This window comes from Micromonospora sp. NPDC048040 (assembly GCF_055587185.1).
Window position 1 is genome coordinate 1 of the sequence record NZ_JBVJGT010000055.1, and the last position, 45,348, is coordinate 45,348.

The window sequence follows — 45,348 nt, forward strand, 5'->3', positions numbered from 1 at the left end:
AAGCCGAGGAAACACCGCACACGGTTCCTGGAGTTCTGCCGCTACCTACGCAGCCTGCACCCACCGCAGACCCGCATCGCGATCGTGCTCGACAACTACTCCCCGCACCTGAGCACGAAGAAGGACACCCGCGTCGGCGACTGGGCCACGGCCAACAACGTCGAACTCGCCTACACCCCGACCAACAGTTCCTGGCTCAACCGGATCGAGGCCCAGTTCACCGCCCTGCGCTACTTCGCCCTCGACGGCACCGACCACACCAGCCACAAAGAGCAGGGCAGCATGATCCGCCGCTACATCATCTGGCGGAACAAGCACGCCGCCGACGAACGCCTACGTCAGGTAGTCATCAAGGCGAACGTTGCCTGATGCGGCACTAGTACCGGTAGCGGCCACGCTCCAGGTCGGGCTGGTTGGACTCGGCACCCTCAGTCATGACGCCACCTCCTCTATGGCAACGACCGGGCGGCACAGCCGGCACCGGCACACGGACGCGTCCAGCGGATCCTGCAAACGCCACCGACCCAACACCGACGGCAACCGCCAGCTCAACTCCGCCCTGCACTTCATCGCCGTCGTCCAAGCCCACTACTCAGACCTCGGACGCGCCTACTACCAGCGCAGATTCGGCGAGGGCGGCGTGGCAGCGATCGGCCCGGTTTCGACGGACGCCGAACGGCTCGCCATCGTTCCGGCAATCCCGCCGCCGGCCTTAGACTCCGCAGGTGGGTGTCGATGTTGAACTGATCCGAGTCGAGCAGCAGGGCACGAGCCCGCGGAGACGTCGCGAGTCGCGGGTAGCAGTGGTCGGCGACGTTCAGTTTCGCCTCGCATCGGCGCTGGAGCGGGTCCAGCATCGCGGGAGGACGCCGATGCTGGACCGGATCGACCCATACGGCCTGCTGGAACTCACCTCGGTCGAGATGCCTCAGTTCCTCAGCGAGTTGGATCTCGTTGTCGAGCAGGCAAAAGGTGCGGGCGAGGAGCAGATCCTGAGTGCCGTACGCCGCATGGCCGCAAAATGTCGGGACAGCGAGGCCCTGTGCCTCCGCTTCCTCGGTGATTAGCCCATCGACATCGACCCAGGTCCGCCGCGCCGGCCGGAGCCGCCGGCAGGCCGAGTGTGGCGACCTGCGCAGCGCAGGTTCTGAAGGAACTGTTTCGGCGACGTCGGGCGCAGGCCCCTGCCGTGATCTACGCATCACGAGTCGATCCCCCGGCGCTGGCCTGGGTCCGCGTTCCCGGCATGGTGTCCCGGCCCCTGTGGTGAACCGTCACGCCAGCTCCGAGTCAGGATTGAACAGCTCACTGGCAGACGTGCTGCTCAGGCACGTTCCGGGGTTCTCAGCCTGCGGCGCGAAGCCTCCTGGGACACTGAGCGTGTGCGACAGGCGTTCGCTCATGAGGCAGTCCTCGTCATGGAGCCGGGGGCAGATCTGCGGGCCCCGGGGGCAGCGATCACGGCGGCGTTGTGCGGAAGCTGGGATCATGAGCCGCCGTGCCCGCTGGCGCCGCACCACAGTCACGCGGACTGGGTCGATGGCGAGTTGCGTTTGCGAATCTTGTTCGCTGTCGAGCCCGACAGGGAACATGTCGTCCGCCAACGCATCGACCTGGCGCTGTCCAGCGGCGTGCTGCGGGGCCCGGACGACACCACCACTCGGTGGCGGCTGCGCAGCAGTCGACACAGCGACGTCTCAACGAAGGAAACTGACCACGCTGAGCGCCTGATCCGAGATTGAACCACTTGAATGCTCGTCGCACGGCTCGCTCCTCACACGACAGGACCGCCCTGAGGGGCGGGTGAAGTGGCCCGACGGCGACTGGGAATCTGTCCCGCTCGACAATCAGGCTGGCTGGCTACATGCTGACGGACGGCCCGCCTGCCAGGGGTCGAGGTGGAGCGGGCGGCGGCAGTGGTAGACCAGGGCCGGCGGCAGGTTGGTCCAGACGGTCCGGCCCACGGTCACCTCGTCGAAGGCCCTGGTCAGCAGCGAGTGGAAGCGGCGCGCCGGGCGGGTCGGCAGCGCGTGCCGGTACGCGAAGGTGGTGAACACTCCGCCAGCGCCGAGCGACCCGACGACGGCGTCGAGGATCGCCCGCTGCCGCCCGGCGGGAAAGGCGGCCCACGGCAGCCCGCTGATCACCACGTCGGCGGACACCAGCTGGCGTTCCGCCAGCAACTCCCCGAGGGTGGCGGCGTCGGCGCGTACCACCTCGATGGTGGGGTGCCGACGGGTCAGGCCGGTGGCGAACGTCGGATTGAGTTCGACCGCCAGGTGGTGGCCGCGGCCGGCCAGCCGTTCCTGGATGGTCCGGGTGAATGCCCCGGTCCCCGGCCCGAGTTCGACCACCAGGGGATGCCCCACCCGCGGTACCGCGGCGGTGATGTCCCGGGCGAGCGTGGGCCCGCTGGGCAACACCGCGCCGGTGGTGAGCGGGTGTCGGATGAACTGGGCGAGGAAGGTCGGCGCGTCGCTGGTCACGCCGGTTGACGCTAGGTGCGGGACGGCGGGGCGGGGCTCGTGCCGACGGTCGACGTATCGGCCACCTGGAGGAGGCATGGCGGCCGATGGGAGGGCCGGCGGGGGCGCCGGCCCTCCGTATGGTTGGCCAGGTGATGGGTGGGCGACGCGGCTGGTGGCGGGAGCTGCTGCTCGGGCTGGTCACGGCTGGCCTCGGGCTGGCCAGCACCTGGCTCGCCCGGCGCGGGGTGGCCCGCGAGGAGTGGGCGGGGGTCGTCGCGGTTCTCGCCGGGTTCGCCCTGGTGGCCGTACGGCGGTGGCCCTGGCCGGTGCTGTTCGCGGAGTCGGCGCTGCTGCTCGTCGCCGACGCGGTGGCGCCGGCCGGGGCGGGCACCGCGCAGCTCGCCGCGGCGGTCGCGCTGGGCTACGTCGCGTACTGGTGCGGCCGGGCCTCGACGGCGGCGGCGTACGTCCTCTTCCTCGGGGTGACGCTGGTTGACGTCCTGCACCAGGGCGACGCCGGGGTCCTCTCCGGCGGTACGGGGGTGATCCGCCTGATCATGCTGGCCGGGGTCGTTGCCGCGCCGGTGGCGTTCGGTCGGTACCTGCGCGGGGTGCGGCACGCCGCGGTGGCGGCCGAGGAGCGTGCCCGGGAGGTGGAGGAGCGCCGGGCGGCGGAGACGCGGGCGGCCCGGCTCGCCGAGCGGGGGGCCATCGCCCGGGACCTACATGACATCGTGGCCCACCACATCGCGGCGATCGCCCTGCGCGCCGGCGCGGCGCGGTACGCCGTGCAGCACACGGGCCGGACCGAGGAGGCGGTCTCCGCCCTCGGCGAGCTGCGCGACACGGCCGGGCTGGTGCTGGACGAGCTGCGGGAGCTGCTGGAGGTGCTCCGGGACCCGGAGGCGGTCGAGCCGGCCGACCCGCAGGTGGAGCCGGCGCAGGTGATCCGGGACGCCGCCCGACGGCTACGGGAGGTGGGCGTCACGGTCCAGGTGGGCGACCCGGCCGCGCTGGACCGGGTGCCTCTGGTGGTGGGGACGACGGCCGCGCGGGTGGTGCGGGAGGCGCTGACCAACACCCTCAAACATGCCGGGCCCGGGGCGATCGCCTCGGTGGACGTCCGGGTGGTCGACGGTGCGCTGCTGCTGGAGGTGCTGGACAGCGGGCCGGTGAGGCGGCGTCCCGTGCTGCCGGCGTCCGGGTACGGGTTGAACGGGATGCGGGAGCGCGTCGGCCTGCTCGGCGGCACGCTCGCCGCGACGGCCACGGACGGCGGTGGCTGGCGGGTGCGGGCCCGGCTACCGATCAGGGAGAACACGTGATCAGGGTGCTCGTGGTGGACGACCAGACGCTCGTCCGGGCCGGGGTCGGTCTGCTGCTGCGGACGGCCGGTGGCTTCGAGGTGGTGGGTGAGGCGGGGGACGGCCACGAGGCGGTCCGCCTCGCCGAACGGCTGCGGCCGGACGTGATCCTCATGGACCTGCGGATGCCCCGGATGGACGGCATCGAGGCGACCCGGCGGATCCTGGACCGGCAGCCGTCCGCCCGGGTGGTGGCGCTGACCACGTTCGCCGACGACGTCAACGTGTACGGCGTGCTCGGCGCGGGCGCGATCGGCTACCTGGTGAAGGACGGCGCCCCGGAGGAACTGGTGGACGCGGTACGCCGGGCGGCGCGGGGGGAGGCGCTGCTGGCGCCGCCGGTGCTGGCCCGGGTCCTGCGCCGGGCGCTCGCCGCCCACGACCGGGAACGCGAGCCCGACCGGTCGGCGGCGGCGCTGCGGCTGCTCAGCGCCCGGGAGCGGGAGGTCCTGGCCCTGGTCGGCGCTGGGCTGTCGAACGCGGAGATCGGCGCGCGGCTGCACCTGGGGGTGACCACCGTCAAGACGCACGTGTCCGCGGCGATGGAAAAGCTGGTGCTGCGCAACCGGGTGCAGGCGGCGGTGCTGGCGCACCGGCTCGGCCTGGTCGACGACGACTTCAACCCCGTGCCGGGTGCGGGGGGACCCTAAGGGAGACGGCCGGCCACCCGGAGGGCCCGCAGCGGGCGCCGGGAGGACCGGCGACGCCGCCCCGGCGCGGCACGCTGGTCGGCGTGGCTCTCCTGGGCTCCCTGCTGGAGCGGCTGGTGTCAGGCCACAGGATGCCGATCACCGGTGGTTGGGGACCGACGGCTTGGGGTGGTCGTCACCGTGGGGCGCTCAGGTTCCGGTATCCGGGGTGCACGTGTGGGACGAGTCCCTGCTGGTCGGCGATCCGCTGCAGCAGGCTGGCGAGTTGGGAGCGCTCGTCGGTGCTGAGGGCGGCGCAGAGGTCGTCTTCGTGGGCGGTGGCGATGGACCGCATCCGCATCAGCACCTGCTCGCCATCGGTGGTGAGGTGCAGCGCGTGGTGGCGGCGGTCGGTCTCGGCGGACCGCCGCTCGACAAGCCCCTTGCGCTCGAGGCTGTCGACGAGTGCGACCACCCGGCTCGGTACGACGCCGAGGTCCGTCGCGAGCGACCGCTGGCTTCGCCCGGGCTGGCTGGCGATCATGCGCAGCAGCCCGACGTCGGCCGGGGTCAACCCGAGTTCCTTCACCCGTTGGGCGAAGCGCTCGGCTGCGTGTGCGCCGAGCTGAGCCAGCAGGAACGCCGCTCCGGTGGGGCCGGCTTGCCGTCGTGAGGTCACCCGGATATGTTACACCCAGTGAGTGGTTCACCCGGCTGAACTGTTCACCCGCGAGAAGGGAGATCTGGAATGCCAGCCACCCGTTATCCCGATCTGGCCGGCAGGGTTGCGCTCGTCACCGGCGGTTCACGCGGCATCGGCGCGGCAACCTGCCGCGCCTTGGCCGCCAACGGCGTGCGGGTCGCCGTCAACGGCCGGGACGAGGCGGCGCTCGCCGGCGTCGTGGCCCGCATCGCCGCCGACGGCGGGCAGGCCATCGCCGTGCCCGGTGACGTCACCGACGCCACCACCGTGCGCCGCATCCGCGAGCAGGTGGAGGCCGCCTTCGGTCCGGTCGACATCCTCGCCACCGTCGCCGGCGGGCAGGGCCGACCCGTACCTACCGTCGCCCTCGACGCCCAGCGGTGGCGCGCGACGGTGGAGTCGGAACTGACCTCGACCTTTCTCGCCGTGCACGAGGTGCTGCCCGGCATGGTCCGCCACCGACGCGGCGCGATCATCACCATGGCCTCCAGCGCTGGACGCCAACCAAGCCCTGCCAACGCCGCGTACGCGGCCGCGAAGGCCGGTGTCGTCATGTTCACCCGACACCTCGCCAACGAGGTCGCCCAGCATGCCGTCCGGGTCAACTGCCTGGCCCCGTCCGCTGTCCGCAACGACCGTATGGAGCAAGCAATGAGCATTCAGCAGCTCGACGAACTGGCCCGACACTTCCCGCTGGGGCGCATCGGCGAGCCCGACGACGTCGCCGAGGCGATGCTGTTCCTGGCATCCGACGCTTCGTCCTGGATCACCGGCGTCACCCTCGACCTGACCGGCGGGCGGGTGATCGCATGACCACCACAAACGCAACCCCGCGCCGCCGCCACCAGAGCGGGCCACCGCTCGGCGTCCTCGCCGTCGTGTCCACGGCCCTGTTCATGGCCAGCCTCGTCCTCGGCACCCTGCTCGCCGGCGGCAAACCCTACCCGTCGCCGTACGGCCCCGCAGCCGACATCCTGGCGTACTTCCGCGATCATCAGCCCGCAGTGCAGGTCGGCGCGGCGCTGCAGTTCGCCGCCGCCATCCCGCTGGCCATCTACGCCGCGACCGCGTCCGCGCGCCTGCACCAACTCGGCGTCCGGGCACCCGGCGCGACCATCGCGCTCGTCGGCGGAACTCTCTCCGCCGGATTCCTCGCCCTCTGCGGCCTGCTCGGCTGGGTCACCTCCCAACCCGAGGTGCTCGACGAACCGGCCCTCGTACGCGGTCTGCACCACCTCACCTTCGCCACCGGCGGCGTCGGGCACGTGGTGCCGCTGGGTCTGCTGATCGCCGGCGTGGCCGTGCCCGGCCTCCTCGCCCGGCTACTGCCACGCTGGCTTGCCTGGTCAGGCCTGATCATCGCCGCCGTCGCCGAAATCGCCACCCTGAGCCTGCTCATCGACGACGCGGCCATCCTCCTACCGATCGCCCGCTTCACCGGCCTCGCCTGGCTGATCACCGCAGGCTTCCGCCTGCCCCGGCAACGACCGTCCAGAGCCGAGAACGTCAGAGGCTGAACCTGCCGGCTGTTGGAAAGGGCCCGGCGGTGGCCAGCCTGGCCGCCGCCGGGTCCGCCCTCGCCCTGGCCTTCGGCAATGATCGCAGGGCGGCATCCTGGCCGCGGCAGGCGGTTCCGACGCGCGGATGGGCGCGTCGTCAGAGCCGGGCCGAGCGGGTCGGCTCGGCGAGGGGCCGACCGACCCGGAACACCGCGAGCGGCTGGCCATTCACCCGTTCCGCGAGCCGGGCGGCGGTCACCGGACAGTCGATGAGCTGGCTGAGCGGATGGACCGCCAGGCCGTGCCTGGCGAGGGCCAGCCACGTGCGCAGGAGACGACGTCCCGCAGCGATGCGATCGTCGCCGTCCGCCAGCATGACCAGGATGCTGCCGTCGTACCGCAGCAGGCTCCGGCCGCTGACGGCCAGTAGCGCCGCGAGGCCCAACCGGCGGGTGACGGGGTACGCGCGCAGCGAGGCGGCCAGGAACCGCGCCTCGAACCGGGACAGGACGAGAGCCCGATCGGTGAGTCCGTCGAGGTGGTAGCGCGGATGGCGTGGGTCGAGGCGCAGCCAGTCGCGTAGCTCGGCCGCGACGGCCGGGGTGCCGAACAGCCAGCGGTCGGCGACCACCAATTCGCGCGCGAGATCCTGGGCGGGAAGGTGGACGAGGCCGGGTTCGAGGTCGGCGAGCACGGCCGGGTCGACGGGCCCGGTCGCGTACCGCCCACGGGCGACCCGGCGGGACTCGATGTCCATGATCGTGAACGGGGTTGCGTACCTGTGCGGTGCGGCGACCAGGCGGGGGCCGGGCGCCGCGGCGACGTTGAGGCCGAGGTCGGCGGCGACGATGAGGCACGTCTCGACGAACGCGCCGATTCCGAGGCCGAGGTCGCGTCCGGTCGGGTCAGACTCCGGCAAGGAGCGGGACTGATCGACGTTGATGACGATCTCGTCGGCGTGGTACTCCGGCAGCCATGGCTGTGTGTTGTGTGCGCTCGGCGCCCTGCGGCAGGTCGCCTCGTACGCCCGCAACTGCTCGACCCACGTCATCCTGACCGCTTTTCGTAGAATGTGTACCCGTGCAGCGGTCGCCCGCCGGCCCGCCGGTACTGGGCTGCCGAGGCGGTGTTCTCCCGCTCGACGAAGGTGCTGCGCAGTGTCCGGTACCCGCCGGCAGCGAGGTTGCGGTGCAACTCCCGAGACAGCAGCGTCAGGTACCCCTTGCCCTGTTCCTCGGGCACGGTCCCCTTGATGATGAGCACTGCGTCGCGCCGGTACCGGGCGCGGGTCGCCAGCAGGCGAAGCTGATTGAGCACGCCGAGCCGGCCACCGACCTTCATGAGGAACTCGGAGATGTCCGGGACGGTCACCACGAACGCGATTGGCCGGCCGGCCTTCTCCAGCCAGAGCAGCAACGCCTCGTCGAGCAGGTAGGCGAGGCCGTGGGTCTGCTCGGCCAGTTGTTCGGAGGAGATCTCGGTGTAGTAGCCGAGCTGCGCGAAGCTGGCGTTGAGCAGCTGCCGCAGGATCGGCAGTTGCTCGCGGAAGTGCCGCCGCGAGCCGTGCCGGATGATGAGCCGCTCCGCGGGGATTCGGGTGTCGTCAAAGGTGAACCCGTGGTCACGGTCGGTGCTGACCGGAGCGCCAGCGGGAGTCGAGCCGGCCCCGGAGTCCCGGCCGTCAAGATCGACCAGCCAGGTGTCGGCCTCGAAGCGGCGCTGGAAGCCGTGCCGCTCATACATCGCCGGGTAGTAGGCGGGGTTCCAGGGTGAGTCCACGAAGCCACGCTCGGCGAAGCCGGAGGTGATCACCCCGCCGGTCTGGTTGGGCAGCAGCGCGACCGGCCCGAACAGCGGCCGGCCGTCGGCCCTGGCCTCGACCGTGTCCATGATGGCGGCGAAGACGGCGTCGTCGTCGACGAACTCGGTGTGCCCGAACAGTTGCCGCGGGCCGACCTTTGCGTCGAAGGCGGTGCTGCGGTGCACGCTGGTCCGCCCGACCACCGCGCCGCGTCCGTCGCGGATCAGGAACAGTTCGGCGGTACGGCGGTGTGCGGCGATCACCGACGACAGCAGGGGAACGTACCGGTTGGTCGGGTGCAGCCGAAGCGGGAGGTCGATGAACGCACGCAGGTCGGCCCGCGTTTTCACGGTGGACACTCTCATGCGCGGTGCACCGGCGGGCCGGCCGTCTCGGTGGACAGCGGGGTGAACGTCTGGATGTGCGCCATGCCGTCGGCCTCGGCACGCCAGACGCCGTTGGTGTAGCCCTCGGGCTCGGCGTTGTACAGCCGGATGTAGCCGCCGGTCGCGTTCTGCGTGCCGTGGTCGGTCACCCAGCACATGAGGTCGCGGTGGTGGCGGCTGCGCGCGAACTTCAGCAGCGCGTCGCGGTCGCTGAAGAACGCGATGGTGCCGAGCGTGAACGGAAACTGGTAGTACACCGTATGCCACCGGTATCCGTTCATCCGTTTCATCTGCTTGACCATCTTGAACCAGGTGCGGGTGAGGGTGAGGATCGAGCGCGGCCCACGGTATCGGGTGGCGCCGACGAACATGGCGGTCGCTTGACCAACCGGCGGCGCGGCGGAAAAGTCGGAGGTCCTCACATCGTCGCACCCTTCACCAGGTACACATTCTTGATCTTGGAGGTTGCGCCGGCGAACGGGCCGGTGCCGTAGTCATGAACCCTCACCCGCAGGTCGGCTGCGGACGGGTCCTCAACGAGGGACTCGGCGAAGTCCCGGCTGACCTCGGCGAGGTAGCGCAGCACCCCGCCGCGGCAGGTTTCGACGAGGGCCAGCCGCTCGTCGGGGCCGAGCGCGAGATCCTCGCGCAGCTGCAGGTTGATGACCGGCCGGCTCTCCAGGTCCGCATGCTCCTCCAGCTCCAGGCAGAAGCTGTGCAGCAGGTGAGCGAGGGGATTGCCGGCGTAGAGCCCGTACTCGACGTCCTGGGGGTAGATGTTGGCACCCATGTAGGAGACCGTGCTGTCCTTGCGGCCGAACAGGAACAGCAGCGGCAGTTGCATCCGGTCGGTCCGTCCGGCGCGTTCGGCGTCCGAACGCGCGGCCGGGTCCCCGATCGCGGCCAGCACATCCGGGTACGCGATCAGCCGGCCCTCGTCGCCGATGTTGTAGCGGACCTTCGGGTTGAGCACCGCCGTCGAGTTGATCGTGCAGAGCACCTCGTGGTCGGCGTTGGTCTCCAGATACGTCTCGAGCGGGTTGTACTGGAAGATCATCGGCAGTCGGTGCTCGTCGGGGCCGAGCAGGGCGGTCCGCAGGGCGACGTCGGTGCGTAGCCGGCGGCGGACCCAGACGGTGAAGTCGGTCTCCCCGGCGATACCGATGGTGAGGTCGCTGGCGCCGTAGCCGGAGCGTACCTTGAGGAAGCGCTCCTCCAGATAGTCACGCAGCGCCTCGGTCATCCCCTCCCCGCCGACCAGACCGCTGATGCGGTACTCCCCCCACGGGAAGCCCTCGGCGTCGAGCTTGTCGCGCAGATGCTTGAGGAACGGCGGGTACGCGGTGACGATGTACTCGAACCCGGGCCCGAAGTACCGCAACGTGTCCGCGATCTTCTGCAGGTCCGGGCCCGTGTTCTTCACCATCGCGATCTTGGACATGGCGATGCCGGTGTTGGTGCCCGTGGCCCAGGCGCCCATGGAGTACGCGTTGATGACGAACCGCCGTTTCGACGGAAACACCATGGTCGCGTAGCCGGCCAGGTTCTTGTGGACCGAGCGCAGTTCGCGGCGGCTGCGGATCCAGTTGAACGGCTGACCGGACGATCCCGAGGACTCGTCGACGACGCTGCCGGCGATCTCGATCTCACCGTGCCAGCAGCGCTGGGCCTCCGGGTATGCCTTCACGTACGACTGCTTGTCTGTCGGCGGGTACGACGACAGGTCGAACCAGCGAAACCGCCATTGGTTGCGGCGCAGGAAGTCGCCGTACGCGGGCACGTCGATCGCGGCGAACTGACAGGTCATCCACGCGTGCAGCCGAGCGAAGCGACCCATGTACGGACGGTAGTTCCGCGCCATGAGCCGCCACACCGCCGGATGAATCTGGTGCAGCGTGTAGAGCCAGGTCAATGCGAAGCTCGTGAACCGCAGCGTCCCCTGGCGCAGGAAGGTCATCACCACGCGTCCACGATAGGAGTCTCCGCAAGTCCCTCACCTGGTCACGGATACTCAACCGCCCTGGGCACCCCAACTCAACGACCTCCTGCCAGGCCCGTCAGCTCGGCCTGCCAGGCCCCACCCACCCGGTCGCGTCTACGTGGCCGTGACAGACATGGTCGGCTCCGCCGGGACGGCCATGACTGGCCCCACCATGAGATCGACCATACTCATGGTGACACCCTCCGTTACGCAGGGAAGTGCAGTGGCTACAGTCCCAGGTTGCGAACGCTCGCTTCGCGTGCCAGATGCGGATATCTGATCAAGGAATCTGCAGGACGGGCCGCACCGGAGTCTCCCCGGTGAGGCCGCCGTCGTAGAGGGCCTCCGCCAGGTCTGGGTCGCGATAGGCGGTGGCGAGGGTGAGCCAGGTCAGAAAGCTGCCGTAGCCACCGCACAGTGCCGCGCCGCCGTCCCCGCCGCACAGGACCGCTGGGTCGGTGGTGAACTCGGCCCGGTACGGGTCGTCTCCGATGACCAGGCCGAACAGGTTCGGTTCTTGGATGAGGGGCACGTCGCCGTAGGGTTCGCCCTCGGGATACTCGTCGCCCCAGCGGAACAGGCCGGTGGCCCCGGCTGCGCAGGCGTACTCCCATTCGTCGGGAGTTGGCGGCCGCAGGCCGCGGCGCTCGAGTCCGGCCATCAGCCAGGCGTGGTCGTACTCCTCGTCGCTGTCGTCGAGGTCGGCCTCGTCGTCGGCCGCCAGCAGCGCGTCGGTTTCCTCGGAGCGAACCGCGACGAGCCGGGCCGGTAGAAACACGTGGCGCGGCGGCGAGGTGGCCTCGGCTACGAAACGGTTGAGCGGCCTGGTGAGGTCGTACTGTGCGGTGGCCGTAGCGAAGTCGGTGAGCTGCCGGGCGCTGGGAACGAAGCGGTCGGCGTCATGGCCGAGCTGTACGGTGCCGCCTGGCACCAAGGCGTAGCGGATGCCGTCGCGATCGAAAAATGCGACCCGCCCGGTCCGGCCGGCGTACGCATGCGGACCTATGCCGGCGAGGCGGACCTCGGCGCTACGCGCGATGGCAGCGGCGGTACGGCCGGCGGCCTCGTCGGACAGGTCCAACCAAGCAGACAACGTGAGATCGGCGTGCGACACGTGGGCATTATGCCGGCAGGCCACCTGCCGATCTCGCGGCCTACGTCCGTATGCGTTGCGATCCGGTCATGATGACGGAACTCGGCGGCCCACAGCCGCGTGAACGCATTCCAGGTCAGCTCCAGCGTGACCTTGAAACGGTTTCCGAGGGCAGTGCCTGGATCAAGATGGTCATTCCCGATGACTCGATGCAGGTGGCGGGAACGGTGACGCTATACGTCCACGACGGCAGCTCCGAGATCGGCTGGATGGTCCTACCGGAGTTCCGGGGCAGAGGCTTGGCGAGTGAAGCCATTCGTGTCGTACTTGGCCTTGCCCGAGCGGACGGCCGTTGGGGACTGATCCACGCGTTTCCGAGCAGGACGAACGCAGCATCTAGCGCAGTCTGCCGCTCGGCCGGCTTCTCGCTTGCCGGCGAGGAGGAAACGACCTTCGCCGGGCGCACGTTCCAAACCAACCATTGGGTGGTCGATTCGTCTGCCCCCGCCTGACCGGCCAGCCCGGCAGTTCCCGCAGAAGTTGGTGCCCAGTCTGTCCAGAACGGCGTGGCGGCTCCGTCTCAGAGATGGATGCGGTCACCGTGGCCGCACAAGGCAAGGGAGACCCTGCCTGACGATCCAGCGGATGGACAATCGCTTCAGGCCGGGATGGGATGTTTCTCGGTGGAGCGGAGAGCGGCGACTGCGATGAGGATCAGGGCTCCGCCCAGAAGGGCGGGCCAGGGCAGGCGCTCGCCGAGAAGAGCGGCGGCGAGCAGGGCCGCGGATACCGGTTCGAGCAGTGTCGCCACGGTTGCCACGGATCCGGAGGTGGTGCGCAGGCCGGCGTAGAGCAGGCCGTAGGCCAAGGCCATGGTGGCGATGCCGAGGTAGGCCAGCAGGCCCAGAGACGCTGCGCTCGTCCCGATCAGGGGGTCGTCACCCATTGCGGCGACCAGCAGGAAAGGAGCGAGCGCGACGGCGCCGACAGTTGTGGTGCAGGTGGTCAACGCCACGGGATCGGTTCGTTGCGCGATGGTGTGTCCCAGAACCGTCGTCGCCGCGTATGTCGCCCCGGCGGTCACGGCAAGAAGGAGACCAAGGTACGGCGAGTCACCCGGCCCTGCTGATCCGTGGCCCGCCGTCGCGCTGATGAGTACCAGCCCGGTCAGCGCGGCGGCCAGCACCCCTGCCTCCCGAGCTGAGGGCCGGGTGCGGGCATGCAGATGTTCCCAGACCGCGGCCAGGATCGGAGCAAGGCCCAAGGAGACCACGGTGGCCACGCTGACCCCGACCATCAGCACCGAGACGAAGTAGAGGCCCTGATAGGCGGCGGTGCCGCAGCCCACCAGCACGGCCATACCCGGGTGATCGCGCACCGTTGCTCGCACCACTGAGGCGCGGCGTGTCACGACGGCGAACCCGATCAGCGCGACCGCCGCGAGCAGCATCCTCCAAGCGCTGACGGTCATCGCACCGAGTCCGTCACGTTCGTGGAGCACGGTGACCGCCAGGCCACCGGTTCCCCACAGCACTCCGGCGGCGCAGACCTGAAGCAGGCCTGTCCGGGATCCTCGTTGCGTCATGGTTGGTCGTCCTCGGACAGGACAGCCTCGGCGGCGGGGTCTTGCCATGAGATGTGAACGCCTTTGAACCGCACTGGCCGATTGACGGCGGACCGAGCCCGTCTGGTGGCGACCCGACGCGCCGGCAGCATGCAGTCGGATACCACCGCCGGCTGGTCCGGCGCGAGCCAGAAGGGCTCTCCGCCATTGTGACGGTCGCCCGTGGGCACCTCGTCCAAAGCCATTCCGCCAGGTTAGGCGAGGCTTCGCCCAGACTGCCGCGAGACCGTACGCCGACACAGGGAACACGTCGAGAAGCTGCTGGCAGGGCACCTCGAACAACTACTACCCAGACGCGCCTGCGGCACGCCCGGACCATCGCAGCGCGCCCCAGCGATGTCTCTGCCTTCGGCTATCGTCGTCAGGTGCCCGCTGCTCGCACCGCCACGGCCGCCCTTGTCGCCCTCACGGTCGTCGACGTCTTCCACACCATCGTCGCCCTCGCAGTGTACGAGCACCGGATCGGCGTAGTGACCCACGACGGGTCCGGCGCGGTGGACATGCTTGACACCGTCGTGCCGCTTCGTGAGCTGTCGTCGGCGATGTTCTGGCTGCTGCTTCTCACGCTGCTTGCCGCCGTCGTCGGCGTCGCCAACTGGTTCGTCCGGACCCGGCGCACCAGGTTACCGGTCGCCCCCACAGCGCCGGTGGCCCGGTGGTGGATGAGCGCCATCGTCGCCGTACCCCTCAACCTGATCGCAGCCGTGCAGTTCCTGTCCGCCACCGCGAACGGGGGTGAGTACATGCGCACCGTCCAGGCAGAGACCACCCTGCTGCTGGTCGCCGCATCCGTGGCACTCGTGATCACCACGGCCGCCGGTATCCAGGTCGTTCGGCGCACCGCAGCACACCAGCAGCACACTGCCGGTGCCGCAGCCACAGCGGCGTAGTCGTCCAGTCGTCCGGGCGGGACCGGTGCTGCCGGTGCGGCGGCACGCCAGACAGCCGCTCATCGCGATGGCCACTTGACCCTGCCCGCATAATGCCGGGATGAGTGGCGATCGCGTGATGTTGGACGGCTCGCGGCCTTTCCAGGAACGCGTCCGGCACCTCCGCGATGCCTGGGTCCGGGACCGACGCGGTCACGCTTTCCTGGTCACCGGCACGGCGTTCTTCGCGGTGTACTGCTGGAGCCTGAACTACAAGATCAGCGACCCGGCGGCTCCGGCGTACGATGCCGAGCTGGCCGAGTTCGTCGCCGCCTCGTACGAACTCAATGGCGGGTCCGTCGGCTGGAACGCCATGCTCTCCCGCCGCGAGATCTGTTCCACCTGCCATGACCGATACCGGCTGGAAAACCTCGGGATCTGCACCGGCTGCATGCGACACACCTGCTACGGCTGCGGCGATCATGAATGCTGCGCCGGCGAGCTGCTTTGATCGCGAGGCTGCCGGTCAAGCGACGCGCTCCCATCGGCTGCTCAGCGTGCACGTCGGCCTTGGTGGGATCGACGGCTGTTCGGCGTACCTCAGTGGACTCCAGCATCCCCCCATGCACCGGCCCTGGCCGATCGCCCTGCTCCGAGCAGGAGACCGTACGGCGGCGCGGCGCCTCGTCCGCTGAATACGCCGTACCGATCGCCGGCCGGCTGCGGCAGAATGCCAGGCAGGCGGCTCCGGCGGCGCAGGCCGGGCGGACAGCTCCGGCCGCCCCCAGCCGCCCGATCCCTCGGGGAGGACGACCATGCCGCACCATCGCCACTCCGCCCGCCGGCAGGTCCCCGGGAGCTCGGGTCCCCCGTGCCGGGCGGCCCGACGGCCGCGCGCCTAGCTCCGGTACGCCAGGCGCTGACGGGTGAGCGTGATCCGGTGACGGGGAACTCGGTCGTGCGGCGTAGGCCGGTACCTGTCCAACAGCGGATCTCCTCCCCCAGGCTCATCGGGCGCGCCCGGGAGCTCGATCTGCTGGTGTCGACCCTGGCGACGCCGCCCGCCGCCGTGGTGTTGGAGGGAGAGGCGGGAGCCGGCAAGACCCGGCTGATCACCGAGGTACGAGCCCGGCCTGAGCTTGCGGGGCTGAGGTTCGTGCTCGGGGCGAGCCGGCGGATCCGCGAGCCGTTCCCGTTGGGCCCCATCATCGACGCGGTCCGCGGGCTCGGCACGGAGCTGGCGGAAACCCGGCTGTCGCCGCTGGCCGGCGCGCTCCGGCCGTTGCTGCCCGAGCTCGCCGAGGCACTGCCACCGGCGCCCGACCCACTGGACGACCCGGCTGCCGAGCGCCATCGGGTGTTCCGTGCGCTGGCGGAGGTGCTGGGGTCGGTGGGGCCGGTGGTGCTGGTCCTGGAGGACCTGCACTGGGCCGACGAGCAGACCCTCGACTTCACGAGCTACCTGCTGGGTGATCTGCCAGCGCAGCTGTCGGTACTCCTGACGTTCCGCAGCGAGGAGGCGGCCCCGGGCGTACGGGCGTTGACGGCACGGTTGCCGGCGTCGACGAGGCACGCGCAGGTCGTGCTGGCCCCGCTGGACGCGGGGCAGACCGGTGCGCTGGCTGCGGCCATCCTCGGGCTGGCCCGGGTCTCCGAGGAGTTCGCCGACTACCTGTGCGAGTGGGCCTCCGGGCTGCCGTTCGCGATCGAGGAGCTGCTGGCGTTGTTGCAGGCGAACGGCCAACTGGTCCGCCGGAACGGCGGCTGGGCACGCCGGGAGCTGGGTGAGCTCACCGTGCCCACCGGAGTCCGTGACCAGGTGCTCGAACGCGTGGCGCACCTGTCCGACGAGGCCAGAGCGGTTGTCGAGGCGGCGGCCGTGTTGCACACGTCCGTACCGATGTCGGTGGTGGTGGCGACCTGCCGGATACCGGCGGCGCGGGCGTTGCCGGGCCTGGAGGAGGCGCTGGAGTCGGGCCTGCTCGTCGAGCATGGCGAGTTGGTGGGGTTCCGGCACGTGCTGGCCGCGCAGGCGGTGGAGGGGGCGTTGCCCGGCCCGCGCCGGCAGCAGTTGCACGGCCGGGCGGCGGCCGCGCTCGGCGCGCTCGATCCGGTACCGCTGGGGCAGCGGGCACACCACCTTCGCCACGCCCGCCTGCTGGACGAGTGGGTGCGCGCGGCCGAGCAGGCGGCGGACCAGGCGGCGGCGCTGCGGCACGACGCGGAGGCGGTCCGGCTGCTCGAAGACGTCGTACGCCATGGGCCGCTGTCCTCGCAGGAGCGTGCGCGGCTGGCGGTGAAGCTGGGCTGGGCCGCTCTTGAAATGGTGCGTACGCACGAGGTCGTCGACCTGCTCTGGGCGGTGCTCAACGAGAACGGGGCGCCGGCGATGCAGGGGGAGCTGCGTTTCCTGCTGGCCTCGGCGCTCAACGTGGCTGGCGAGGATCCATCGGTGCAGCGCACGTTGTTCGCCACCGCCATCGAACAGCTGCCGCGCCGGCCAGACCTGCGGGTGCGAGCGACGGTCGCGGTCGGGTTGCTGACCGCGTCCATCGGCACGGTCACCCGGGGTCGAGGCTGGCTCTACCGTGCGCTGGAGCTGCTCGCGGAGGTCCACGACCCGATGGTCGGGGTGTTCGTGCTGGGCAAGGTCGGGATGGGGCTGGTGACCCTCGGCGACCCCCGCTGGCGACAGGTGCTCGACCGCATCGAAGCGGCCACCGGGAGCTCACCCCAGTCGCTGGCCGAGGTCAACGCGTACTTTTCGGTCGGCACCCAGTGTTGCTACTTCGGGCACCACGAGGTCGGGCAGCGGCTGCTGACGACTGCCCTGACGGGAGCGGTCAGGTGCGGCAGCCGCCGGCTGGAGCTGCTCACCCGGTCGGCGCTGGTCCTGCTGCACTATCTCCGGGGCACCTGGGACGCGCTGACCGACGGCACCGACGCCCTGCTCGACGCCCTGTCCGACTACCCGCTCGGCCGGATCGAAGCCGAGCTGGCGCTGGGTGGCCTGGCCCTCGGTCACGGCCACCTCGACGACGCCCGACACCGGCTCGCCAGTGCCCGGCAACTGGCCGAGGATCTGGGCCTGGTGGAGTCGCTGGCATTCCCGGCGAGTGGTTTGGCCCGCATCGCGCTCGCCCGGGGGGACGTCGACGCCGCGTTGACCGCGACGCAACGATGTCTCACGGTGTTGACCGGCAAGGAGGCGTGGGCGGCCGCGGCGCCGGTGCTACCGGCCGCCACGGAGGCACTGGTCGCCGCGGGCCAGCTGACCGACGCCGACGTCCTGCTGACCGACTACGAACACCGGCTGGGTGACCTGGACGTCTCCATCGCCCCGGCCGCTCTCCAACACGCCCGGGGCCTGCTGGAGACGGCTGCCGGCAACCCGCCACGGGCGGCCCGCCACCTCGTCGAGGCGGCTCACCACTACGACCGGCTGCCCTACCCCTACCAGGCGGCCCAGGCACGGGAGCAGGCGGCGTTGGCGCTGCTCGGTGCGGGTGACCAGGAGGCCGGTGCCGCCGAGCTGTCGGCGGCCCTGGCCACGTATCAGCGCCTGGGCGCCACCTGGGACCACGCCCGCGCGATCGGCGCGGCTCGGCAACGGGGCCTGTCGCTGCCGGGTCGCCGCCGGACCGGGCGGCCCAGCTACGGCAACGAGCTGTCACCGCGGGAGCGGGAGGTGGCCGAGTTGGCCGCCGCGGGTCGCACGAACAAGGAGATCGCCGCAGAGCTGTTCCTCTCCGTATACACCGTCGAGCAGCACATCACGTCCGTCCTGCGGAAGCTGCACATCCGTTCCCGAGCGGCCATCGCGAGCCGGTTGAGCTGAGTGGCAAGCCGTTAGTTGCCGGGTTTCCGGGATTGTTCCCCGTGCTGCCTCGCGGCCAGGCTGCTGCCATGCATCATCCTGAGCCCGACGAGACCCCTGGACCGTCCGGATCTCCCAACGAACCAGCGTCACCTGCCGGTGCGGTACGGCCGGCTGCGGGCGCACCGCCGAGCCCGGCCGAGGACGAGAACGCACCGGCGGGCGAGACGGCGGAGGGGACCCGGCACGAGGGCGGATGGCGGTCGGTATGAGCCCTTCCGCCGCTACGGACTCAGGCCCGACAAGGGACAGCGGGCGAGACCGCACCGCGCGAGGACAGAGGAGAGTTCCTTGAAAGGATTGGCGACGGGTTCCCCGACGCTCGTGAGCGCCCCTCGGCGGCGAAGGCTCCGACTGGGTGCCGTCCTGGTCACGGCCATGCTGCTCGTCCTGGGGATGCCAGGAACGGCGGTAGCCGCACCCACCCGGACGGCATCGGTCGAGCCGGCGCTGCACACCACACTTGCCGCGGACGGTACCGCCACCTTCTGGGTGTATCTGCGGGACCGGGCCGACCTCTCCGGAGCGGCCAGGATCACTGATCGGGCCGCGCAGGGCCGGTTCGTGTACGACAGGCTGACCGGCACCGCCAGGGCCAGCCAGGCTGGTCTGGTGGCGATGCTGAAGGCCGCGGGAGCGAGCCACCAGCCGTACTGGATCGCCAACACGGTCCGGGTGACCGGCGACGCGGCGCTGCTGAAGCGGATCGCCGCCCGCCCAGAGGTCACCCAGATCACCGCCGACCAGACCTACCAGATCCCCACGCCGGAAGCAGCCGGCGAGGAATCGCAGATCATGGCCGTCGAGTGGAACATCAGCCGGGTCAACGCCCCCCAGGTGTGGCAGCAGTACGCGGTGACCGGTGAGGACATCGTGATCGGCAGCATCGACACCGGGGTGCGGTACAACCACCCGGCGCTGGTCAAGCAGTACCGGGGCAACCTGGGCAACGGCACGTTCGACCACAACTACAACTGGTGGGACCCGTCGAGCGTGTGCGGCGCCCCGTCGTTGGTGCCGTGCGACAACAACAACCACGGCACCCACACCGTGGGCACCATGGTCGGCAACGACGGCGGGGCCAACCAGATCGGGGTGGCGCCCGGGGCGAAGTGGATGGCCGCGAAGGGCTGCGAGTCCAACTCCTGCACGTCCTCCGCGCTGCTGTCCAGCGGGCAGTTCATGCTCGCCCCCACCGACCTGCGTGGAAAGAACCCGAACCCCGCGCTCCGCCCGCACATCATCAACAACTCCTGGGGTGGCGGCGCCACCACCTCCCCCTGGTACCAGCCCACCGTCCAGGCCTGGGTGGCGGCCGGGATCTTCCCCCAGTTCTCCAGCGGCAACCCGGGGTCGACGTGTGGACAGGCGGGCAACCCCGGCAACCTGCCCGAGGCGTACGCGGCCGGTGCGTTCGACGTCAACGGCGCCCTGTACGTCAACTCCGGCCGCGGCCCCTCGGCTTGGGGCGCTGACCAGGTGAAACCGAACATCGCCGCCCCGGGTGTCGCGGTGCGCTCGTCATTCGCAAATGGCGGTTACGGCGCGCTCACCGGCACGTCGATGGCTTCCCCGCACGTGGCGGGGGTGGTCGCGCTGCTCTGGTCCGCCGCGCCCGCGTTGGAGCGCGACATCGCGGCCACCCGGGCCATCCTGGACGGCTCCGCCGTGGACACCGCGGATCTCACCTGTGGCGGTACCAGCGGCAACAACAACGTGTGGGGCCAGGGCAAGCTGGACGCCCTCGCCGCCGTCACCCAGGCGCCGCGTCCGGCGAAGGGGCAGCTGACCGGCACGGTGCTCGCCGCCCCCACCAACACGCCGATCGCCGGTGCCACCATCACCATCGCCGGCTCGGTGAACCGGACCCGTACCACGGGGCCGGACGGCCGGTACGCGATCACCCTGCCCGCCGGCAGCTACACCGTGACCGCCTCGGCGTTCGGGTACCAGGCGGCGAGCGGCCCGGCGACCGTCGTCGAGGGCGGCACCGCCGCGGACTTCGCCCTGGTACCCCTGGACGGACGACGACTGAGCGTGGCGCCCCGCTCGCTGGACTTCGGCGTGACGAAGATCGGCGACACGGCCGGGCCGTTGACGGCGACGCTGACCGGCACCGGCACCGAACCGGTGACGGTCAGCGCGATCACCGGGCCGGGCGGCGGGTTCGCGCAGTCCGGCGGCACGTGTGGCGCGCTACCGGTCACGCTCTCGCACCTGCAGAGCTGCACCGTGGCGTACACGTTCACGCCCACCGTCGAAGAGCCGGCGACGGCGCCGGTGACCGTGACCAGCGACGCGGTCGACGGTCCGCACGCGATCACGCTGGAGGGCGTCGCCATCCGGGTCCCGCTGCGGGTCGACGCCGCGACACTGGCGGCCGGTGAGAACGTCCTGTTCTCCGGGTTGGTCGATCCCGCCGGCCGGTACGCGTACTTCGGTACGCAGACGTCCCCGGGTCGGGTGGTGAAGGTCGACCTGGGCACCTTCCAGCGGGTGGGTGCGATCACGCTGGCCGAGGGCGAGAACTACCTCAACTCGGCGGTGATCGACCCGGCCGGCAGGTACGCCTACCTCGGCACCGGCACCGCACCCGGCCGCATCGTGAAGATCGACCTGGCCACCTTCCAGCGGGTCGGCACGATCACGCTCGACAGCGGCGAGAACTACCTGCGGTCGGCGGTGATCGATCCGGCGGGGGCATACGCCTACTTCGGCACCGGCACCGCGCCGGGACGGGTGGTCAAGATCGACCTGAACACCTTCCAGCGGGTGGACGCGGCCACGCTGAGCAGCGGCGTGGACAACCTGCGCTCCGCCGTGATCGATCCGGCGGGTGGGTACGCCTACTTCGGCACCGGCACCGCGCCCGGGCTCGTGGTGAAGGTCGACCTGACGACGATGGCTGAGGTCGGGGTGATCGCGATGGTGAGCGAGAGTCTCTTCTACTCGGCGGTGATCGACCCGGCGGGCAGGTACGCCTACTTCGGCACCGGCACGTCACCGGGACGCATCGTGAAGATCGACCTGGCCGGCTTCCAGCGGGTCGAGGCGATCGAACTCGCGACCGGCGAGAACTCGCTGCTGACGGCGGCGATCGACCCGGCCGGTCGGTACGCCTACTTCGGCACCGGCACCGCACCCGGCGGGGTCGTGAAGATCGAGCTCGGCGGCTTCCAGCGGGTCGGTGCGGCCACGCTGGCCGACGGCGAGAACTCGCTGCTGTCCGCGGTGATCGACCCGCAGGGGGGCTTCGTCTATCTCGGCACGTTGAGCTCGCCGGGTCGGGTGGTGAAGGTGAAGGTCGACTCGGCTATCCAGCTCAGCGCCGCAACACATCGGGTGCGGGGGAACGCCTTCGTGAATCTGGCCTGGGACGGCGCCACCTCGACCAACGTCGACGTCTTCCGCGACGGCACGCTGGTCGCCACGGTGCCCAACAACGGCACGTACGCCGACGCCGTCGACGGCTCAGGCGCCGTCACGTACACCTACCGGGTGTGCCACGCCGGCACCCTGAAGTGCTCGAACAAGAGCACCGTGCGGTTCGCAGGCCAGCAGGGATGACCGGTCACATCGGCGCCCACCCCCAACGAAGGAGACAACGAGTCATGAGTACGAGTCGACTGCGACGTGCTCTGGGTGCCCTGCTGGCGCTCGGCCTCACCGGCGGCACGGTGCTGGCAGCCAGCACGGCCGCCGCCGATACGGCAGCCAGCGACAACCAGTGGACGGACAGCTCGGGTCTGACCGCGGACGCGCACGGACACCACCCGGACGGCGTTGCCGTGACGCCCACGGCGGGCGAGACCGCTTCCGCGGTGACGTCCACGGCGGCGGCCTGGTCGCTGCTCGGGCCGCCCGGTGGCGACATCTACGACACCGCCGTGTCCACTGCCGATCCGAAAATCGTGCTGGCCGGCTACGCACCGGGCGGGGGATTCAACGGAGGTCTTTACCGCTCCGGCGATGGCGGCGCCACCTGGTCCGAGGTGCCGGCGCTGCGCGGCAGGAGCGTCTTCGCCATCGAGTTCACCGCTGGCGGAACGGCCTACGTCGGCACCCAGGACGGCGTGTGGCGCAGCAACGACGGTGGCCTGACCTGGGTCGCCGGCAACCTCAACATCGGCCTCAACGACCAGGTCCTGAGCGTCGCGGTCGACCCCGTCAACCCGTCGGTGCTGTGGGCCGGGATCGCCAGTGGCCTGGGGGCCCAGAAGGTCAACCTGATGCGGTCGGCCGACGGCGGCGTGACCTGGACCAACCGGACCCCGGCGATGGGTGCCGCGCTGTCCGGCAGGGCGATCGCGATCGACCCGAACGACCCGAACACGGTGATCGTCGCGTTCGACGCCGGCCAGGTGTGGGTCACCCGGGACAGCGGGGTCACCTGGACGAAACGCTCCGCCGGCCTTCCCAACAGCCCGTTGTTCGACATCGGGTACGACGGAACGCGACTGCTGGTCGGTGGCGGCCAGCTCTTCTCGAACCAGTACCTCGGCCTCTACCAGTCGACCGACCTCGGTGTGACCTGGACCCCACTGCACAACAGCAGCTGGCCGACTCCGGTGGTCCACGGCATCGCCGTGGATCCGCACGACCAGGACACGATCCTGGTGACCACGGCCGGTACCGGTGTCCACCGCACCACCAACGGCGGCGCGACCTGGGAGATCAGCGTCGGCGGTACCGACACCCTGACCGGGCGGTCGATCCGCTTCGCGCCCGGCAACTCGCGGCAGGTCATCCTCGGCACCGACGCGCAGGCCGTCTTCCGCTCCACCGACGGCGGCACGTCGTTCGCCCAGTCGTCGAACGGCATCGCCGAGATCGACCTCCGCTCCATCCACGTCAACCCGCGTGACCCGAACGAGATGGCGATCGCCTTCCAGGGACAGAACACCGGCGGTGTCTACTCCACCGCCGACGGCGGCGCCACCTGGAAGCGGGAGCCGGTGCCGCCGACCCGGTACGGCGCCGTCCGATTCGCCCCGGACGGCACGCTCCACGCCCTCTCCAACGGCCCCACGACAGTGGCCCAGGAGGGGCTCTACCGGCGCGGAGGTGACGGGAGCTGGACCGTACTCGGCCCCGACCAGGGGGCCTACTACGAGTCTGACCTCACGACGATCCGGTTCAGCCGCACCAACCCGGACCTGATCGTCCTCGCCGGCGCCGACTTCGGGTACGCCGGCACCGAAGCCACGATCTGGCGCACGCTGGACCGCGGCCAGACCTGGGCCAAGGTCCACGAGGGACCGTCCGGCCAGGCGGCACTCGACGTCGAGATCGTGGACAACGGCACCGACCAGGAAATGATCGCGTCGATCAACGACCGGAGCGGCGCCTACGCCAGCAGTATTCTGCGCTCGGAGGACGGCGGCACGTCGTGGTTCACGTCGATGATCGGCCTGTCCGGAAGGTACATGAACCCATACCTGTGCGCGTCGTCCCACAACCCGCATGTCGTCTACCTGGCGGCCTGGACGACCTCCAGTTCCACTGGCGTGTACCGCAGCCTGGACGGCGGCGTCACGTGGGAATCCACCGGCTGGACGAGCAACGCCGCTGTTGCCGACCTGGCCTGTGACCCGGCCGACGGACGGACGCTGTACGTGTCGCTGAACACCGACCCCCGGGTCGTCCGCTCCACGGACGCCGGCACCACGTTCTCCCCGTTCGACAGCGGCATCCAAGGGGTGCGGCAACCTCGGACGCTGACCTTCGCCGGCGCGTCCCGCCTGCTGCTGGCGACCGCGAAGGGAAGCTACGCGACCAACCTCGACCGCGACACCATCACCGTCGGCACCTCGGTACGCCGGGACAGGGGCCAACTCGCGGTGGATCTGACCTGGCAGGGGGCAACCTCCGTCGACGTCGACATCTACCGCGACGGCACACTGGTCGGCACGGTGCCGAACGATGGCGCCCACACCGATCCCATCGACGTCCAAGGCCGCGGCACCGCTACGTACCAGGTGTGCCGGGCGGACAGTTCGATCTGCTCAGCCAAGACGACGGTGGCGTACGGCGGGCCACCGGCCTGAGCCGGCCGGGCCGCGAACAACCGCGTGGTGATGGCCCCCACGGGCCATCACCACGCGGGGCGGCCATCACGTACCGGGGAGCGTTTCGACCTGCGGCCCAATCATGAACAGGGAAGGCAGCGAGGGGAACGCCTGACAGCCGAGGCGACCGACGTTGAAGGTCAGGGCTTGCGGGCGACGCCGGCCCAATAGTAGGCCGCGTGCGGGTCGTCCGAGCCGGCGTCATCGGGCCGCCACGCCATGACGGGCACGATGCCCGGCTCGATCAACTCCCACCCGTCGAAGAACCGCTCCACCTCGGCGCGGGTGCGCGGCACCAGCGTCATGTGGCCCTGATTGGCGGCGGCCACCGCCGCGCCCATCTCCGAGGGGTTGAAGTCCTGGGTCGGGTGGGTGATGGCCAGGTAGCTGCCGGAGGGCAAGGCCCGCATGATGGTACGCAGCTTCTCCCCCGGCTCGTCCTCGTCGCGCAACAGCATGAGCACCGCGATGAGCGTGAGTGCCACGGGCCGGCTCAGGTCCAGCGTGTCGGTGAGGCGGTCGGCGAGGATCGTCTCCGGCCGGCGCAGGTCGGCGTGGATGTACTCACTGCGCCCCTCCTCGCTGCTAATCATCAGCGCCCGGGCGTGCGCCAGCACAATCGGATCGTTGTCTACGTACACCACCCGGGTCTCGGGCGCCAGCGCCTGGGCGACCTCGTGCAGGTTCGGCCGGGTGGGGATGCCGGTGCCGATGTCGAGAAACTGGCGGATTCCGGCCTCGGTCACCAGGTAGCGGGCCACCCGGTGGACGAACCGCCGGTTCTCGGCGGCCATCATCCGCAGGTTGGGGATCGCCTCGATCAACGCGCCGCCCACCGCCCGGTCGACGGCGAAATTGTCCTTTCCCCCGAGCCACCAATCGTAGACCCGGGCCGAGTGCGGTACGGAGACGTCCACACCGGTGGGCGGAATCTCCTCAGTACGGCTTCCGGCGTGACGCGTCACGGTCGACTCCCTCGAAGAGGCCGGGATGGACGTGCGTAGCCTAGAGGACGCCCATCCGCCCCGCGATCCGGTCCTGTTCGGAGGGTGAGCGCGCTTCCGCCGGTCAGGCCGCGAGAGTTAGGAGATGACAGCGATTGGTGCGCTGAGCGCCTGCGGCCCCATCCGGAAATCGGGATCGATCTGCGTGGTCAGGTCGACACCAGCGCGGTTGTTGGCCCAGGCCGCGGCGTTGCGCCGGTGGAACTCGTGGGCCCAACGGGTGAAAGCCGCCCAGTCCTGGAGCGTGCCGTCAACAGTGTCGCTCACGTGTCCGAGCACGGCCCGGTTGGCTGCCTCCAGCTCGTCCAGCGGCCTGACCGTGCCGCGTTCGGCGCGGCGGACGTACGCGGAGCGGCTCACCCAGGTCAGCAGGTCGGCACCGACGTGTTCGCGTAGGAACTCCACATCCGTGGTGTCCTCCACCTTGTTGCCGATCACGGACAGGGCGACGCCGTAGTCGCGGGCGTAGCCGGCGTACTGGCGGTAGACGCTGACGCTGCGCACGGTCGGTTCGCAGATCAGGAAGGTGCGGTCGAAGCGGGTGAACAGCCCCGAGGCGAAGGAGTCGGCGCCGGCGGTCATGTCCACCACCACGTACTCGCCGGGCCCGTCGAGCATGTGGTTGAGCAACAGCTCGACGGCGCCGACCTTCGAGTGGTAGCAGGCCACGCCGAGGTCGTCGGCGGTGAACTCGCCGGTCACCGCCATGCGCACCCCACCGACGGTGCGGACGCAGGCATGGTAGATCGGGTTGTCCTCCACCACTCGCAGCAGCCGAGAGCCGGAGCCTGGAGGAGTCGTCTTCACCATCTCGGCGGCGGAGGCGATGCGGGGATTGTCGCCGCGAAGGTATTCCTTGATCGCGGGTAGGTGCTCGCCCAGCGGGGTCATCGTCATGGCGACGTGGGCGGGTTCGCCGAGGGCCACCGCGAGGTGCTGGTTGATGTCGGCGTCGATGGCCAGCACGGGCCGGCCCTCCGCCCCGAGGTGGCGGGCGTACAGCGCGGCGAGCGTGGTCTTTCCGCTGCCGCCCTTGCCGACGAACGCAACCTTCATCGCTCCTGCCCCTCGCAGGCGCTAACGATAATCGTTGTCATGAGCGACACTGTAGTCGCTCGCGCCGGCGTCCGGAGGTCCACTCGCCGAGCCCGGGCACTATCACGATGAAGCGGGAGATATCGGCGCCGCGCGCGCGTCACGCCCCCTCGGCGGGCTGCGCTCCTCGGGCAGATGTCCGGGCGGGCAGGTCGAGGACATCAGCGGCCAGACGGGCGATCGTCTTCAGAGTGTGGTCACGCCCTCCCGCCGCCTCCACCATGAACAGCAGGTGCCGCACGCCGGGTAGGGCGGCGGCCAGGGTGAGCGCCTCCCGGCATCGGCGGGGGGAGCCCACCGGATGGATGTCGATCAGGCGCTCCACGTAGGCGTTCAGGTCCCGTTGCCCCGCGGGGGCGCCGTCCAGACGGACGTACTCCCGGGTTCCGGCCAGCAATGCGGGAAGGCCGGCGCGCACGGCCCGCGCTGCCTGTTCGTCGCCGTCCTCGACGTGGGCCAGGTGGGCGCTGGCGTGGGCGACGGCGTCGGGGTCGTGGCCGTGGGCGGCGGCCTCCCGCGCGTAGCGGTCGAACAGATTCCGCTTCTCGGTCAGGTCGGCGTGCAGGCCGAGCAGGAGCGGCAGGCCGTGCCGTGCGGCCAACTCAACGGTGGTGGGCGAGGTCGCGGCGATCCAGACGGTCATCCGACGGCGGGGGCGGGGCACCACCGGCACCGGCCGGAACGGGAACCGCAGGTTGCCGCCCACCGTCGGCTCCCCCGACAGCCACCGCGTCAGGATCTCCAACGAATCGCCGAAACCGTTGTCGAACCGGTCCGGACCGATGCCGAAGACCTCGAGGTCCACCCAGGGGCCTCCCCTACCGACGCCCAACCGGAACCGGCCGCCGGACAGTTCGTCGAGCAGCACCGCTTCCTCGCCGAGGGCGACCGGGTGGCGGTTCGACAGGATGCAGGCCGCGGTGCCGACGTCGATGGTGCGGGTGGCGCCCAGCAGGTGCGCGGCGAAGGTGATCGCCGAGGGGCACACGCCGTAGGAGATGAAGTGGTGCTCGGCGATCCAGACGCCGTCGTATCCGGCGGCCTCCGCCGCGCGACCGTAGTGATGGGCGTCGGTGAGGGCTTGGGCGTGGGTGCCGCCGAGTCGGTGCCCGGCGAGCAGAAACAGGTGCGTGCGTACGCCCCGTCCTGCCCGCCGGGTCACGATCGGGTCAGCAGTCACGCAGCTCGGGTGACTGGTTGAGCAGTTGGCCGCGGGTGGAGATGAAGCGGCGGTAGGTGTCGGAGTCGACGGCGGACGGGCGGAACGCCGCCACGCGGTGGCAGTTCTGGAAGGCGAGCTTGACGCCGAAGTGGCGTTCCAGGCTGGATCTGATGGCATCGCTGGCCAGGGCGCGCAGCAGTTGGCCCCGCTCCGCCTCACTCGGCGGAGGAATGACGTTGTCGGCGAACTCGGCTTCGGACGACTTCAGATCCGCCGCCACCTGGCTGACGGTTTGCCAGGCGTAGGGCAGCGAGTCGCGTACGCAGGCCACGAACGCCTCGTCGTCCACGGGTCCTGACTCGGCGGCCTGCAGCAGGCTCGGCGGCACGGTGAGAGACATGCTCCTCCTCAGACACGTTAACGGTCATGATTGTCGTTACCGTTGCAGAGTGAGCACATCATGTGACCGTCCGCGACGTCAACCACCCGGCGGCAGGGCCAGGGCAGCGAGTCGCGGCGGCTCCCCGGTTCCTCGGGTAGGCCGCGTGACCGAGCGGGAGGCTGGCGAGTTGAGCCACGGATGACCCCTGGTCGACCCACGGACGGTGAGGTGCATGGACGACGGAGAACGCGAGCAGGCGCTGCTCACCGCCCTGACCACCGAGCATTTCGTGCTTCAGACCTCGCGCAGCGCGACCGTCACCGAGTCGGTGGGCCGGGCGACCGTCTTCCTGTCGATGCTCTCCGCCGCGCTGATCGGGCTCGGTTTCGTCGCCAACAACGCCGCGCTCGTCCGGCCGTACCTCGGGGCGGTGCTGCCGACGCTGGTGATCACCGGGCTGCTCACATTTCTGCGGCTGGTGCAGAACATGGTGGAGAACGAGCTGGATCTCGCGCGGATCCAGCGAATCCGGGCGTACTACCATCGCCGGCTGGCCGGCGAGCACGACTTCTTCGCCGACGCGGTGCAGGGCGAGGACATCATGCGGGCGACCTGGGCGGCGGTCGGTAACGCGCCCCGCCGGGCGCAGCTGCTGCTGACTACGGCGGCGATGGTGGGCGCGGTGAACGCGTTGCTGGTGGGGCTCGCGGTCACGCTGCTGGCCGGGCTCGCGGGGCTGTCGACCGGGCTCGCGATCGGCGTCGGCACCGCGTTGGCTCTGCTGGCCTTCGCCGCCCAGGTCGCCTACATCAACCGTGAGTCGATCTCACAGCCCGGGTAGGGGTTACCCGGGCTGTGGCACCCACCTGCGGTGGCCTCGAACCGCATGACCGGAGGAGTCGATGCTGGGATGACGGCAGGGCGACCGATGCCCACACAGGACGACGTGCTCGGATACTTCAACACGCTGTCGAACTGGGGACGGTGGGGCGACGAGGACGAGCTCGGAACTCTGAACCACATCACCGACGACGTCCCGGCTGGCGGCGGCACGGGCCGTGCGCCACGGCAGGAGCGTGTCCTGCGCATGGGAGGTTGTCGTACCGGAAGACATGGAGCGGTCGACGACGACGTGCCCGTGCGCCGCCGACATGCCGGGTGCCGAGAACATGCCGGTTCCCGCCTTCCACGCCGATCGGCGCTGGGGCCTTTCGTCCGAGCGGCTCGGCATCACGTTCCACGGCAACACCATCACCCACGTCGACTCGCCGTGCCACATCTTCTGGGACGGCACGATGTACAACGGGCGGTCGCACTCGTTGGTCGACGCCGCAACGGGATCGGCGTGGGCGGCCGTCACGGCGGCGGCCAACGGGATCATCACGCGCGGTGTCCTGCTGGACATTGCGAGGGTCCGCGATGTGCCGTGGTTGGAACCGGGGCAGGGTGTGTTTCCCGACGATCTCGAGGAGGCCGAGCGTCGCCAGGGTGTACGGGTGCGATCCGGCGATGCGGTACTCCTGCGGACCGGCTATGGCCGCGTCCGGCACGAGGCCGGTGAGGCCAGCGGTTTCACGCGGGCCGGCTGGCACGCGTCCTGCCTGCCGTGGCTGCATGAACGCGACGTCGCGCTGATCGGCGCTGACACCCCCCAGGACGTTCAGCCGTCGGGGTACGAAGACGTGTTGATGCCGGTTCACGCCGTGAGTCTCGTCGCGATGGGTCTGTGGCTGCTCGACAACTGCGACCTGGAGGTGTGCGCGACAACGGCTGCCGAGCTCGGCCAGTGGGACTTCCACCTCGCAGTCGCGCCGGTCCGCTTCGCCGGTACGTCCGGCAGCCCGGTCAACCCGATCGCCACATTCTGACCGCGGTTCACGAGGCGGTGCGATGCCATGAACGGCCCGACCCGCACCTGAAACGCGGTCGTGGTCGGTGAGGACACGCCGTGCCGGTCGGGAACCAGGCGGCACGAACGTCTCAAGGCGTACGCGGCGCGAGGTTGAGTCGGGAGCGGTGGACAGCACGTACTGCTCGGCGAGCCAGGCCAGCAGTTGCCGGTCGCGCCGGGTCAGCCGGCGCAGGTAGGACAGGACAGTCGGTGAGCCTTGGTGGAACGCCGATGAGCCGCAATAGCTCGACGGCGTAGCCGTGGCCCGTCCCGGCGGGATCGGCCGTCCACGCAAACGGCTGGACTCCCTCTCGGCGGACAAGGCTTACCGCTCGGCCAGCAACCGCCGGGCGCTACGCGCCCGACGCCCCCACGACAGCCCGTGCAGCGGCTCTGCAGGTCGGTGAAGTCCGCCTTGGGCCGCCCTCCACGGCGCCCTCCGCCCGACGACATCGCCTGACAAACCGGCCCCGGGGGCTACCGAGGAAAGAATTCCAGTGCACAGCGATTACCGCCATGATGCGATGACCTCAATGAACGAAGCAAAGCACCCCGACTGCACCGTTCCCGACCTGCTGGCCGAGATGGAACGGAACCTTGCCGAGCACGCATGTCACCTGCACCGTCACATGCCGGGCTCGACCGTCACGGAGACGGACGACCTCCTGATCGCCGACAGCGGACTGGCCGACGACACGTTCAACATCGTCGCGGCGGCGAGGCTGCGTACGGACACCGCCCGCACCCGGGTCAGGGAGACGGTCCAGGCCCTTGCCGCCACGGGCCGGCCCTTCTCCTGGTGGGTGGGCCCTGCCTCCGCACCGGCACAACTGGCCTCATTGCTCGAGGAAGCCGGTCTCGCGGCGTCGGAGACCGAGACGGGCATGTGGACGGAACTGAACGCGGCACCACCCCGACCGCACCTTCAAGGCCTGGACATCCATCCTGTGACGAACCCCAGGCAGCTCGCCGAGTACGCGACCGTCCTCGCCGCCAACTGGGATCCGCCAGCCGCCACTGTGCGCCGCTTCTTCGCCGATGCCGCCGAGTGGGCACTCGCCCCCGGCTGCCCCGCCCGTTACCTGGTCGGCTACGTTGACGGCCACCCGGTCAGCTCGGCCGAGGTCTTCCTGCACGGGAAGGTCGCCGGGATCTACAACATCGCGACCCTGGCGGCTGACCGCCGACGCGGATACGGCGGCGCCATGACCCTGGCGACCCTTCGCACCGCCTACGACGCGGGTTATCGCACGCTGGTCCTGCAGGCGTCCTCGGACGGTGAACCCGTTTACCGCCGCCTCGGTTTCAAGCCGTGCGGCGGATTCACCGAGTACGCCGTCACGCCGTGACGTTTGTTCGGCACGCAGACGCCGAATGCGGCGCCGCTCCCTGGCCACTCCCGGAGCAAGCCCTGATCCCCTGGTTCCAGGTCGACGCTGGCGAGGTGGCCGGCGACCGACCGCTGCCCGTGCAGCCGTTCCTGCTGTGTCCCCAGGAGGCGACAGCCTGGGTCGGCACGCTGGACCTCTCCGCGGTGCAGGTCCTGCTGCCGGTTCAGGGGCTCGGCGCCCCGCCGGACAGCAGGACACCAGGTGCGCGGTGGTGGGGAACACGGGCATGGTCACTCCGATCTCGGCGATGAGTTCTTACGCCGAGCGGCGCCCGACGCCGAGGACCCCATCGAACTTGTTCGGGTGATCGCACTGTCTGTTGTGGGCGGGCAGGGTGTGGCGCTTGTGTCTGTTGATGAGATCGTCGGGTGGTGGGCGGGTCTGGATGATCTGTTGGCGCGGTTCGCGCACCGTTTCGGACGTGCGGAGCCGCGCCGGCAGGCGCTGAGATACCTGGTCGGCTGCTGTCGCCCTAGCGAGCAAGAACGGATGGACGCTGGCCGAGGGGCCGACGGCCCGGACCTTACGGTCCGGGCCGTCGGGGTGTCGCGGGGTGTCGCTGGCGTCGCGCCCGGGACAGCTTCAGCCGGGCCGGCGCCGCAACTGCCGGCGCCGCCGCGCCCTTTCCTCGGGAACGCGGAGCACGCCCGGCGCGACCCAGGTGCCCGCGTCGTCGCGAGCGCCGACGAGGGCGAGCCCGTAGAAGACGCGCGGTGCGCCATCCAGGACGAGCGACACGGTGCGGCCGGTCGCCGGCAGCTCGGTGACCTGCCCGATGGAGTCGACCTGGCGCACTGAATCAGCCTTCGCGACGGCCATGATCTCGGTCTTTGTCGGCCACGGGTCGACCCAGACCTCCGGGGCCGGGAAGTGCCACCCGCTCGGGTCGTGATCGGGGTTGAGCAGGTAGCCGTCGGCGCGGTTCCACAGCACCGCCGCCTCGCCGTCCGGAGTGTCGAAGAGCAGCCCCTTGGTCTCCGGGTCGGCGAACGTGAGCCATCCGATGAAGTCGGCCCGGTCGAGCAGCCGCGCCGCGTTCGCGTAGGCCAGGAGCGACGGCTTTGCGCTGAGGTCACGGTTCGTCAGGCCGAAGTGGTACTCGACGTTGCCCGGGTCGGCCACCTGCGGGTTGCCGAGGACGCTGTCGTGGAACTGGTACCAGCAGACCCCGCGTACCCCTTCCGCCTTGGCGAGCGCGAGGGTGAGGAAGACGTTCTCCGCCGCGTGCCGGTAGGTGTCGTTCCACCAGGCGTTCGGCCGGGTGCACGCGTACGCCTCGGTCAGCCAGATCTCCTTCTCGCCGTACTCGGCCATGAGTGCCTTGAGTTGCCGCAGGCCGCCGAGGAAGTTCCAGTAGGTTCCCGTGCTTCCCGCGTCCCAGTCGTCACCGTCCGGCACGTAGTCGGGGGTGAAGTTGCCCCGCCCCGGGTGGTAGGCGAAGGCGTCGATGAGGTCCCAGCCACCGCCTGCGTAGAAGTTCTCGAGCCACGGCTTGTCCATGCCCGCCAGGCCGTTGTTCATGATTTTGATCGGCGCCCCGATCGCGGCGGCACGATCCGCCACCGGGCGCAGCGCCTTGTCGATGTAGGCCTGTGCCGCCAGCCCGGTGTTGAACGGGCGATTGAGCTCGTTGCCAACCTCGAAGTAGCCTGCCCCCGCATCGAGCGCCGTCGCCAGGCTGGCCGCGGCCCAGGCTGCTGCCTGCTCGTCGGTGACCTCCAGGGATGGCTGGAGTTCGATGTTGTGGCGCATCCCCCGCTCGTCGAAGGCGCTCGGCGGCAGGCCCGGTCCCCCGGCATACGAGATGCGGACGACACTGACCCCGACGGCTTGCCACAGGTCGAGCAGCGCGTCGGCGGACGGCCGCTGCAGCCACGGATAGTTGGCCATGCCGAACATGCTCGATGCACCCGCCTCGTACGTGTGCGGTTCGAGCACAGCGAGATTCGTGCGGGCGAAGGCCTCGTCCCCTCCTGACGACGCCGTGACCTCACAGACGCAGATGCCTGCGGGCGGGGCCGGGAGGCGGAACGTGTGCTCCCGTGCCGCCCGCGCGGGGACGGCGATCTGCGCGACGTCCGCGGCGAGCTGCGCGCCGTTGAAGTCCCGGACCCACCACGTCAGGTTGACGACCCGGTCGCCGGCGCCGCCGTTCGCGACCAGGGCCGTCACCTCCATCGGCTCGCCTCCGGCCTGCCAGATGTTGAAGTCGCGGTTTGTCCACAGCTCGATGCCGAGGTCGCGACCGCGACCGATGGTCGCCGTCGCCGAGGGTCGGGTCGTGCTGAAGAAGAAGTCCGCCTCGCTCCGGAACGTCCCGTCACCCTGGGAAGCTCCTGGCGCGTGGACCCACGTCGAGTTCGTCCAGCCCTGTCGGGAACGCTGCAGGAGGAACATGCCGTGGAGGTTCGCCCACGTCGACACGTGCGCGACGCCCGAGGTCACCTCGTACGGGATGCCGCCCCCGCCGTCTCGCACCCACTCGGTCACCGCGACGTAGTCGTCCGGCTCCGTCGGGCTGAGGATCGCCCGGCTGAAGAGGAACCCCTCAGGCACGAGGGTCTCGGGGCCCGAGATGTGCCACTCGAGGTGTGCGCGGTCGGTCGACACCGACACGAGGGCGTGGACGGCGACCCCGCCCGCCGCCGAGCCGAAGGTGTAGTCCATGCGGATCATCGGCGATCCGTCCGCGCCTTCGACGAGGCTCGGGAGGCCGCCGGTCGACACGTGGATCCCCGTGATCCGGTCCTTGACCTGGAACCGCGACCCCTGCGATCGGACGGTGCCAGCCCCGTCCCGGATCGCGAGGCGCCCACCGGCACTCCCGACGACGCTGATCCCCGCCGCCGACAGCACGATGTCGCCCTCGCTGGCGGCGGCGCTCACCGGGCTCGGCTCGGCCATGAGGAGCACTCCCCCGACGATGGTCGCTCCGAGGAACCCGCGCCGGGTCAGGCCGGGCTGTTGGGGCCGTGGTGACGCCATGGTGGCCTTCCTCTCCCCGGCGAACGCCGGGTGATAATGCGTATTGGCGGATGAGCCGGCGCCATCGTCGACTGCCGGCGGTGGCGCCGTCAAGACTCTTGCGCGACACCGCTGATACGGATTATCTTCACCATCCCCGGATGCAGATACGGATTATCACGGTGGAGACCACATGACGTCCAAGTCCCGCAAGATCACTCAACGCGAGATCGCCCGCATCGCCGGCGTGAGCCAGACAACCGTGTCGACAGTCCTCAACGACCGGGAAGGGTCCACCGCGCGCATCCCTGCGGCGACACGCGCGCGGGTCATGGAGGCGATCGAGCGATCGGCCTACGTCGCCGACCCGGCGGCGCGGCGCCTCGCGGGCCTGGACAACCAGATCATCGGCGTCTTCACGTACGAGCCCGCCCTCTCCCCGGAGAGCATGGACTTCTACGGGCCGCTGCTCAACGGCATCGAGCGCAGCGCCGAAACGCTCGGCTGCGACCTCCTCTTCTTCACCAGCTCCCCGGTCCAAGACGGGAGGCGCAAGCTGTTCCACCGCAGGACTCGCCTGGGGCTCGCGGACGGCTGCATCCTCCTCGGCCAGGAGATGGACGGGGCCGATCTCGATCGACTCGTCGACGAGCGCTTCCCCTTCGTAGCGGTGGGACGCCGGGACGAGACGGACGCTCGGGTCCCGTACGTCGGGATCGACTACGCGGCCCCGACCGTGGACCTCATTGACCGGGCGGTCGGGCTGGGCCACGAACGGGCCGTCTACGTCCACCGCGGTCGCGAGACCGCCACGGCGCGCGACCGGCGGGGGGCCGTGCAGTCCCCCGCCGCCACGCGCCGGATCCGGACGACCCTCGTCACCGACGAGGACCTGACCGCCGTGGCCGGGACCGTGCGCGACGCGGGGGCGACGCTCGTCCTCGCCGAGGACGCCTTCCTCGCCGAGGACGTCGTCCACGTCCTGCAGACCGAGGGCTTCGACGTGCCGAACGCTGTCTCCGTTGCCGCTCTCGCCGAAGTACGAGGGCACCGCATCGGCGAGCGCGCCCTCACCGGTTTCCACGTGCGGCGCAGGCAGGTCGCCGCGGAGGCGCTCGCCCTGCTCCAGCGGCTCATCACAACAGCGCCCGAGGAGTGGGACGCCCTCGACACCCAGCGCCTCCTCAGCGCGGATCTCGAGGCCGGCGAGACCGTCGTCGAACGGCGGCCGGCATGAGGACTCTCACCGCCGACGTCGCGGTCATCGGCGGCGGGCTCGGCGGCGTCGCGGCCGCCCTCGCCGCCCTCCAGCGCGGCATGCGCGTCGTGCTGACCGAGGAGCATGAGTGGCTCGGCGGCCAGTTGACGTCCCAGGCCGTCCCGCCCGACGAGCACGTGTGGGTCGAGCAGTTCGGCGTCACCGCCCGCTACCGCTCGCTTCGGGAGGGGATCCGCTCCTACTACCGGTCCTTCTACCCCCTGTCGGAGGAGGCTCGCACGGACCGCACGCTCAACCCCGGCCGGGGACGCGTCAGCGCGCTGTGCCATGAGCCGAGAGTCGCTGTCGCGGTCATCGACCAGTTGCTCGCGCCCTATCGCTCCAGCGGACGACTCGTGCTGGTGCAGCAGGCACGCCCGGTCGACGCGGTCGTCGTCGACGACACGGTCCGCTCCGTCGTGGTCGCGGACGTTCGGTCCGGAGATCTCACCACCGTATCGGCGCCCTTCGTGCTCGACGCAACGGAGACCGGCGATCTGCTCCCACTGACCAACACCGAGTACGTCGTCGGCGCCGAATCACGGACCGAGACCGGCGAGCCGAGCGCGCCGGAACTGGCCGACGCGAGCAACGTGCAGGCCATTGCCTGGTGCTTCGCGTTCGACCACGCGCCCGGCGACCACACGATCGAGCGCCCGGCCAACTACGACGAGTGGCGTCAGCACGAGCTGCCCTTCTGGGGAGCGCCGATGCTGTCGTTCACCGCCCCGAATCCGCGAACCCTGGAGCCGGAGGCGCGTACGCTCCACGTCAACCCCGAGCAGGACCCGACCGGCGACCCGCGCGTCGACCCGGGCGACCGCGACCTATGGCAGTTCCGCAGGATCGCCTGTCGGCGCAACTTCCGACCCGGCTTCTACGAGAGCGACATCGTTCTGGCCAACTGGCCGCAGCTCGACTACGTCGGCGGCTCGATCATCGACGTCGCCGACCGGGAAAAGCACCTCGCCGCCGCGAAGGCCCAGTCCCAGGCGTACTTCTACTGGCTGCAGACCGAGGCACCGCGACCTGACGGGGGGCGTGGCTGGCCGGGTCTCCGCCTTCGCGGCGACGTCGTGGGCACCGATGACGGCTTCGCCCAGGCCCCGTACATCCGCGAGTCACGACGGATCCGCGCCCACCGGACCATCGTCGAGCAGGACGTCTCCGTCGCCGTCCGCGGTCACGGAGATCCAGCGCGCTTCGAGGCGTCCGTCGGCGTCGGGATGTACCGCATCGACCTTCACCCCTCCACGGGGGGCGACAACTACATCGACGTCGAGTGCGCGCCCTTCGAGATCCCCCTCGGGGCGCTCGTACCCCTGCGCACCACCAACCTCCTGCCCGCAGCGAAGAACATCGGCACGACGCACATCACCAACGGCGCGTACCGGCTGCACCCGGTCGAGTGGAACGTCGGCGAGGCCGCCGGCGAGCTCGCGGCCTTCTGCATCGAGCGATCCGTGCTGCCGGCCGCCGTCCTCGCCGACCAGGCCCTCGTCGCCGAGTTCCAGGCCCGCCTCGTCGAGGCGGGCGTCGAGATCCACTGGCCCCACATCACCGGCTACTAGAGAAGAGAAAGACCATGTTCACCCGAAGGAAGCTTCTCACCGCCCTCACACTCGCGACAGCCGTCGGGCTCGCCGTGTCGGGCTGCTCCGCCGCATCGCCGCAGGCCTCGTCGGCCGCGCCCGGCAGCGTCGACCTCCGCATGACGGTCTGGACGTCGAACAAGGACCAGCTGGCGCTGCTCGACTCGATCGCGCAGTCCTACAAGGCCTCCCGGCCGGCCATCAAGTCGATCACCTTCGACAGCCTCCCCTTCGCCGACTACAACTCGACGCTGACGACACAGATCGCCGGCGGCAACTCCCCGGACCTTGTCTGGATGGGTGACCTGTCGAAGGACCTCATCTCCGCCAAGGCGCTCGTCCCGCTCACCGACCGCCTCAAGGCAACACCGGAGTGGGGCTACGACGACCTCCTCGAAAGCGTCACCGCCGAGTTCTCGGCCGACGGTCAGCTCTTCGCCTACCCGTTCTCGAACTCGCCCTTCGCGCTGTACGTCAACAAGGACCTCCTCGCCCGCGCCGGGCAGAAGCTCGACCCCGCGGGCCTCACGTGGGATCGGGTCTCGGCGACCGGAGCGGCGGTCCATTCGGCGACCGGCAAGGCGGGCTTCGTCGTACGCGACTTCGACTACTCGTCGTGGAACATGTTGGCGACCGTCTGGACGGGCTGGGGCGCCTCGGCATGGTCGGCAGACGGAAAGACGTGCACCTTCAACAGCCCGCAGATGACCGACGCCATGCGCTTCCTCCACGACGCGGCCTTCGTCGACAAGTCGATGCCGGGGCCGGGGACGAAGGTCGACTTCTTCGCCGGCGACGCCGCCTTCACCGTCGCTCAGGTTTCCCGCGCGTCGCTGCTCGACGGTTCCTTCGCCTTCGACGTACTCCCCCTGCCGAAGGGCCCGGCCGGCGCCTACTCGGTGATCGGGCAGGCCGGCGTCGGAGTCCTCGCCTCCAGCCGTCACGTGGACGAGGCGACGAACTTCCTCGCATACCTGACCAACCCCGAGAACGCCCGCCTCCTAGCGCAGTACTTCCCGCCGCCGCGCGCCTCACTGCTCACCGGCGACAAGCTCGCGGAGAACAACAAGAAGCTCTCGGCCGCCCAACTGCAATCCGTCGTCGTCGACCAGCTGCGCGGCGCCGTCACCCTGCCGAACCACACGAACCCGGCCGAGGTCGCCAAGAGGGGCAAGGCTGCTCTCGACGCCCTCTGGACCGAGAACGCCGACGTACCCGCGGTGCTCGGATCAGTCTGCTCCGCCCTCGACCCCGTTCTCGCCAAGTGACGACCGGATCGCTCCGCACGGCCGGGGCGGCGCACGACGCCGCACCGGCCGCGGGGCCACCGCCACGTCGGCGTCCCGGACGCACACGGCGAGGTGAGGGCCTCGTCGGCTACCTCTTCATCGCACCGCAGTTGCTCGGCGTACTCGCCTTCGTCATCGTTCCCGTCGTCCTCGCCGTGTACTACAGCGTCCACGAATGGAACGTCTTCACGGGTCAGCTCACGTTCGTCGGGGGCGACAACTACGCGCAACTGTTCCGGGACCCGCAGCTCCCCAGCGTGCTCGGCGCGACCGCCGTTTTCTCCCTCGGCGTCGTTGTCCTCAACATCGCCCTCGGGCTGCTCCTCGCGGTCCTGCTCAACCGGCGCTTCCGCGGCTCTGTGCTCTTCCGGACCCTGTTCTTCTCCCCAGTCGTCGTCTCGGTCGTCGCCTGGACGCTCGTCTGGGGATTCCTCCTCCAGGACAACGGTGGGGTCAACGGGATGCTCACGCTCGTCGGCATCGACGGCCCGAACTGGCTCCAAAAGGGCGACACCGCCATGGCATCCGTCATCGTCACGCAGGTCATCCGCAGCGTCGGCGTCAACATGGTCCTGTTTCTGTCCGCGCTCCAAGGGGTTCCGTCAGAGCTCTACGAAGCGGCCCGCATCGACGGAGCCTCGAACCGGACGATCTTCCGGCGGATCACCCTGCCCCTCATCTCGCCGACCCTCCTGCTCACCGCGATCATCACGGTCGTCGGCGCCCTCCAGGCGTTCGCTCAGGTCGCGGTGCTCACGGAGGGCGGCCCCGGCCTGTCGACCACCGTGCTCGTCTACTACGTCTTCCAGCAGGCCTTCGAGTTCAACAACATCGGCTACGGGTCGACCCTCGCGCTCATGCTCGTCAGCTTCGTCATGCTCTTCACGCTGCTCCAGTGGCAGCTACGCCGGAAGTGGGTCTTCTATGAGGCCTGACACCGCCACCGCCCGACCCGGCCGCGGCGCCCGCTTGATCCGCCGCGCCGTCCTCGTCGGCTCGCTCGCCCTGCTCGCCACCCCGTTCGTCATCCCCACCTTGTGGATGGTCACGTCGTCGTTCAAGCCATTGAGCGAGATCTTCAAGACACCACCGACGATGTTCACCGCATCGCCGACGACCGCCTCGTACGCGGAGGTCTTCACCTTCCAACCCTTCGCGAGGCAGTACTTCAACAGCCTCTACATCGCGGCCGCGGTCACCCTCATCACGCTTGTGGCCTCGAGTCTCGCGGGCTACGCCTTCGCCAGAATCCGGTTCGCCGGACGCAATGTTCTGTTCATCGTCGTCCTCACCGGCCTCCTCGTCCCGAGCGAGGTCACCATCGTGCCGCTGTTCCAGATGTTCAAGCAGGCCGGCCTCGTCAACACCCACTGGCCGCTAATCCTCGTGACCGCCCTGGCGGCGCCCTGCGTCCTGGCGACCTTCATCATGAGGCAGTTCTTCATCGCCCTGCCGGTCGAACTCGAGGAGGCCGCCCGCCTCGACGGCTTACGGCATGCGGGGATCTGGTGGCGCATCAGCCTGCCCCTCGCGCGGCCGGCCCTGTCCGCCGTCGCCATCCTCACGTTCCTCGCTTCGTGGAACCTCTACCTCGAACCCACGGTCTACCTCACGTCACCGGAGCTGTTCACCCTGCCCCAGGCCCTGCCGCGCTACACGGACGCCTACGGCGGAGAGATGTGGAGCACCCAGCTCGCGGCAGCCACGTTGTCGGTGGTGCCCATGCTCGTCGTCTTCGTCGCAGCGCAGCGGCACTTCGTCGAGGGCATCGCGCACTCCGGGCTGAAGGGCTGACGCGATGGCGGGTATACGAGAAAGCAGGTCGCTCTGTGAGTGATGTCGAAACCCTTGAGTCGAACAAGCCGGCCGCCGGTCCGGCCGGGGTGAGCGCGGCGCGCCCGGTGCCCGCCGAATGGTGGCGTTCCGCCGTCATCTACCAGATCTACCCGCGTAGTTTCGCCGACGGCAACGGTGACGGCATCGGAGATCTGGAGGGCGTCCGCGCACACCTGGGCTACCTGGCCGGCCTCGGCGTCGATGCGATCTGGTTCAACCCCTGGTACGCCTCGCCGCAGGCGGACGCGGGCTACGACGTCGCCGACTACCGATCCATCGACCCGGTCTTCGGCACCCTGGCCGAGGCCGAGGACCTGATCCGCGAGGCGCACGCGCTCGGTATCCGGATCGTCGTCGACGTGGTGCCGAACCACTGCTCGAACGCGCATCCGTGGTTCGTGGAGGCGCTGCACGGCGGGCCGGGTTCGGCCGCGCGCGACCTGTTCTGGTTCCGCGAGGGGCGGGGCGCGGACGGGGAACTGCCGCCCAACGACTGGCAGTCCATCTTCGGCGGTCCGGCCTGGACCCGGACCATCAACCCGGACGGCAGTCCCGGCGAGTGGTATCTGCACCTGTTCGCGCCCGAGCAGCCCGACCTCAACTGGGAGCATCCGAAGGTCCGCGAGGAGTTCGAGGACGTGCTGCGGTTTTGGCTCGACCGCGGGGTGGACGGCATCCGGATCGACTCGGCCGCGCTGCTGATGAAGGACGGCGAGCTCGCCGACTTCGACCCGGACGACCTTCCGGTCCCGCACCCGTACACCGACCGGGACGAGGTGCACGACGTGTACCGGGCGTGGCGCGCGATCGCCGACAGCTACCCGGAGCCGCGCGCGCTGATCGGTGAACTCTGGCTGCCGGACGCCGAACGGCTCGCCGCGTACCTGGGCCCGGACGAACTGCACACCGCGTTCAACTTCGCCTTTCTCGGCTGCCCATGGGACGCGACCGCGCTGCGCCAGGTCATCGACGAGACCCTTGCGCTGCACGCCCCTGTCAACGCCCCGGCAACCTGGGTACTGTCCAATCACGACGTGCCTCGGCACGTGACTCGCTACGGCCGCGCCGACACGTCGTTCACTCTTCAATACCGCCAGCTCGGCGCGCCCACCGATCGGGCGCTCGGTCTGCGTCGGGCCCGCGCTGCCCTGCTGCTCAATCTGGCGCTGCCCGGCTCGGTCTACCTCTATCAGGGTGAGGAACTCGGCCTCGAGGAGGTGGAGGACATTCCCGCCGCGCTGCGCCAGGACCCGATGTTCTTCCGCACCCACGGCGAGAACCTCGGCCGGGACGGGTGCCGGGTACCCCTCCCGTGGTCGGGCCAGGAGCCGCCGTTCGGCTTCAGTCCGGCCGGTACGGCACGCGAGCCGTGGTTGCCGCAGCTGCGCGGGTGGCATGACCGTACCGTCGAGGCACAGACCGGCGACCCCGACTCCATGCTGGAGCTGTACCGTCGCGCGTTGGCCTGCCGGCGCGGGCAGCCGGCGCTCGGCGACGGCCCGTTCGCGTGGCTGCCCGCACCCGATGGGGTCCTCGCCTTCACCCGAGGGGCGCATCGAGCGTTCGCCTGTGTGGTCAACCTGTCGGGCCGCCCGATCGAGTCTCCGGTCGCCGGGACGATCGTGCTCGGCAGCGGCCCGTTGGACGAGGGCTGGCTGCCGCCGGACACCGCCGTCTGGGTGGTGCCCGGATAGCGAGACGGGACCGATCGACGGCGTCGACATTCGATCACTCAGCCATCATGATCGGCAGGACAAGAACTAGTCGGGGGTCTCGTGCTGGCGGATCGCCCGGTCGATGCGGCGGTCGGGTACGACCCACATGATCGCCACGACGACGAAACACGCCAGGGCTAGCCCAACTCCGACATGTCCGCTCCTGTCGATCAGCAGAGCGCTGAGGATCCCCGCGACGTAGAACACGGGCGAGGTCTTACCCTTGATGTCAGTGCCAATGGCCCGCCTCAGCACCGACGCCGGCCCCTGCTGCCGAATGATCACTGTCTGGAGCACGAAATATGCGATGGCCGCGCTGAGCAGGTTCAGACCGTAGATGACGACTGGGATCGGCTCAAACCTTGAGTCGTCGACCCAAGAAGTCGTTAACGGGAACAGCGACAGGCAGAACAGTAGCGCCAGGTTCGCCCACAGTACTCCGCCACTGACCTGCCGCACCAGATGGAACATATGGTGGTGGTTGTTCCAGTAGATGCCGACATAGACGAAGGTGAGGAGATACGTCAGCAGCCCGACGCCGGTCGTGCGGGCAAGGTCAGAGAGGTCGTGACCTGCCGGGACTTTGAGCTCCAGCACCGTGATCGTGATGATGATGGCAAGGACGCCGTCACTGAACGCCTCCAGCCGGTTGGTCGGCACCGCACAACCCTCCTTTTCCTCAGTCACGCGGTCGTGCACCGCGGCCTGGTAGGGGACAAACACAATCACGGCAGGCCCGTGAGGCTAGAGCGACCAGTCGGGGGCGTGCTGCTTGTAGAAGCGGGCTCGCTGCACCTCGATGCGGCCCGCTCCGTCATGGATGACGCACTACCTGGGATGCCCATCGTCGTTGGTGTCGAACGACTGCGTAGTGAACTTCGAGAGGAACAAGCAATACTGCCCGTCCGGTAGGTACACCACCGTGCCGCCGTCCTGCCACGTGCCGTTCTCGGCGTACCACTGGCTACCCAATGGGTCACCCTGGTTCTGGTGAATGTTGTGCATGCCCAGCCCGCTGGTGAACGGCTCGCCAAAGATCGCGATTCGGGCACCGATCGTGAGGATCGACTCCAGCGCCGTGGCCGCCTCCAGATTCGATCCGGCGCGCCAGGCTCGGACACCCGAGAGCCGCCCCAGAGAAATCTGTACGGGACGAGACAGCAAGCCGGAGAAGCAGCCTGCGCGGGGCCTCAGAGCGGGATGGCGCATGTAGTCCAGCGCCCCCGAGGTGGGCGTCGTGGCGACAGGGTGGTAGCCGGCAGAAACATCGAAGAGCGCTGGAAGCTGCGCCCGGTCGAGTGTCAGCACCTGCCACTGCACGCCGGTCGCCGACTGCTTGCTGTCCACGTCTACCGCGCACCGATACCGGCCCGCCGGTGCAGTCACCTCAAGGTTGACGTGAAACCACCGCCCCTGATCGTCCGGGGTGTCCCGGTGATGCGATTCCAGCATCCCTACGAGCACACCGTAGTTACCGAGCGCCATCACAGCAGTATCGGCCACCAGGCGATCCTGTCGGGTGTCAGAAACTGGGAAACCGCCCGTGAAGGTGCTGGTCCAGGGTGTCGGGAATGATCGACATTCATGTCGCTGCGTCTGCTGCATCTCGTGCTGTGCTCCACCAACTGGATGGCGGCGCTGGGTGGCATCCGGCTCAAGGGGCTGCGATGCCACCCAGCATGCGCTTCGTCGTGATCCATTGCCGCTCGCCGGTGCCGGGCTCAATGCGCGCTGGCGAGCTGGTCGGCGTGCGGCTTGAGGAGTTTCAGTCCGGCGATGAACCCGATGATCCCGGCGAGGAACAGCAGTTTGAGCACGCTGATCGACTCGCCGCCTGTGACCATCGCCCAGGCGACGGTGAAGGCGGCCCCGGCCCCGCTCCAGACGGCGTAGGCGACGCTGATCGGAATGTGCTTCACGACGTGCACCAAGGTCCGCAAGATCGCCGCTGAGGCCGGGCTGCCACCCAGCTCACTGCGCTACACCTTCCCCACCCAGGCCAGCGTGCGAATCCGGGCCTACGAGCTGGCCGTCGAGCATGTCCTGACCCGGGTCGCCACCATCCCCCAGGACGACCAATGGGCACGGAACGTCCTGCTGGAGCTCCTGCCATTGGACGAGCAGCGACGCCTGGAAATGGAGGTCTTCCTCACTCTCGGCACTGCGGCGATGACCGACACCACCCTGCGCCGCACCCACCAAGCCGCCCACCACGCAATCCACACCCTGTGCGCGCAAGCAGTGCACACCCTCGCCGTAAACCCCGGCGACGCCATCACCGAGACCGAGCGGCTACACGCCTTGATCGACGGCCTGGCCCTGCACCTCGTCCGGCAAGACCCTGCCGACGACACCACCTGGGCCGTACGCGTTCTCGACACCCACCTGGACCGGCTCGGCTGAGCCCAACCCAACTTCCATCGCGCATCCGCGTCTCAGCACGACCGGGCGCCGGTCGCGCAGACGACTGTGACGCTGCGTAGCGGCTGCTCCGCGGCAGATCCGGGCGTTCGATTAGAACCCGCTATCAAGGAGTGATGCGTTCCCTGCCGGTGGGTCGTCAACGGGTCCCTGCCTCGCTGTGCCAGCATGCCCCCGTGCGCAACGAGCAACGCCTACGAACACGGACGCCCGAGTCACGAGCCTTCGCGGAGCGCGTACAGCTCGTCATGAACCTGACCGCGCGCCTCAACGTGCTGCCGTTTGACGACCTCGACGCGCGCAGGATGGTGCTGACCGAGATCTTCGGTAAACCGATCCCAGACTCTCTGTCCATCCTGCCCCCGTTCTATTGCGACTACGGGCTTGGAGCATCGTTCGGCGAGCGTGTGTTCATCAATCAGGGATGCTTCTTCCTCGACTACGGGGGCATCACCATCGGTGACCGCGTCATGATCGGTCCCCGAGTGACTCTGAGCACGGCCGGACACCCCGTCGAGCTCGCCGAACGGTACGACTTCATCACGCACGCGCCCATCGTCATCGAGGATGACGTGTGGATCGGCGCCGCAGCCACGATCACCCCTGGAGTGACAATCGGTCGCGGCTCGGTCGTCGGCGCGGGCGCCGTTGTCGCGAAGGACGTACCACCGCTGAGTGTGGTGACGGCAACAAGCGTCGTCGAGCGAAAGCGCCTGAAGCCGACGTCTCCTGCAACCTCCTGAGGCCTGCGCCTCACCCGCGCATATCGGCAATTCAGGAAGCTCGCTCGGCTAAACGGAACCTGCGCCGTTCCGGGGAGGGTAAGAATTGCTGGGTCGAAACCAAGTCCATGACCGACCGGACCGGTGCCGAGGCGGGCGACACCGCTGACCTCGGCCCTTCGTTGAGGGCTGTCCAAGGAGTGGACTGAAAACGAAGAAGTGCCTTCTGATCAGGGAAAATAGGGCTTGTCGAGAGTCCTGTTA

At 69.7% G+C, this 45,348-nt stretch carries 40 protein-coding genes and 1 pseudogene; 25 read left to right on the plus strand and 16 right to left on the minus strand.

Annotated elements, in window-relative coordinates; all coding sequences use genetic code 11:
• From ACZ6O2_RS30565 to ACZ6O2_RS30580, 4 genes are all read left to right on the plus strand, one after another.
• Nucleotides 1-369, plus strand: a 369-nt coding sequence (locus tag ACZ6O2_RS30565; protein ID WP_466025309.1) for a transposase, incomplete at its 5' end; no start/stop codon positions are given.
• 82 nt (nt 370-451) lie between these two features.
• Nucleotides 452-742 carry a transposase gene (locus tag ACZ6O2_RS30570; protein ID WP_350705387.1) on the plus strand — a complete coding sequence of 97 codons (291 nt, stop codon included), beginning with the start codon at nt 452-454 and terminating at the stop codon, nt 740-742.
• Nucleotides 726-1,067: a hypothetical protein gene (locus ACZ6O2_RS30575; RefSeq protein WP_466025310.1), complete on the plus strand. Its 342-nt coding sequence runs from the start codon at nt 726-728 to the stop codon at nt 1,065-1,067. Before ACZ6O2_RS30570 ends, ACZ6O2_RS30575 begins: the two co-directional genes overlap by 17 nt.
• Nucleotides 1,068-1,382: 315 nt before the next feature.
• On the plus strand, nt 1,383-1,742 hold the full coding sequence (locus ACZ6O2_RS30580; RefSeq protein WP_466025311.1) for a hypothetical protein: 360 nt from the start codon (nt 1,383-1,385) through the stop codon (nt 1,740-1,742).
• A 105-nt stretch (nt 1,743-1,847) separates the two neighbouring features.
• Here the strand turns inward: ACZ6O2_RS30580 and ACZ6O2_RS30585 are convergent, their stop codons facing one another.
• On the minus strand, nt 1,848-2,486 hold the full coding sequence (locus ACZ6O2_RS30585; RefSeq protein ID WP_466025312.1) for a class I SAM-dependent methyltransferase: 639 nt from the start codon (nt 2,484-2,486) through the stop codon (nt 1,848-1,850).
• 134 nt (nt 2,487-2,620) lie between these two features.
• On the opposite strand from ACZ6O2_RS30585, the gene ACZ6O2_RS30590 reads away from it, so the two are divergent.
• The gene (locus ACZ6O2_RS30590; RefSeq protein WP_466025313.1) at nt 2,621-3,793 is read left to right on the plus strand and encodes a sensor histidine kinase; all 1,173 of its coding nucleotides are present in this window, start codon (nt 2,621-2,623) and stop codon (nt 3,791-3,793) included.
• Nucleotides 3,790-4,482, plus strand: a complete 693-nt coding sequence (locus ACZ6O2_RS30595; RefSeq protein WP_466025314.1) for a response regulator — start codon at nt 3,790-3,792, stop codon at nt 4,480-4,482. Before ACZ6O2_RS30590 ends, ACZ6O2_RS30595 begins: the two co-directional genes overlap by 4 nt.
• Before the next feature lie 175 nt (nt 4,483-4,657).
• Here ACZ6O2_RS30595 and ACZ6O2_RS30600 read toward each other — a convergent pair whose 3' ends face one another.
• Nucleotides 4,658-5,140: a MarR family winged helix-turn-helix transcriptional regulator gene (locus ACZ6O2_RS30600; RefSeq protein ID WP_350705378.1), complete on the minus strand. Its 483-nt coding sequence runs from the start codon at nt 5,138-5,140 to the stop codon at nt 4,658-4,660.
• 69 nt (nt 5,141-5,209) lie between these two features.
• On the opposite strand from ACZ6O2_RS30600, the gene ACZ6O2_RS30605 reads away from it, so the two are divergent.
• On the plus strand, nt 5,210-5,977 hold the full coding sequence (locus ACZ6O2_RS30605) for an SDR family NAD(P)-dependent oxidoreductase (protein ID WP_466025315.1): 768 nt from the start codon (nt 5,210-5,212) through the stop codon (nt 5,975-5,977).
• Entirely contained in the window at nt 5,974-6,681 is a 708-nt protein-coding gene (locus ACZ6O2_RS30610) for a hypothetical protein (RefSeq protein ID WP_466025316.1), read from the plus strand. The genes ACZ6O2_RS30605 and ACZ6O2_RS30610 overlap by 4 nt, the downstream gene beginning before the upstream one ends.
• 139 nt (nt 6,682-6,820) lie before the next feature.
• Here the strand turns inward: ACZ6O2_RS30610 and ACZ6O2_RS30615 are convergent, their stop codons facing one another.
• The 5 genes from ACZ6O2_RS30615 to ACZ6O2_RS30635 all read right to left on the minus strand — a co-directional run bounded on the left by ACZ6O2_RS30615 (nt 6,821) and on the right by ACZ6O2_RS30635 (nt 11,945).
• Nucleotides 6,821-7,714, minus strand: coding sequence for a nitroreductase family protein (locus ACZ6O2_RS30615; RefSeq protein ID WP_466025317.1), 894 nt, complete (start codon nt 7,712-7,714; stop codon nt 6,821-6,823).
• Entirely contained in the window at nt 7,711-8,814 is a 1,104-nt protein-coding gene (locus tag ACZ6O2_RS30620) for a hypothetical protein (RefSeq protein WP_466025318.1), read from the minus strand. Before ACZ6O2_RS30620 ends, ACZ6O2_RS30615 begins: the two co-directional genes overlap by 4 nt.
• An 11-nt stretch (nt 8,815-8,825) precedes the next feature.
• Complete coding sequence (locus ACZ6O2_RS30625) at nt 8,826-9,221, minus strand: DUF4188 domain-containing protein (protein WP_466025319.1); 396 nt, start codon at nt 9,219-9,221, stop codon at nt 8,826-8,828.
• 47 nt (nt 9,222-9,268) lie between these two features.
• The gene (locus ACZ6O2_RS30630; protein WP_466025343.1) at nt 9,269-10,807 is read right to left on the minus strand and encodes a phenylacetate--CoA ligase family protein; all 1,539 of its coding nucleotides are present in this window, start codon (nt 10,805-10,807) and stop codon (nt 9,269-9,271) included.
• Nucleotides 10,808-11,111: 304 nt separating this feature from the next.
• A complete protein-coding gene (locus tag ACZ6O2_RS30635; RefSeq protein ID WP_466025320.1) occupies nt 11,112-11,945 on the minus strand; it encodes a hypothetical protein in 834 nt (277 codons plus the stop codon).
• 35 nt (nt 11,946-11,980) lie between these two features.
• On the opposite strand from ACZ6O2_RS30635, the pseudogene ACZ6O2_RS30640 reads away from it, so the two are divergent.
• Nucleotides 11,981-12,436, plus strand: a pseudogene (locus ACZ6O2_RS30640) (GNAT family N-acetyltransferase); the annotation flags it as partial.
• Nucleotides 12,437-12,582: 146 nt separating this feature from the next.
• Here ACZ6O2_RS30640 and ACZ6O2_RS30645 read toward each other — a convergent pair.
• Nucleotides 12,583-13,509: a DMT family transporter gene (locus ACZ6O2_RS30645; RefSeq protein WP_466025321.1), complete on the minus strand. Its 927-nt coding sequence runs from the start codon at nt 13,507-13,509 to the stop codon at nt 12,583-12,585.
• Between the two features lie 404 nt (nt 13,510-13,913).
• On the opposite strand from ACZ6O2_RS30645, the gene ACZ6O2_RS30650 reads away from it, so the two are divergent.
• From ACZ6O2_RS30650 to ACZ6O2_RS30670, 5 genes are all read left to right on the plus strand, one after another.
• The gene (locus ACZ6O2_RS30650; RefSeq protein ID WP_466025322.1) at nt 13,914-14,438 is read left to right on the plus strand and encodes a hypothetical protein; all 525 of its coding nucleotides are present in this window, start codon (nt 13,914-13,916) and stop codon (nt 14,436-14,438) included.
• 100 nt (nt 14,439-14,538) lie between these two features.
• Nucleotides 14,539-14,928 (plus strand): hypothetical protein, encoded by a 390-nt coding sequence (locus tag ACZ6O2_RS30655; RefSeq protein WP_466025323.1) that lies wholly within the window; start codon nt 14,539-14,541, stop codon nt 14,926-14,928.
• Between the two features lie 219 nt (nt 14,929-15,147).
• Complete coding sequence (locus ACZ6O2_RS30660; protein ID WP_466025324.1) at nt 15,148-18,255, plus strand: helix-turn-helix transcriptional regulator; 3,108 nt, start codon at nt 15,148-15,150, stop codon at nt 18,253-18,255.
• A gap of 417 nt (nt 18,256-18,672) precedes the next feature.
• Nucleotides 18,673-21,861 (plus strand): S8 family serine peptidase, encoded by a 3,189-nt coding sequence (locus tag ACZ6O2_RS30665; protein ID WP_466025325.1) that lies wholly within the window; start codon nt 18,673-18,675, stop codon nt 21,859-21,861.
• Between the two features lie 44 nt (nt 21,862-21,905).
• Complete coding sequence (locus ACZ6O2_RS30670; RefSeq protein ID WP_466025326.1) at nt 21,906-24,341, plus strand: WD40/YVTN/BNR-like repeat-containing protein; 2,436 nt, start codon at nt 21,906-21,908, stop codon at nt 24,339-24,341.
• A 161-nt stretch (nt 24,342-24,502) separates the two neighbouring features.
• Here the strand turns inward: ACZ6O2_RS30670 and ACZ6O2_RS30675 are convergent, their stop codons facing one another.
• From ACZ6O2_RS30675 to ACZ6O2_RS30690, 4 genes are all read right to left on the minus strand, one after another.
• Nucleotides 24,503-25,327, minus strand: a complete 825-nt coding sequence (locus tag ACZ6O2_RS30675) for an SAM-dependent methyltransferase (protein ID WP_350705351.1) — start codon at nt 25,325-25,327, stop codon at nt 24,503-24,505.
• Between the two features lie 117 nt (nt 25,328-25,444).
• Nucleotides 25,445-26,422 (minus strand): ATP-binding protein, encoded by a 978-nt coding sequence (locus ACZ6O2_RS30680; RefSeq protein ID WP_466025327.1) that lies wholly within the window; start codon nt 26,420-26,422, stop codon nt 25,445-25,447.
• 139 nt (nt 26,423-26,561) lie between these two features.
• Nucleotides 26,562-27,641, minus strand: coding sequence for an LLM class flavin-dependent oxidoreductase (locus tag ACZ6O2_RS30685; RefSeq protein WP_466025328.1), 1,080 nt, complete (start codon nt 27,639-27,641; stop codon nt 26,562-26,564).
• Nucleotides 27,631-28,023: an SCO5389 family protein gene (locus ACZ6O2_RS30690; RefSeq protein ID WP_466025329.1), complete on the minus strand. Its 393-nt coding sequence runs from the start codon at nt 28,021-28,023 to the stop codon at nt 27,631-27,633. Before ACZ6O2_RS30690 ends, ACZ6O2_RS30685 begins: the two co-directional genes overlap by 11 nt.
• 214 nt (nt 28,024-28,237) lie before the next feature.
• Here ACZ6O2_RS30690 and ACZ6O2_RS30695 point away from each other — a divergent pair, with 214 nt between their 5' ends.
• From ACZ6O2_RS30695 to ACZ6O2_RS30705, 3 genes are all read left to right on the plus strand, one after another.
• Nucleotides 28,238-28,846, plus strand: a complete 609-nt coding sequence (locus tag ACZ6O2_RS30695) for a hypothetical protein (protein WP_466025330.1) — start codon at nt 28,238-28,240, stop codon at nt 28,844-28,846.
• A gap of 271 nt (nt 28,847-29,117) precedes the next feature.
• On the plus strand, nt 29,118-29,873 hold the full coding sequence (locus ACZ6O2_RS30700) for a cyclase family protein (RefSeq protein WP_466025331.1): 756 nt from the start codon (nt 29,118-29,120) through the stop codon (nt 29,871-29,873).
• Between the two features lie 520 nt (nt 29,874-30,393).
• On the plus strand, nt 30,394-31,245 hold the full coding sequence (locus ACZ6O2_RS30705) for a GNAT family N-acetyltransferase (protein WP_466025332.1): 852 nt from the start codon (nt 30,394-30,396) through the stop codon (nt 31,243-31,245).
• Nucleotides 31,246-31,869: 624 nt separating this feature from the next.
• On the opposite strand, the gene ACZ6O2_RS30710 is transcribed toward ACZ6O2_RS30705, so the two are convergent.
• Nucleotides 31,870-34,272, minus strand: coding sequence for a hypothetical protein (locus tag ACZ6O2_RS30710; RefSeq protein WP_466025333.1), 2,403 nt, complete (start codon nt 34,270-34,272; stop codon nt 31,870-31,872).
• A gap of 172 nt (nt 34,273-34,444) precedes the next feature.
• Between ACZ6O2_RS30710 and ACZ6O2_RS30715 the strand changes: the two genes are divergently transcribed.
• The 6 genes from ACZ6O2_RS30715 (at nt 34,445) to ACZ6O2_RS30740 (ending at nt 41,920) form a co-directional block, all read left to right on the plus strand.
• Nucleotides 34,445-35,488 (plus strand): LacI family DNA-binding transcriptional regulator, encoded by a 1,044-nt coding sequence (locus ACZ6O2_RS30715; protein WP_466025334.1) that lies wholly within the window; start codon nt 34,445-34,447, stop codon nt 35,486-35,488.
• On the plus strand, nt 35,485-37,080 hold the full coding sequence (locus ACZ6O2_RS30720) for an FAD-dependent oxidoreductase (RefSeq protein ID WP_466025335.1): 1,596 nt from the start codon (nt 35,485-35,487) through the stop codon (nt 37,078-37,080). The genes ACZ6O2_RS30715 and ACZ6O2_RS30720 overlap by 4 nt, the downstream gene beginning before the upstream one ends.
• Nucleotides 37,081-37,094: 14 nt before the next feature.
• On the plus strand, nt 37,095-38,369 hold the full coding sequence (locus ACZ6O2_RS30725; protein ID WP_466025336.1) for an ABC transporter substrate-binding protein: 1,275 nt from the start codon (nt 37,095-37,097) through the stop codon (nt 38,367-38,369).
• The gene (locus ACZ6O2_RS30730) at nt 38,366-39,325 is read left to right on the plus strand and encodes a carbohydrate ABC transporter permease (RefSeq protein WP_350705329.1); all 960 of its coding nucleotides are present in this window, start codon (nt 38,366-38,368) and stop codon (nt 39,323-39,325) included. The genes ACZ6O2_RS30725 and ACZ6O2_RS30730 overlap by 4 nt, the downstream gene beginning before the upstream one ends.
• Nucleotides 39,315-40,184, plus strand: coding sequence for a carbohydrate ABC transporter permease (locus ACZ6O2_RS30735; protein ID WP_466025337.1), 870 nt, complete (start codon nt 39,315-39,317; stop codon nt 40,182-40,184). The genes ACZ6O2_RS30730 and ACZ6O2_RS30735 overlap by 11 nt, the downstream gene beginning before the upstream one ends.
• Before the next feature lie 107 nt (nt 40,185-40,291).
• Nucleotides 40,292-41,920 (plus strand): glycoside hydrolase family 13 protein, encoded by a 1,629-nt coding sequence (locus ACZ6O2_RS30740; protein ID WP_466025344.1) that lies wholly within the window; start codon nt 40,292-40,294, stop codon nt 41,918-41,920.
• A gap of 66 nt (nt 41,921-41,986) precedes the next feature.
• Here ACZ6O2_RS30740 and ACZ6O2_RS30745 read toward each other — a convergent pair whose 3' ends face one another.
• The 3 genes from ACZ6O2_RS30745 to ACZ6O2_RS30755 all read right to left on the minus strand — a co-directional run bounded on the left by ACZ6O2_RS30745 (nt 41,987) and on the right by ACZ6O2_RS30755 (nt 43,860).
• Nucleotides 41,987-42,670, minus strand: a complete 684-nt coding sequence (locus ACZ6O2_RS30745; protein ID WP_466025338.1) for a TMEM175 family protein — start codon at nt 42,668-42,670, stop codon at nt 41,987-41,989.
• 99 nt (nt 42,671-42,769) lie between these two features.
• The gene (locus ACZ6O2_RS30750) at nt 42,770-43,444 is read right to left on the minus strand and encodes a DUF2278 family protein (RefSeq protein WP_466025339.1); all 675 of its coding nucleotides are present in this window, start codon (nt 43,442-43,444) and stop codon (nt 42,770-42,772) included.
• 218 nt (nt 43,445-43,662) lie between these two features.
• Nucleotides 43,663-43,860, minus strand: a complete 198-nt coding sequence (locus ACZ6O2_RS30755) for a DMT family transporter (RefSeq protein WP_466025340.1) — start codon at nt 43,858-43,860, stop codon at nt 43,663-43,665.
• On the opposite strand from ACZ6O2_RS30755, the gene ACZ6O2_RS30760 reads away from it, so the two are divergent.
• Nucleotides 43,850-44,344: a TetR/AcrR family transcriptional regulator gene (locus ACZ6O2_RS30760; RefSeq protein ID WP_466025341.1), complete on the plus strand. Its 495-nt coding sequence runs from the start codon at nt 43,850-43,852 to the stop codon at nt 44,342-44,344. The two genes, ACZ6O2_RS30755 and ACZ6O2_RS30760, sit on opposite strands and share 11 nt — an antisense overlap.
• A gap of 194 nt (nt 44,345-44,538) precedes the next feature.
• Nucleotides 44,539-45,105, plus strand: coding sequence for a sugar O-acetyltransferase (locus ACZ6O2_RS30765; protein ID WP_466025342.1), 567 nt, complete (start codon nt 44,539-44,541; stop codon nt 45,103-45,105).
• Nucleotides 45,106-45,348: the final 243 nt, after the last annotated feature.

Coding starts and splice junctions, on each gene's coding strand:
- ACZ6O2_RS30570 (WP_350705387.1), top strand. CDS start 452: ATGGCAACGACCGGGCGGCACAGCCGGCACCGGCACACGGACGCGTCC.
- ACZ6O2_RS30590 (WP_466025313.1), top strand. CDS start 2,621: ATGGGTGGGCGACGCGGCTGGTGGCGGGAGCTGCTGCTCGGGCTGGTC.
- ACZ6O2_RS30605 (WP_466025315.1), top strand. CDS start 5,210: ATGCCAGCCACCCGTTATCCCGATCTGGCCGGCAGGGTTGCGCTCGTC.
- ACZ6O2_RS30610 (WP_466025316.1), top strand. CDS start 5,974: ATGACCACCACAAACGCAACCCCGCGCCGCCGCCACCAGAGCGGGCCA.
- ACZ6O2_RS30615 (WP_466025317.1), bottom strand. CDS start 7,714: ATGACGTGGGTCGAGCAGTTGCGGGCGTACGAGGCGACCTGCCGCAGG.
- ACZ6O2_RS30625 (WP_466025319.1), bottom strand. CDS start 9,221: ATGTTCGTCGGCGCCACCCGATACCGTGGGCCGCGCTCGATCCTCACC.
- ACZ6O2_RS30630 (WP_466025343.1), bottom strand. CDS start 10,807: ATGACCTTCCTGCGCCAGGGGACGCTGCGGTTCACGAGCTTCGCATTG.
- ACZ6O2_RS30645 (WP_466025321.1), bottom strand. CDS start 13,509: ATGACGCAACGAGGATCCCGGACAGGCCTGCTTCAGGTCTGCGCCGCC.
- ACZ6O2_RS30655 (WP_466025323.1), top strand. CDS start 14,539: ATGAGTGGCGATCGCGTGATGTTGGACGGCTCGCGGCCTTTCCAGGAA.
- ACZ6O2_RS30660 (WP_466025324.1), top strand. CDS start 15,148: ATGCCAGGCAGGCGGCTCCGGCGGCGCAGGCCGGGCGGACAGCTCCGG.
- ACZ6O2_RS30665 (WP_466025325.1), top strand. CDS start 18,673: ATGCTGCTCGTCCTGGGGATGCCAGGAACGGCGGTAGCCGCACCCACC.
- ACZ6O2_RS30670 (WP_466025326.1), top strand. CDS start 21,906: ATGAGTACGAGTCGACTGCGACGTGCTCTGGGTGCCCTGCTGGCGCTC.
- ACZ6O2_RS30680 (WP_466025327.1), bottom strand. CDS start 26,422: ATGAAGGTTGCGTTCGTCGGCAAGGGCGGCAGCGGAAAGACCACGCTC.
- ACZ6O2_RS30690 (WP_466025329.1), bottom strand. CDS start 28,023: ATGTCTCTCACCGTGCCGCCGAGCCTGCTGCAGGCCGCCGAGTCAGGA.
- ACZ6O2_RS30695 (WP_466025330.1), top strand. CDS start 28,238: ATGGACGACGGAGAACGCGAGCAGGCGCTGCTCACCGCCCTGACCACC.
- ACZ6O2_RS30700 (WP_466025331.1), top strand. CDS start 29,118: ATGGAGCGGTCGACGACGACGTGCCCGTGCGCCGCCGACATGCCGGGT.
- ACZ6O2_RS30710 (WP_466025333.1), bottom strand. CDS start 34,272: ATGGCGTCACCACGGCCCCAACAGCCCGGCCTGACCCGGCGCGGGTTC.
- ACZ6O2_RS30715 (WP_466025334.1), top strand. CDS start 34,445: ATGACGTCCAAGTCCCGCAAGATCACTCAACGCGAGATCGCCCGCATC.
- ACZ6O2_RS30720 (WP_466025335.1), top strand. CDS start 35,485: ATGAGGACTCTCACCGCCGACGTCGCGGTCATCGGCGGCGGGCTCGGC.
- ACZ6O2_RS30725 (WP_466025336.1), top strand. CDS start 37,095: ATGTTCACCCGAAGGAAGCTTCTCACCGCCCTCACACTCGCGACAGCC.
- ACZ6O2_RS30735 (WP_466025337.1), top strand. CDS start 39,315: ATGAGGCCTGACACCGCCACCGCCCGACCCGGCCGCGGCGCCCGCTTG.
- ACZ6O2_RS30760 (WP_466025341.1), top strand. CDS start 43,850: ATGTGCTTCACGACGTGCACCAAGGTCCGCAAGATCGCCGCTGAGGCC.